At 60.5% G+C, this 55,092-nt stretch carries 56 protein-coding genes and 3 pseudogenes (1 of these 59 only partly in view); 26 read left to right on the top strand and 33 right to left on the bottom strand.

Going from position 1 to position 55,092, the window contains the following annotated elements; all coding sequences use genetic code 11:
- The 4 genes from HX898_RS13470 to HX898_RS13455 form a co-directional block, all read right to left on the bottom strand.
- A protein-coding gene (locus HX898_RS13470; RefSeq protein ID WP_180194865.1) for a GNAT family N-acetyltransferase crosses the window boundary here: on the bottom strand, positions 1-426 show its 5' portion. Its footprint begins 132 nt before the window's first position; only the first 426 of its 558 coding nucleotides appear in the window; it begins with the start codon at positions 424-426; its stop codon lies beyond the left edge, outside the window.
- Positions 427-536: 110 nt separating this feature from the next.
- Complete coding sequence (locus HX898_RS13465; protein WP_012759353.1) at positions 537-1,265, bottom strand: Bax inhibitor-1/YccA family protein; 729 nt, start codon at positions 1,263-1,265, stop codon at positions 537-539.
- 180 nt (positions 1,266-1,445) lie between these two features.
- Entirely contained in the window at positions 1,446-3,989 is a 2,544-nt protein-coding gene (locus HX898_RS13460; RefSeq protein ID WP_180194864.1) for an ABC transporter permease, read from the bottom strand.
- Positions 3,986-4,693 carry an ABC transporter ATP-binding protein gene (locus tag HX898_RS13455; RefSeq protein WP_180194863.1) on the bottom strand — a complete coding sequence of 236 codons (708 nt, stop codon included), beginning with the start codon at positions 4,691-4,693 and terminating at the stop codon, positions 3,986-3,988. Before HX898_RS13455 ends, HX898_RS13460 begins: the two co-directional genes overlap by 4 nt.
- A 72-nt stretch (positions 4,694-4,765) precedes the next feature.
- Here HX898_RS13455 and HX898_RS13450 point away from each other — a divergent pair, with 72 nt between their 5' ends.
- Positions 4,766-5,410, top strand: a complete 645-nt coding sequence (locus HX898_RS13450) for an arylesterase (RefSeq protein ID WP_180194862.1) — start codon at positions 4,766-4,768, stop codon at positions 5,408-5,410.
- Between the two features lie 68 nt (positions 5,411-5,478).
- Entirely contained in the window at positions 5,479-6,072 is a 594-nt protein-coding gene (gene thpR / locus HX898_RS13445; protein ID WP_003543644.1) for an RNA 2',3'-cyclic phosphodiesterase, read from the top strand.
- Here thpR and HX898_RS13440 read toward each other — a convergent pair.
- Positions 5,979-6,479, bottom strand: coding sequence for a low molecular weight protein-tyrosine-phosphatase (locus HX898_RS13440; protein ID WP_138331833.1), 501 nt, complete (start codon positions 6,477-6,479; stop codon positions 5,979-5,981). The two genes, thpR and HX898_RS13440, sit on opposite strands and share 94 nt — an antisense overlap.
- A 34-nt stretch (positions 6,480-6,513) precedes the next feature.
- Between HX898_RS13440 and HX898_RS13435 the strand changes: the two genes are divergently transcribed.
- On the top strand, positions 6,514-6,819 hold the full coding sequence (locus HX898_RS13435; protein WP_138331832.1) for a 4a-hydroxytetrahydrobiopterin dehydratase: 306 nt from the start codon (positions 6,514-6,516) through the stop codon (positions 6,817-6,819).
- A gap of 66 nt (positions 6,820-6,885) precedes the next feature.
- Positions 6,886-7,278: a YkvA family protein gene (locus HX898_RS13430; protein ID WP_138389449.1), complete on the top strand. Its 393-nt coding sequence runs from the start codon at positions 6,886-6,888 to the stop codon at positions 7,276-7,278.
- 34 nt (positions 7,279-7,312) lie between these two features.
- Here the strand turns inward: HX898_RS13430 and HX898_RS13425 are convergent, their stop codons facing one another.
- A complete protein-coding gene (locus HX898_RS13425; RefSeq protein WP_138389450.1) occupies positions 7,313-7,873 on the bottom strand; it encodes a sigma-70 family RNA polymerase sigma factor in 561 nt (186 codons plus the stop codon).
- 336 nt (positions 7,874-8,209) lie between these two features.
- On the opposite strand from HX898_RS13425, the gene HX898_RS13420 reads away from it, so the two are divergent.
- The 5 genes from HX898_RS13420 (at position 8,210) to HX898_RS13400 (ending at position 13,044) form a co-directional block, all read left to right on the top strand.
- Positions 8,210-8,719 (top strand): invasion associated locus B family protein, encoded by a 510-nt coding sequence (locus HX898_RS13420; RefSeq protein WP_017962430.1) that lies wholly within the window; start codon positions 8,210-8,212, stop codon positions 8,717-8,719.
- Between the two features lie 249 nt (positions 8,720-8,968).
- Positions 8,969-10,198, top strand: a complete 1,230-nt coding sequence (gene rlmN, locus HX898_RS13415; RefSeq protein ID WP_138389451.1) for a 23S rRNA (adenine(2503)-C(2))-methyltransferase RlmN — start codon at positions 8,969-8,971, stop codon at positions 10,196-10,198.
- A gap of 93 nt (positions 10,199-10,291) precedes the next feature.
- Positions 10,292-11,245, top strand: coding sequence for an ABC transporter substrate-binding protein (locus tag HX898_RS13410; RefSeq protein WP_180194861.1), 954 nt, complete (start codon positions 10,292-10,294; stop codon positions 11,243-11,245).
- A 129-nt stretch (positions 11,246-11,374) separates the two neighbouring features.
- Positions 11,375-12,253, top strand: coding sequence for an ABC transporter permease (locus tag HX898_RS13405; protein WP_138331827.1), 879 nt, complete (start codon positions 11,375-11,377; stop codon positions 12,251-12,253).
- The gene (locus HX898_RS13400) at positions 12,250-13,044 is read left to right on the top strand and encodes an ABC transporter ATP-binding protein (protein ID WP_105007624.1); all 795 of its coding nucleotides are present in this window, start codon (positions 12,250-12,252) and stop codon (positions 13,042-13,044) included. The genes HX898_RS13405 and HX898_RS13400 overlap by 4 nt, the downstream gene beginning before the upstream one ends.
- Positions 13,045-13,503: 459 nt before the next feature.
- Here HX898_RS13400 and HX898_RS13395 read toward each other — a convergent pair whose 3' ends face one another.
- The 3 genes from HX898_RS13395 to HX898_RS13385 all read right to left on the bottom strand — a co-directional run bounded on the left by HX898_RS13395 (position 13,504) and on the right by HX898_RS13385 (position 15,743).
- Positions 13,504-13,869 carry a hypothetical protein gene (locus HX898_RS13395; RefSeq protein WP_138389454.1) on the bottom strand — a complete coding sequence of 122 codons (366 nt, stop codon included), beginning with the start codon at positions 13,867-13,869 and terminating at the stop codon, positions 13,504-13,506.
- Positions 13,870-14,164: 295 nt separating this feature from the next.
- Entirely contained in the window at positions 14,165-14,806 is a 642-nt protein-coding gene (locus tag HX898_RS13390) for a LysE family translocator (RefSeq protein ID WP_017962425.1), read from the bottom strand.
- 85 nt (positions 14,807-14,891) lie between these two features.
- Entirely contained in the window at positions 14,892-15,743 is an 852-nt protein-coding gene (locus HX898_RS13385; RefSeq protein WP_138331825.1) for an SDR family NAD(P)-dependent oxidoreductase, read from the bottom strand.
- A 174-nt stretch (positions 15,744-15,917) separates the two neighbouring features.
- Between HX898_RS13385 and HX898_RS13380 the strand changes: the two genes are divergently transcribed.
- Positions 15,918-17,141 (top strand): argininosuccinate synthase, encoded by a 1,224-nt coding sequence (locus HX898_RS13380; RefSeq protein ID WP_138331824.1) that lies wholly within the window; start codon positions 15,918-15,920, stop codon positions 17,139-17,141.
- Positions 17,142-17,626: 485 nt separating this feature from the next.
- Here the strand turns inward: HX898_RS13380 and HX898_RS13375 are convergent, their stop codons facing one another.
- Genes HX898_RS13375 through HX898_RS13360 form a run of 4 tightly spaced genes read right to left on the bottom strand, consistent with a single transcriptional unit; the run spans position 17,627 to position 21,104 of the window.
- The gene (locus tag HX898_RS13375; protein ID WP_025397033.1) at positions 17,627-17,809 is read right to left on the bottom strand and encodes a hypothetical protein; all 183 of its coding nucleotides are present in this window, start codon (positions 17,807-17,809) and stop codon (positions 17,627-17,629) included.
- Positions 17,810-17,843: 34 nt separating this feature from the next.
- Positions 17,844-19,271: a TRAP transporter large permease subunit gene (locus HX898_RS13370; RefSeq protein WP_138331823.1), complete on the bottom strand. Its 1,428-nt coding sequence runs from the start codon at positions 19,269-19,271 to the stop codon at positions 17,844-17,846.
- Positions 19,268-19,915, bottom strand: coding sequence for a TRAP transporter small permease subunit (locus HX898_RS13365; protein WP_011649261.1), 648 nt, complete (start codon positions 19,913-19,915; stop codon positions 19,268-19,270). The genes HX898_RS13370 and HX898_RS13365 overlap by 4 nt, the downstream gene beginning before the upstream one ends.
- 58 nt (positions 19,916-19,973) lie before the next feature.
- Entirely contained in the window at positions 19,974-21,104 is a 1,131-nt protein-coding gene (locus HX898_RS13360; RefSeq protein WP_138331822.1) for a TRAP transporter substrate-binding protein, read from the bottom strand.
- Between HX898_RS13360 and HX898_RS33035 the strand changes: the two genes are divergently transcribed.
- Positions 21,097-21,423 carry a hypothetical protein gene (locus HX898_RS33035; RefSeq protein ID WP_210273120.1) on the top strand — a complete coding sequence of 109 codons (327 nt, stop codon included), beginning with the start codon at positions 21,097-21,099 and terminating at the stop codon, positions 21,421-21,423. The two genes, HX898_RS13360 and HX898_RS33035, sit on opposite strands and share 8 nt — an antisense overlap.
- A gap of 286 nt (positions 21,424-21,709) precedes the next feature.
- Here the strand turns inward: HX898_RS33035 and HX898_RS13355 are convergent, their stop codons facing one another.
- The gene (locus HX898_RS13355) at positions 21,710-22,867 is read right to left on the bottom strand and encodes an acyl-CoA dehydrogenase family protein (RefSeq protein ID WP_180194860.1); all 1,158 of its coding nucleotides are present in this window, start codon (positions 22,865-22,867) and stop codon (positions 21,710-21,712) included.
- Between the two features lie 165 nt (positions 22,868-23,032).
- Between HX898_RS13355 and HX898_RS13350 the strand changes: the two genes are divergently transcribed.
- A complete protein-coding gene (locus HX898_RS13350) occupies positions 23,033-23,725 on the top strand; it encodes a helix-turn-helix domain-containing protein (RefSeq protein WP_180194859.1) in 693 nt (230 codons plus the stop codon).
- A 175-nt stretch (positions 23,726-23,900) separates the two neighbouring features.
- Here HX898_RS13350 and HX898_RS33195 read toward each other — a convergent pair.
- Positions 23,901-24,042 (bottom strand): annotated as a pseudogene (locus HX898_RS33195) (integrase); the annotation flags it as partial.
- A gap of 156 nt (positions 24,043-24,198) precedes the next feature.
- On the opposite strand from HX898_RS33195, the gene HX898_RS13345 reads away from it, so the two are divergent.
- The gene (locus tag HX898_RS13345) at positions 24,199-24,840 is read left to right on the top strand and encodes a LysE family translocator (RefSeq protein WP_003543626.1); all 642 of its coding nucleotides are present in this window, start codon (positions 24,199-24,201) and stop codon (positions 24,838-24,840) included.
- 26 nt (positions 24,841-24,866) lie between these two features.
- On the opposite strand, the gene HX898_RS13340 is transcribed toward HX898_RS13345, so the two are convergent.
- Complete coding sequence (locus HX898_RS13340) at positions 24,867-25,298, bottom strand: hypothetical protein (protein ID WP_138331819.1); 432 nt, start codon at positions 25,296-25,298, stop codon at positions 24,867-24,869.
- Positions 25,299-25,526: 228 nt separating this feature from the next.
- Here HX898_RS13340 and HX898_RS13335 point away from each other — a divergent pair, with 228 nt between their 5' ends.
- The 4 genes from HX898_RS13335 (at position 25,527) to ppa (ending at position 31,081) form a co-directional block, all read left to right on the top strand.
- A complete protein-coding gene (locus HX898_RS13335) occupies positions 25,527-27,614 on the top strand; it encodes a M3 family metallopeptidase (protein WP_180194858.1) in 2,088 nt (695 codons plus the stop codon).
- Positions 27,615-27,771: 157 nt separating this feature from the next.
- Complete coding sequence (typA, locus tag HX898_RS13330; protein ID WP_113546755.1) at positions 27,772-29,592, top strand: translational GTPase TypA; 1,821 nt, start codon at positions 27,772-27,774, stop codon at positions 29,590-29,592.
- A 248-nt stretch (positions 29,593-29,840) separates the two neighbouring features.
- Positions 29,841-30,347: a GNAT family N-acetyltransferase gene (locus HX898_RS13325; RefSeq protein ID WP_003543622.1), complete on the top strand. Its 507-nt coding sequence runs from the start codon at positions 29,841-29,843 to the stop codon at positions 30,345-30,347.
- Between the two features lie 200 nt (positions 30,348-30,547).
- Entirely contained in the window at positions 30,548-31,081 is a 534-nt protein-coding gene (gene ppa, locus HX898_RS13320) for an inorganic diphosphatase (protein ID WP_011653868.1), read from the top strand.
- 4 nt (positions 31,082-31,085) lie between these two features.
- Here ppa and HX898_RS13315 read toward each other — a convergent pair whose 3' ends face one another.
- Positions 31,086-31,397 (bottom strand): DUF167 domain-containing protein, encoded by a 312-nt coding sequence (locus HX898_RS13315; protein WP_180194857.1) that lies wholly within the window; start codon positions 31,395-31,397, stop codon positions 31,086-31,088.
- Complete coding sequence (locus HX898_RS13310; protein WP_018448228.1) at positions 31,394-31,684, bottom strand: YggT family protein; 291 nt, start codon at positions 31,682-31,684, stop codon at positions 31,394-31,396. The genes HX898_RS13315 and HX898_RS13310 overlap by 4 nt, the downstream gene beginning before the upstream one ends.
- Positions 31,685-31,823: 139 nt before the next feature.
- On the opposite strand from HX898_RS13310, the gene HX898_RS13305 reads away from it, so the two are divergent.
- Positions 31,824-33,074, top strand: a complete 1,251-nt coding sequence (locus HX898_RS13305) for an MFS transporter (RefSeq protein ID WP_180194856.1) — start codon at positions 31,824-31,826, stop codon at positions 33,072-33,074.
- Between the two features lie 92 nt (positions 33,075-33,166).
- Here HX898_RS13305 and HX898_RS13300 read toward each other — a convergent pair whose 3' ends face one another.
- The 6 genes from HX898_RS13300 to hemC all read right to left on the bottom strand — a co-directional run bounded on the left by HX898_RS13300 (position 33,167) and on the right by hemC (position 38,996).
- A complete protein-coding gene (locus tag HX898_RS13300) occupies positions 33,167-33,940 on the bottom strand; it encodes a glutamine amidotransferase (RefSeq protein ID WP_180194855.1) in 774 nt (257 codons plus the stop codon).
- Positions 33,909-34,394 (bottom strand): TerB family tellurite resistance protein, encoded by a 486-nt coding sequence (locus tag HX898_RS13295; RefSeq protein ID WP_062941301.1) that lies wholly within the window; start codon positions 34,392-34,394, stop codon positions 33,909-33,911. The genes HX898_RS13300 and HX898_RS13295 overlap by 32 nt, the downstream gene beginning before the upstream one ends.
- A 17-nt stretch (positions 34,395-34,411) precedes the next feature.
- Complete coding sequence (locus HX898_RS13290) at positions 34,412-36,040, bottom strand: heme biosynthesis protein HemY (RefSeq protein WP_180194854.1); 1,629 nt, start codon at positions 36,038-36,040, stop codon at positions 34,412-34,414.
- Positions 36,041-36,044: 4 nt separating this feature from the next.
- Complete coding sequence (locus HX898_RS13285; RefSeq protein WP_180194853.1) at positions 36,045-37,283, bottom strand: COG4223 family protein; 1,239 nt, start codon at positions 37,281-37,283, stop codon at positions 36,045-36,047.
- 68 nt (positions 37,284-37,351) lie between these two features.
- Positions 37,352-38,059 carry a uroporphyrinogen-III synthase gene (locus tag HX898_RS13280; RefSeq protein WP_180194852.1) on the bottom strand — a complete coding sequence of 236 codons (708 nt, stop codon included), beginning with the start codon at positions 38,057-38,059 and terminating at the stop codon, positions 37,352-37,354.
- Between the two features lie 7 nt (positions 38,060-38,066).
- Positions 38,067-38,996: a hydroxymethylbilane synthase gene (gene hemC, locus HX898_RS13275; RefSeq protein WP_138389465.1), complete on the bottom strand. Its 930-nt coding sequence runs from the start codon at positions 38,994-38,996 to the stop codon at positions 38,067-38,069.
- 72 nt (positions 38,997-39,068) lie between these two features.
- Between hemC and tsaD the strand changes: the two genes are divergently transcribed.
- The 6 genes from tsaD to HX898_RS13245 all read left to right on the top strand — a co-directional run bounded on the left by tsaD (position 39,069) and on the right by HX898_RS13245 (position 44,323).
- A complete protein-coding gene (gene tsaD / locus HX898_RS13270) occupies positions 39,069-40,166 on the top strand; it encodes a tRNA (adenosine(37)-N6)-threonylcarbamoyltransferase complex transferase subunit TsaD (protein WP_180194851.1) in 1,098 nt (365 codons plus the stop codon).
- Positions 40,163-41,146, top strand: a complete 984-nt coding sequence (locus HX898_RS13265; protein ID WP_138331810.1) for an NAD(P)H-dependent glycerol-3-phosphate dehydrogenase — start codon at positions 40,163-40,165, stop codon at positions 41,144-41,146. Before tsaD ends, HX898_RS13265 begins: the two co-directional genes overlap by 4 nt.
- Before the next feature lie 9 nt (positions 41,147-41,155).
- Positions 41,156-41,449, top strand: coding sequence for a YciI-like protein (locus HX898_RS13260; RefSeq protein WP_138331809.1), 294 nt, complete (start codon positions 41,156-41,158; stop codon positions 41,447-41,449).
- Between the two features lie 2 nt (positions 41,450-41,451).
- Complete coding sequence (locus HX898_RS13255) at positions 41,452-41,883, top strand: EVE domain-containing protein (RefSeq protein ID WP_003543603.1); 432 nt, start codon at positions 41,452-41,454, stop codon at positions 41,881-41,883.
- Complete coding sequence (locus HX898_RS13250; RefSeq protein ID WP_180194850.1) at positions 41,880-42,563, top strand: methyltransferase; 684 nt, start codon at positions 41,880-41,882, stop codon at positions 42,561-42,563. Before HX898_RS13255 ends, HX898_RS13250 begins: the two co-directional genes overlap by 4 nt.
- Before the next feature lie 80 nt (positions 42,564-42,643).
- On the top strand, positions 42,644-44,323 hold the full coding sequence (locus HX898_RS13245) for a glycoside hydrolase family 3 N-terminal domain-containing protein (protein ID WP_180194849.1): 1,680 nt from the start codon (positions 42,644-42,646) through the stop codon (positions 44,321-44,323).
- A gap of 88 nt (positions 44,324-44,411) precedes the next feature.
- Here HX898_RS13245 and HX898_RS13240 read toward each other — a convergent pair.
- The 9 genes and pseudogenes from HX898_RS13240 to HX898_RS13200 form a co-directional block, all read right to left on the bottom strand.
- Positions 44,412-44,582: pseudogene (locus HX898_RS13240) on the bottom strand (ornithine cyclodeaminase family protein); the annotation flags it as partial.
- A 464-nt stretch (positions 44,583-45,046) separates the two neighbouring features.
- Entirely contained in the window at positions 45,047-45,460 is a 414-nt protein-coding gene (locus tag HX898_RS13235; protein WP_018072093.1) for a DUF3830 family protein, read from the bottom strand.
- The gene (gene hydA, locus HX898_RS13230; RefSeq protein WP_180194847.1) at positions 45,457-46,890 is read right to left on the bottom strand and encodes a dihydropyrimidinase; all 1,434 of its coding nucleotides are present in this window, start codon (positions 46,888-46,890) and stop codon (positions 45,457-45,459) included. Before hydA ends, HX898_RS13235 begins: the two co-directional genes overlap by 4 nt.
- Before the next feature lie 11 nt (positions 46,891-46,901).
- The gene (locus tag HX898_RS13225; protein ID WP_180194846.1) at positions 46,902-47,630 is read right to left on the bottom strand and encodes an amino acid ABC transporter ATP-binding protein; all 729 of its coding nucleotides are present in this window, start codon (positions 47,628-47,630) and stop codon (positions 46,902-46,904) included.
- On the bottom strand, positions 47,627-50,575 hold the full coding sequence (locus HX898_RS13220) for an FAD-dependent oxidoreductase (RefSeq protein WP_180194976.1): 2,949 nt from the start codon (positions 50,573-50,575) through the stop codon (positions 47,627-47,629). Before HX898_RS13220 ends, HX898_RS13225 begins: the two co-directional genes overlap by 4 nt.
- On the bottom strand, positions 50,572-51,462 hold the full coding sequence (gene dapA / locus HX898_RS13215) for a 4-hydroxy-tetrahydrodipicolinate synthase (RefSeq protein ID WP_180194845.1): 891 nt from the start codon (positions 51,460-51,462) through the stop codon (positions 50,572-50,574). Before dapA ends, HX898_RS13220 begins: the two co-directional genes overlap by 4 nt.
- A 15-nt stretch (positions 51,463-51,477) precedes the next feature.
- Positions 51,478-52,170 (bottom strand): amino acid ABC transporter permease, encoded by a 693-nt coding sequence (locus HX898_RS13210; protein ID WP_180194844.1) that lies wholly within the window; start codon positions 52,168-52,170, stop codon positions 51,478-51,480.
- A gap of 77 nt (positions 52,171-52,247) precedes the next feature.
- On the bottom strand, positions 52,248-53,084 hold the full coding sequence (locus HX898_RS13205; RefSeq protein ID WP_180194843.1) for an ABC transporter substrate-binding protein: 837 nt from the start codon (positions 53,082-53,084) through the stop codon (positions 52,248-52,250).
- A gap of 115 nt (positions 53,085-53,199) precedes the next feature.
- Positions 53,200-53,853 carry a GntR family transcriptional regulator gene (locus tag HX898_RS13200; RefSeq protein ID WP_180194842.1) on the bottom strand — a complete coding sequence of 218 codons (654 nt, stop codon included), beginning with the start codon at positions 53,851-53,853 and terminating at the stop codon, positions 53,200-53,202.
- Positions 53,854-53,965: 112 nt separating this feature from the next.
- Between HX898_RS13200 and HX898_RS13195 the strand changes: the two genes are divergently transcribed.
- A complete protein-coding gene (locus HX898_RS13195; RefSeq protein WP_029870938.1) occupies positions 53,966-54,649 on the top strand; it encodes a GntR family transcriptional regulator in 684 nt (227 codons plus the stop codon).
- Positions 54,650-54,678: 29 nt separating this feature from the next.
- Positions 54,679-54,978 (top strand): annotated as a pseudogene (locus HX898_RS13190) (transposase); the annotation flags it as partial.
- Between the last annotated feature and the right edge of the window lie 114 nt (positions 54,979-55,092).

Below are 55,092 nucleotides of genomic sequence, written 5' to 3'. Positions count from 1 at the left end.
GACCTCCTCGAAGCCGGCCGTGCGATGGAGCGCGATCGATGCGGGGCTGGCGCCGCCGATGACGGCCGCCATCTGACGAAAGCCGCAGGTGGTGCAGCGGATGATCAGTTCGGCGAGCAGCGCCTTGCCGATACGGCGGCCGCGGGCTTGCGGCGCTAGATAAATCGAATCCTCGACCAGCCAGCGATAGGCAGGACGCGTGCGGAAGGCCGAGGCATAGGCGTAGCCGAGCAAGGCCCCGTCCGTGCCGATGGCTGCGATATAGGGATATTGCTGGCCGACGATGGCCGCAAAACGTTGCGCCATCTCGGCCTCGGAGGGCGGCACGATCTCATAGCTCGCGACGCCGTTCAGGACCGATTCGCGATAGATATCGGCAATGGCGGGAATATCGGCGTTCGAAGCATCGCGCAGGAGGAAGGACATTTCAGCAGCATATCCATAAGGGCGGCAAGGGCTTTCTAAAACCATTCCGTGAAAGCCTACGCAACAAAAAAGGCGGCCGAAGCCGCCTTTTCGATCTCAGTCTGCCCTGCTTATTTACGGTTGCCCATGAACTGCAGCAGGAACATGAAGAGGTTGATGAAGTCGAGATAGAGCGTCAGCGCACCCATGATCGCCTTGCGACCGGCCACGGCGACGTCATCGGCTTCCAGGTACAATTCCTTGATCCGCTGCGTATCGTAGGCGGTGAGGCCTGCGAAGATCAGCACGCCGAGCACCGAGATCGCGAACTGCACGGCAGACGACGCCAGGAAGATGTTGACGATCGAGGCGATGATCAGGCCGAACAGACCCATCATCAGAAACGAGCCCATCGCCGACAGGTTACGCTTCGTCGTGTAGCCGTAAAGCGACAGCGCGCCGAAGGAGGCGGCGGTGACGAAGAAGGTCTGAACGACGCTCTGGCCCGTGTAGATCAGGAAGATCGATGAGAGCGACAGGCCGACGAGCGCAGCGTAGACCGCAAAGGTCGTCTGGGCGGCGGCCACCGTCATCGTATTGATCCGGAAGCTCAGGAAGAACACCAGAGCCAGCGGCGCCAGGATGACCACCCACTTCAGCGGGCTCACATAGATCGCCTGACCGAAAGCGGTCAGCTCACCATTGGCGAAGGCGAATTGGAACGACAGATATGCGGCCACACCGGTGATCGCCAGACCCAGCGCCATCAGGTTGTAGACCTTGAGCATATAAGCGCGCAGGCCTTGATCAATCATCTCGCCGGTCTGAGCGCGGCTTTGATAGTTACGAAGATCAGCCATAGTTTCCTCTTACAAGCTCCGATGGAAATACGGTGTCGGGGTTTTCGACCCGGGCGCCGCTGCGGAGCTCCAGCATGCCTGCGGATAATATGAGGCTTTCGCCCTTTGCAAACAAGAGGCTTGCAAAGGCTCGGTCGGTTAAATCGCCGTAAGGTGAAGGGTTTGGGTGCCGCTGCCCGGTCAAAGCTCGCGCAAGACGGGGGCCGCCTTCTGCCCGAGGATGCGCCAGGTGCCGATAAGGCCAATGCCGACGGTCAGGACGAGCGCGGTCACAAGCGTCAGTCCCGCCACGTCGGGCAGAAAGGTCGACGGCAGACGCATGATGCGGGCGACGATGAACCAGGCGGCGACGCTGCCGGCGATCAGCGCGAAGATCGCAGTCGCGAGGCCGAGGATCAGATATTCGTAGCTGAAGGCGCGGATCAGCATGGCGCGCGTGGCACCGAGCGTCTTCAGCACCACCGCATCGTGGGTGCGCGCCCGGTTTCCGGCGGCAAGCGCGCCGGCAAGGACGAGGATCGAGGCGATCAGGGCGACCGAGGCCGCAGCGCGGATTGCGGTCGCGAGCTGTGCGACCAGCTGGTTGACGATATCGATCGCGTCCTTGACGCGCACACTGGTGATCGTCGGATAGGTGTTGGTGACGGATTTCAGGATCGCCGCATCTTCGGCCGGTGTCGAAGAGGGATCGGTCAGCGTCGCCAGCCACGCATGCGGGGCGCCGCGGAAGGTATTCGGCGAGAAAACCATGACGAAATTGATCGACAGCGATTCCCACTCGACGCGGCGCAGATTGGCGATCTTCGCCGTGATGTTGCGGCCGAGCACGTTGACGGTCACCGTATCGCCGAGCTTGAGACCGAGTTCATGCGCCTCTTCCGAGGAGAAGGAGACGAGCGGCTCGCCGCTGTAATCCTTGTCCCACCATTTGCCTTCGGTGAGGGCGGCGTTCTCCGGCAGGTTTTCGGCATAGGTGATGCCGCGATCGCCGTTCAGCACCCAGCGGCCGGCGGCCGGCACGTTCATCTTGGTGACGTCCTCGCCGTTGAAGGCGATGATCCGGCCGCGCAGCATCGGCACTTCGACGAGCTTGCCCTGCGGCGCTTGGCCTTGGACGAGATCGCGGAAGGCGCCGACCTCGGCGCTCTGGATATCGACGAAGAAGAAGTTCGGCGCACCCTCGTTCATGCGGCCGGTCAGCTGCTGGCGCAGGTTCCCGTCGATCAGGGTCAGCGTCACCAGCAATGCGAGGCCAAGGCCGAGCGAGAGCACGACTGAGGGCGTCAGTGCGCCGGGGCGGTGGATGTTGCCGATCGCAAGCCGCAGCGCCGGCGAATTGACGCGCGGGCTGCGGCGCGCGAGCCAGGCGATCAGCGCGGCGACCAGGCGCAGGACGACAAAGGCGAAAACGATCGCGCCGACGAAGACGACGGCGATGAAGCGGTCATAGGCGGTGAGGATGGCAAGGCCGGCAAGGGCGGCCATGAACAGGGCGGCTAGCAGGATGTAGGGCCAGGAGGGCAGGTGGCGGGCCTCGAAGCCTTGCTCGCGGAACAGCGCGGTCGCAGGCACTTCGCGAGCGTGGCCGAGCGGCAGGATGGCAAAGGCGAGCGTCGTCAGGATGCCGAAGAGCGTCGCCAGCAGCAGGGCGCCGGGATAGAGGGTCGGCACGGTCGAGACCGGCAGGAATTGTGCCAGGAATTGCGCGGCAAGCATCGGCGACAGGGCGCCGATGACGAGGCCGATCAGGATCCCGCCGAGAGCGATGATGGCGATCTGGAAGAGATAGATCAGAACGACGACCTGCGCCGGCGCACCGAGACATTTGAAAGTGGCGATGGTGGTGCGTTTGGAATCGAGGAAGGCGCGCACTGCATTGGCGACACCGACGCCGCCGACGATCAGCGCGGTGAGGCCGACCAGCGTCAGGAACTGCGAGAAGCGGGTGATGTTTTCGGTGAGCGAGGGCGCGGCACGGTCGCTGGTGCGGATCGCCCAGCCGGCGGAGGGGAATTCCTTCGAGGCGCGCGCCTGGATGCCCGACATCGCGGCCTTGTCATCCAGCCGGATCTTGTAGGCATGTTCGACCAGGCTTCCCGTCTGGATCAGCCCGGAGGCTTGGAGCGCCTGGCGGCTGACAAGCAGGCGCGGCGCAAAGCCGAAACCTTCCGACAGTGCGTCCGGCTCGGTTTTCACCGTACCGGTGATGCTGAGCTTGACGTTGCCGAGCAGCAATTCGTCGCCGACCGCGAGCCCGAGCCGATCGAGAAGCAGCGGGGCTGCGACCGCGCCATAGGTGCCGCTTTGGCCCGAAAGTAGTGCTGCAAGCGGATAGTTCGGCTCGGCGACGAACTTGCCGTAGAGCGGGTAGGCGTCGTCGACGGCCTTGACCTCGACCAGCGCCTGATCGGACCCGTCAGGCTTGCGGGCCATCGAGCGCAGGCCTGTCGACACCGAAACGGTGCCGAGGCCTTCGAGGAAACCGATTTCCTCAGGCGTGGCTTCGCGGTTGTTGAGTTCGAAACGGACGTCGCCGGCCAGCAGTTCCTGCCCCTGCGAGGCGATCGTGTCGGTGATCGACTGCGAAACGGAATTAACGGCGGCAATGGCGCCGGTGCCGAGCGCGATGCAGGCAAGGAAGATGTAGAAGCCGCGGATGCCGCCGCGCAGCTCGCGCAGCGCCAGGCGAAAAGCGAGCGAGACGCGTGGCGTGATGATCCTCATGCGATCGCCGCTTCGGTGCGGCGGGCGGCGCTGTCGCCTTCGATCCGGCCGGAGCGGACGCGAATCTGGCGCGAGCATCGGTTTGCGAGCGAGACGTCGTGGGTGACGAGAAGCAGGGTCGTGCCGCGTTCAGCCTGCTTGGAGAACAGAAGGTCGGCGATCTGGCGGCCGGTCTCGGTGTCGAGATTGCCGGTCGGCTCGTCGGCGATCAGCAGGGCAGGCGAGGGGGCGAGCGCCCTGGCAATCGCCACGCGCTGCTGTTCACCGCCGGAAAGCTGACCGGGATAGTGGTGCAGCCGTTCGCCGAGCCCGACCGATTTCAGCTCGCGATGAGCGATCTCGAAGGCGTTGCTGACATTGGCGAGCTCGAGCGGCACGGCGACGTTTTCCAGCGCCGTCATGTTGGCGATCAGGTGAAAGGACTGGAAGACGATGCCGATGTTGCGGCCGCGGAAATCGGCGACCTGGTCCTCGCTGAGGCTATGGAGCGGCGTATCGTTGATGTTGATTTCACCGCTGTCGAGCCTTTCCAGCCCGGCAAGCACCATCAGCAGGGTCGATTTGCCGGAACCGGAAGGGCCGACGATGCCAACGGATTCACCGGCCGCGATATCGAGATCGATGCCCTTCAGCACATGGACGGAGGCGGCTGCGCTACCAAGGGTCAGATCGGCGCCCTTCAACTCGATAATGGTTTTTGCCAACAGAAATCGCCCTATATATGTCCGTAATCGAATGGCCGCATAACGGCACTTCGCCAATCTAGGGAAGCTAGCATGAGATTTAAAGTTGCCGCCCTTCAATTCACCGTCATCGCCGTCTCGCTGATCCTTGCCACTGCAGCCAATGCCCGGACAATCAATCTCGTCGGCTTTGGAGACAGTTTGATGGCGGGCTATCAGCTGCCGCTCGGCGACGGCTTTCCAGAAAAGCTGCAGGCGGCCCTGAAGGCGAAGGGGCTCGATGTCACCATTGCCAATGCCGGGGTCTCCGGCGACACGACGACAGCAGGGCTTGCGCGCGTCGACTGGTCGGTGCCCGACGGCACCGATGGCGTCATTCTCGAGCTGGGCGCCAATGATGCGTTGCGTGGTATCCCGCCGGAGGAGAGCGAGAAGAATCTCGATCAGATGATTACCCGGCTAAAGGCGCGCGGGATTGCCGTGCTGCTCGCCGGTATCATAGCGCCGCCGAACATGGGAGCGGATTATGCCGCACGATTCAACCCGATCTATCAGAAACTCTCGGAAAAACATAAGCTTCCACTCTATGCCTTCTTCCTCGACGGCGTCGCGCTGGAGGCCGGGTTGAAGCTTGAAGACGGCATGCATCCAAATGCTAGAGGTGTCGACGTCATGGTCGAAAAGATGGAGCCTGCTGTCACAAATTTCGTCGAAACGATTTCTTCTGTGAAGAAATAGGGGCTTGCGCGGTTATTGATTGCATGATTCCGTGTGAGCACCTGCAAAAGATTCGGGGAGTGCTCGTGATGCCGAGACTGTTTACCGCCCTCGAAATTCCGCGCAATGCGGCGATGAGTCTTTCATTGCTGCGCGGTGGCCTCCCCGGAGCACGATGGATCGATGTGGAGAATTACCACATCACCCTGCGCTTCATCGGTGATGTCGACGGCCGCACGGCCGATGAAATCGTTGAACGCCTCGACCGGATCGACCGGCCGGAATTCCAGTTCCGGCTGGAAGGCATCGGTTCGTTCGGTTCGAAGAAACCACATTCGGTCTGGGCCGGCGTCTCGCAATCGCCTGAAATGTATGCCCTGCAGGGCGAGATCGAGCGCATCTGCCAGCGCATCGGCCTGCCGCCGGATCCCCGCAAATTCATGCCGCATGTGACGCTGGCGCGGCTCAAATCCTCGCGGCTCGACGATGTCGTGCAATATCTGGCCGGACGCGGCAACTTCCACACAGCAACCTTCACCGCACCGCGCTTCGTGCTGCTTTCGTCGCGCGAATCGGTCGGTGGAGGGCCTTACCTCACCGAGGAAGTGTTCCCGCTGCACGAGGCACGCTCGACGCCCAGCGTTTCGAGCAGCCTGCAGCAGCCGGTCAAGAGCCTGGTGTAGACCAACTCGAAACCATCAGGGCCGCCATAATAGGGATCGGGAATATCCTCTCCCGTTCCCAGTGCGGTATCACCGAAAAGGTGGATATTCGCTCCATGCGGCGCGCTCTTTTTGAGCGCCGCCAGGTTGTCGCGGTCCATGGCGAGGATCAGATCGAAATCCCTGAAATCCCTCGACTGAATGCGCCGGGCGCGCTGCCCCGATATGTCGATGCCGTGGTTTTTCGCGGTGGCGATCGAACGCCGGTCGGGCGGATCGCCGTCATGCCAGCCGCCGGTGCCGGCGGAAGCGATGGTAAAATCGCCGGTCAAGCCTGCCTCGGCGACGAGATGGCCAAAAATTCCCTCCGCGAGCGGAGAACGGCATATATTGCCCATGCAAACGAAGAGGATGCTGATGCGTTTCATCGGTAACCTGTCTGACAGAGAAGAGGACCATGGCATGAAAATGGAAAAACTGGAACGGACGGCAGCCGAGGCTGAGCTGGCCGAGCTTTCGGGCTGGGTGCTCAATGATGCGGGTTCGTCGATATCGAAGACGTTCAAGTTCGCAAATTTCGTCGAGGCTTTCGGCTTCATGACGCAGGCAGCGCTTGCGGCCGAGAAGCTCAACCATCATCCCGAATGGTTCAATGTTTATTCCCGGGTGGATGTCACGCTGAACACGCATGATGCCGGCGGGCTGACGGAGCTGGATTTCAAGCTCGCCAAAGCCATGGAGAAGGCTGCGGCGCGACGTGTCGTTTGAAAGCGGGGCCGATTGAAAGACTGGGCGCCGTCACCATATGTTCGCATGGACAAAAGGGATGCAGGGATGGACGAGGTCAAATTCGGGGAAATCCTGTTGCCGGGCGACGAGGACACGCAGAGCCGGCGCGAGAAGACCGTCAGGCAGAAATTCTGGCCGACGTTCCGGCGGGCCGTGCGGCAGATCCCGTTCTCGCGCGATGTCGTCGCCGGTTTCTATTGCGCGCTCGATTCGCAGACGCCAACGAAGGTGCGCGGCGTGCTGCTTGCAGCACTCGCCTATTTCGTCATGCCGATCGACATGATCCCGGATATTTTCGCCGTCATCGGCTTTTCCGACGACATCGCCGTGCTTTCGGCCGCTTTCGCCATGGTGCGCGGCCACATCCGGCCGGGCCACTATGAAGCCGCCGACCGCGTTCTCGCCGATCGGCCGGAAGAAGCGATGAAGACGATTTAAAGCGCATCGCGGCGAGCCTTTTGGCGAGATCGCATCAGGCGATTTCGCGTTCCAGCACCTTGCGGAGCTTGCCGAAGGCAAGTCGGATACGCGACTTTACCGTGCCGAGCGGCAGTCCGGTCGCTTCGGCGATCTCCGAATGCGATTGACCGAGGAAGAAGGCGGCGCGCAGCATGTCGCGCTGTTCCTCCGGCAATTGGCCGACGGCGGCGCGTATCTTGGCGTCGCGATCGTCATTGGCGATCATTTCTTCCGCGCCGATATCGGCCGGCGGTTGCAAGGCCGGATCAGTCTCATCGAAGATGCGGGTATTGGCGCGGCGCTGCATGTCGATGCGGCGGTTGCGGGCAATGCGGAAAAGCCAGGTCGAAAGGGAAGATCGCGTGGCATCGTAGAGCTCTGCCTTGTGCCAGAGCACGATCATGATCTCCTGGACCAGTTCCTCGGCCTCGCCTGATGTCATCCTCTGGCGCATCAGCCAGGCCTTCAGGCGGGGTGCGAAATAGTCGAACAGGATGGAGAAGGCCTGCTGGTCGCGATCGTCCGCGACGGCCTTCGCGAGGGCAGCGAAACGCTGTCTTTCCTCGGCATCCATATCTCCTCACCAGCCCCCTGCGACAATAATTTCGTCCCGGATTTCCAAGTCTTACTGAGGTACAACGGATTTGGGAAAGGTCAAACTCTTGCCTGAATCTTTGTGTCTTAAATTCAGCCGAACGGACGGCCAGTGCCATTGGGGCACGGTGTCGCGGTCGATACCGTCAAAGGGGCGAAAATTGACACTCGAGCTGAAATGACACAGGCACATACAAATCGCAGCTATTGTTGACCATTTGGTAACCTGAATTAAGTCAAAATAAAGCAGATCGTGATTATGCGGCGCCCGCTATGATCGCTTCGGGCCTTGAATCGCAAGAACCGGCAGGAATCCATGTTTGTAAAAAGTATCGTATCCGCTCTCGCACTCACCCTTGTTATGGCCGGAGTTGCGACAGCGCAGCAGGCCGCGCCGAACCGCATCCAGCAGTTCCAGGCGTGGGGCGCTTACTCCTACAAGTCGGGCAACAGCACCGTCTGCTACGTGCTTTCCGTTCCGACGGCAAAGCAGCCGGCAAGCGTCGACCACGGCGACAATTTCTTCATCGTCTCTCAGCGTCCGGGCCAGAACATCTCCTACGAACCGCAGGCGATGATGGGCTACACGGTCAAGGAAAATTCGAAGATCAACGTCGTCATCGACAACAAGACCTTCGTGATGTTCACCAAGGACAAGGCCGGATGGGTCGAGAACGCGGCGCAGGAGCCGGCCCTCGTCGCCGCGATGAAGACCGGTCATTCGATGACGGTCAACGCCGTTTCGCGCAAGGGCACCGGCACCTCCTACAGCTACTCGCTCTCGGGTATCTCGGCTGCGCTGAAGCAGATCGAAACCTGCAAGTAAGCGGTCCTTTAGGCCGAAGAATTTCATGGGCCGGCCTTGCGCCGGCCCATGCCGTTTCCATCTATGGTGACGCGCGGGCAAAATGATGCTAAAGCCGGCGCCAACAGCGGACAGATCGCGATTTCAGTCGCCGTTCCGCCATTCAATTTCTGCCAATGTGCCGTCATGCACCCGCCAGTCTTCCGGCTTAGCCCTGAAGTTCGCAGGGTTTGCGGGGCGGTTACGTGTTCGAATTCGGGATGAAAGACTATGTCCGTCATGGATGCGATTGATGTCATCAAGCCTCAGGCGCCCCGCGCCGCTTCCGGCGTCGAGAAGCCGTCCCTGATTGGGCTGTCGCGTGAGGAGATGGGCGCGGCACTCCGGGAAAAGGGTGTGGCCGAGAAGCAGATCAAGATGCGCGTCTCGCAGCTCTGGAACTGGATCTATGTGCGCGGCGTCTCCGACTTCGACCATATGACGAATGTCGCCAAGGACATGCGGGAGATGCTGAAGCAGCATTTCACCATCGCGCGTCCCGAGATCGTCGAGGAGCAGGTCTCCAACGACGGCACGCGCAAATGGCTGCTGCGCTTTCCGCCGCGGGGCGCCGGGCGTCCCGTCGAGATCGAGGCCGTCTACATTCCGGAAGAGGGCCGCGGCACGCTCTGTCTTTCCAGCCAGGTCGGCTGCACGCTCACCTGTTCCTTCTGTCATACCGGGACGCAGCGTCTGGTGCGCAACCTGACGGCGGAGGAAATTCTTTCGCAGCTGCTGCTTGCCCGCGACCGGCTTGGGGACTTTCCGGACCGTGAAGCGCCGCAGGGTACGATCATGCCTGCCGAGGGCCGTAAGGTCAGCAACATCGTCATGATGGGCATGGGCGAGCCGCTTTATAACTTCGATGCTGTCAAGCAGGCATTGCTGATCGCAACGGATGGTGACGGCCTGTCGCTGTCCAGGCGCCGCGTGACGCTTTCCACTTCTGGCGTTGTGCCGGAGATCTTCCGCACCGGCGAGGAAATCGGCGTCATGCTGGCGATTTCGCTGCATGCGGTGCGCGACGATCTGCGCGACCTTCTGGTGCCGATCAACAAGAAGTACCCGCTGAAGGAGCTGATCGAGGCCTGCCGGTCCTATCCAGGTCTTTCGAACGCGCGGCGCATCACCTTCGAATATGTGATGCTGAAGGATGTCAACGACGGCCTGGAAGACGCCAAGGGGCTGATCAAGCTCCTGAAAGGCGTGCCGGCGAAGATTAACCTCATTCCGTTCAATCCCTGGCCCGGCACCAATTATCAGTGTTCCGACTGGGAGCAGATCGAGAAGTTCGCCGATTTCATCAATTCGGCAGGTTATGCCTCGCCGATCCGTACGCCGCGCGGCCGCGATATTCTTGCCGCCTGCGGCCAGTTGAAATCGGAATCGGAACGCATGCGCAAGACCGAACGTCTGGCCTTCGAGGCGATGATGATCGCCAATCACGGCGCCGACGACTGATCAGCAAGTTTGATCCTTGCTACAATTCTCCGCGATTGATTTCAGGGGGCGCTTTTCCTAAAAGTGCCCCCAAAATCATTCAGGAGGATCCCCATGCGCCCGATTTTGCTCGCTCTTGCCGCCACTTTGGCCCTTTCCCAACCCGCAAAGGCTGATGACGTCACCGTCGCCGTGACGGCGATCGTCGAACATCCGGCGCTGGATGCAGCGCGCAAGGGCGTTCTCGATGCGCTGACGGCCGCCGGCTACAAGGAAGGCGAGAACCTGAAATTCGTGTTCGAATCGGCGCAGGGCAATCCGGCGACGGCAGCCCAGATCGCCCGCCAGTTCGCCGGTGACGAGCCCAATGTCATCGTGCCGATCTCGACGCCATCAGCCCAAGCGGTCGTTTCCTCGACGCGTGACATTCCTGTCGTCTTCACGGCTGTCTCCGATCCGCTCGGCGCCCAGCTCGTCAAGAACATGGACAAGCCCGGCGGCAATGTCACCGGCCTCTCCGATATGTCGCCGGTCGCCGAGCACCTTGCGCTGATCAAGGAAATCCTGCCCGATGTGAAAACCATCGGCTATCTCTACAATTCCGGCGAGGCGAATTCCGTTTCGCTGCTCGCCGTGCTGAAGGCTGAAGCCGAAAAGGCTGGCCTGAAGGTGGTCGAATCGGCCGCCACCAAGTCGGCCGAGGTCCAGGGTGCGGCACGCGCGCTCGTCGGCCGCGCCGACGCGATCTACATTCCGACCGACAACACGATCATCTCCGCGCTCGAAGGCGCTGTCGCGGTGGCCGAAGAGAGCAAGCTGCCGCTCTTTACCGCCGATACGGATTCGGTTTCGCGCGGCTCGATCGCCGCCCTCGGCTTCAACTATTATGATGTCGGCAAGCAGACCGGCGAGATCGTCGTGCGTGTGCTGAAGGGCGAGAACCCGGGCGATATCGCGGTCAAGACTGCCGCCGGCAGCGACCTCGTCGTCAACAAGGCTGCGGCCGAGAAGATGGGCGTCACCCTGCCGCAGAGCGTGCTTTCCCGCGCTACCAAAGTCATCGAATAAACAAGGCGACTGCCGTCGCTGATCGAGTTTGCAGCCGCTCCGTTCCACACGGGGGCGGCTGATGGTATTAAAAGCCTGATATTTCGCGCAGGGCGCGGAGCGGAAACGGACAGAAGAGGGGCGGAAGCCTTGAGCCAAATCGCATTCTGGGGGGCCGTCGAACTCGGACTGGTCTATTCCTTCGTCGCCCTTGGGGTCTATCTCGCCTTCCGTGTTCTGGATTTCCCCGACCTGACGGTCGACGGCTCCTTTCCGCTTGGTGCAGCGGTGACGGCCGTGCTGATCATTGCCGGTGTCAATGCTTGGCTTGCGGCTCTGATCGCCATGGCGGCGGGTGCCGCCGCGGGCATGGTGACAGCACTGCTCAACGTGCGCTTCAAGATCCTCAATTTGCTTGCCTCGATCCTGACGATGATCGCACTGTTTTCTGTCAATCTGCGCGTGATGGGCAAACCCAATGTCGCCCTCATCAATGCCGACACGATGATCAGCCCGTTCTTCGGCCATGGCCTTCGCGATTTCTACGTGCGGCCGCTCTTCGTCGGTGTTCTCGTCGTCGTCGCGCTCATCCTGGTCTGGCGTTTCCTGGAAAGCGATGCCGGCCTGGCAATGCGGGCGACCGGCGCCAATCCAAGAATGGCGCGGGCCCAGGGCGTCGATACCAGCCGGCAGATCTATCTCGGCATGGCGATCTCGAATGCGCTGGTGGCGCTCGGCGGCGCGCTGTTTGCCCAGACGAACGGCTTTGCCGATGTCACCTCGGGCGTCGGCACGATCGTCGTCGGTCTCGCTGCCGTTATCATCGGCGAGACGCTGCTTGGGCGGCGCGGTCTGCTGATCGCGTTGATCGGCTGCGTGCTTGGCTCGATCCTCTATCGCATCGCAATCCAGCTGGCGCTTTCGAGCGACGTCATCGGCCTGCAGGCGTCCGACCTCAATTTCGTCACCGCCGTGCTGGTGACCGTGGCGCTCATCCTTCCCCGTTTGCGCGGGGGTGCCGCGTCGTGATCAACCTCAAGAACATCAAGGTCGTCTTCGGGCGCGGCACGCCGCTGCAGAAGCAGGCGCTCTCGGGTGTCAGCCTGACGATCGAGGAAGGCTCCTTCGTCACCGTCATCGGCTCGAACGGCGCCGGCAAATCGACGCTGCTCGGCGTGCTCGCCGGCGATGTGCTGGCAAGCGAAGGACAGGTGCTGATCGGCAATAGCGACGTGACGCGCAAGACGACGGCGGCGCGCGCCGGACTTGTCGCCCGTGTCTTTCAGGACCCGCTGACCGGAAGCTGCGGTGCCTTGTCGATCGAGGAGAACCTGGCGCTTGCGGCGCGCCGCGGCGAACGGCGCGGGCTCGTTTCGGCGCTTGGCGCAAAACGGCGCGACCATTTTCGCGAGAGGATCGCCGAGCTCAATCTCGGGCTCGAGAACCGCATGAAGGACCGCATGGACCTGCTTTCCGGCGGCCAGCGGCAGGCGGTCTCGCTTGTCATGGCGACGCTGGCGGGCTCGGAGGTGCTGCTGCTCGACGAACATACGGCGGCCCTCGACCCCGGGATGGCAGAATTCATCATGGGCCTGACCCAGAAAATCGTTTCCGAGCGCAAGTTGACGACGCTGATGGTGACGCATTCGATGCGCCAGGCGCTCGACTATGGCCACCGGACGGTGATGCTGCATGGCGGTGAGATCGTGCTCGACGTTGCCGGCGACAGCCGCAAGACATTGCAGGTCGAGGATCTGATCGCGATGTTCCGCAAGATGCGCGGCCAGACGCTGGATGACGATGCGTTGCTGATCGGTTAGCGGGCAGCTGATCATTTCACGACCGCGGGCGGACCGTTTCACGACCGCGGGCGGATCGATCAAACGACCGCGGGCGGATTGCTGCTGAAACACGAGCGGCGCTGCGATCCAAATATCAAATCTTCTGCTGAAAGAAGATGATATCGGTGATCATATGCCGCTCGTCCTCAGAGGCTAGAGCCTTTCCTGGCCAGATTGAAGCATTCTGTTGGCTCAAACGGAGTCGGATGGTCGACCGGCCGGCGCGCGTCGTAGCCAAGCTCTACGGCCAAGCCGGCCGGTCGATCAGGCGGCCCGTTTCAGCCAACCCGAAGGGCCGGGCATCTTTGCGCCAGGATCAGAGGCGATCGGCTCGGACGTACCAAGGGGTATGCCCTTCGCCAATCGCCTCTGCCCTGACGAAAACCTGCTCCGGCAGAATGATTCAATCTAACCCGGAAAGGCTCTAGGGGACCGTCATCAAGAGCAGACTTCCACCAGCACGCGATGGCCGTACTGGTTGAGCCATTCCGGTTGGCACTGTTCCGGGTAATAGTCGTCATCGCCGAAGAACAGACGATTTCTATCATGGAAGGCGAAACGGCCGTCGCGATGTCCGCCAAAAGGGCCGGCTCCGCCGAAATTATGCGCTCCGAAGCCGCGATCGGCGAAATTGCCGCCGCCCATATGGGAACCGCCGCCGAAGTGGCCGCCATCACGCGAGAAGCCGCCACCGCCATGGCCTCCGCCGCCGTGAGCTAAGGCAGGTGTTGTCGCTGTAAGGGACGTGGCGGCAAACGTCAGCGCAACAACCCCTGCTGTTATGATATTGCGGAACGTAATCATGGACTTATCCTTTCAAGGTAGCTCTTCGTGAGCCGTAAAGGACATGTGGGCAGCGAAGGTGGCGTGGCCTAGCCACAATTGCCGACTTACGATCATATGTTGATCACAAGTAATCGCGCGAAAGGCATGGAATAATTTTGGAAGACGACGAAATTCGCAGTCACTGCCTGCTCCGGCATGGCGTCTCGCGAGTATTGGTGTAGTTGGCGGCGGATCGTTTCACGACCGCGGGCGGATCGATAAGCCGACCGCGGGCGGATTGCTGCGCAACCGCGGGATTGCTTCGCAACCGCGGCTATCTCGCCTGGGTGAGCAGGATCTTCGCGGCAAAGATCGAGAAGACGCCGGCGAAGGTGTAATCCATGCCGCGCAGCACTTTCTTGTTGTTCTGCAGCCAGGAGGCCAGCCAGTCGGCGGCAAAGACGACGCTGGCATTGACCGGCATGCCGATCAGGATGAAGCAGAAGCCGAGGAAAAGCAGCTTTTGGGTGACGGCGGGATCGCCGGCGCTGACGAATTGCGGCAGGAAGGTCATGAAGAAGATGATGACCTTGGGGTTCAGAAGATTGACCCAGAAGCCTGACGAGATGTTCGAAAGGGCGGTGCCCTTCTGCTCCTCGACCTTGGCGACGGTGAGCTTCGAGCCGAAGCGGATCGCCTGCACCGCCAGCCAGAGCAGATAGGCGGCACCCCCGGTCTTCAGGATCAGGAAGGCGGTCGGCGAGGCGGTGATCAGCGCCGAAATGCCGAAAGCGACCAGCATGGTGTGGACGACGATGCCGAGGCTGGTGCCGACGACGACGAAGAGGGCCGCCTTCTTGCCCTGGGCCAGCGCACGGCTGATCGACAGCGTCATGTCGGGGCCGGGGGTTGCCGCAAGCAGCAGCGTCGCGGCGGCAAAGGCGAGAAGGGTCGGCAGGCTGGGCAGAAAATCCATGACACACTCTGAAAGCCGGAAAGGATCTGGGGATCTCTTACCCGGCTTTCAGAAAATTACCAATCAAACCTTCTGATGGCGCCGATTACTTCTGGTCGAGGAAGGCCTTGAACTTGTCGGCGTAGTCCTTGTGCCAGCGTGACAGCGGCGGACGGTTCTCGATGATATCGCCGGCCGCCCAGGCCATCCGGCGCTCGTCGACCGGACGCGCGACGTCGTTGTCGGGGCAGAGAATATAGAAATCGCTGCGTTCGAGGCTTTCGACCATGAAATCGACGGTCTGTTCCGGCGTCCAGGCGGCAGCCGGTTTTTCGGCGCGGTCGCCCTTGGTAAGGCCGGTGAAGACGAAGCCGGGGATCAGAAGATGGGCGGAGATCTTTCCGCCTTCGGTGTTGCGAAGCTCATGCTGCAAGGCTTCGGTGAAGACTTTCACACCTGATTTGGAGATGTTGTAGGCGGGGTTGCCGGGCGGCGTGGTGATGCCCTGCTTGGAGCCGGTGTTGATGATCAGGCCTGGCTCGCCATGCGACAGCATCTTCGGACCGAAGGTGCGCGTGCCGTTGATCACGCCCATCAGATTGACGGCGAAGATATTGTCCCAGTTCGCCTGCGGGCTGAAGATCGAGGTTTCCGGGCCGATGCCGGCATTGTTCATCAGCACGTGCACACGGCCGAAACGCTGGAGCACGGCGCGTTCGAGCGCTTCCAGAGATTCCTTGACTGCGACGTCGGTCTCGACCGCCATCACATTTTCCTCGCCGGCAATGGCCTTGAGTTCGTTGGCGGCGTCGGCCAGCCGATCGCCGCCGAGATCGGCAATGGCGACGCTCATGCCGCGTCCGGCGAAATATTTCGCCGCGGCAAGGCCGATGCCGGAGGCGCCGCCGGTGATGACGGCAACATTGGATTTCTTGAAAATGTCTTGAATATTCGTCACGGGGCAGCCTCTCCTCGAGCATTTGCGGACGCTGGCGAATATGGGCTCTGCTTTCGCGGTGTCAAACGGTATCGGCACCATCGCCGTCGCACTTGGTCTTGCGTCACGCGCCAATCTCGCTAAAAGTGCCGCGACACCGGGTTTTGCCGGCCTTATGCAACGGACCTCATCATCATGGCATCATACAAAGACGTGAAGAAAGTCGTTCTCGCCTATTCCGGCGGCCTCGACACCTCGATCATCCTGAAGTGGCTGCAGACGGAGCTCGGCGCCGAAGTCGTCACCTTCACCGCCGATCTCGGCCAGGGCGAAGAGCTGGAGCCGGCGCGCAAGAAGGCCGAGATGCTCGGCATCAAGGAGATCTACATCGAGGATGTGCGCGAGGAATTCGTCCGCGATTTCGTCTTCCCGATGTTCCGTGCCAATGCCGTCTACGAAGGCGTCTACCTGCTCGGGACCTCGATCGCCCGTCCTCTGATTTCCAAGCATCTGATTGATATCGCCCGCAAGACGGGTGCGGATGCGATCGCTCACGGCGCGACCGGCAAGGGCAACGACCAGGTCCGTTTCGAACTGTCCGCCTATGCCCTGAACCCCGACATCAAGATCATCGCGCCGTGGCGCGACTGGGCGTTCAAGAGCCGCACCGATCTGCTGGCCTTTGCCGAACAGCATCAGATCCCGGTTGCCAAGGACAAGATGGGCGAGGCGCCGTTCTCCGTCGATGCCAACCTTCTGCATTCCTCCTCCGAGGGCAAGGTTCTTGAGGACCCCTCCCAGGAGGCGCCTGAATATGTGCATATGCGCACCATTTCGCCTGAGGCTGCACCCGACAAGGCAACGACCATCAAGGTCGGTTTCGAAAAGGGTGATGCGGTTTCGATCAACGGCGTGCGCATGAGCCCGGCGACGCTCTTGGCTGCGCTCAACAATTATGGCCGCGACAACGGTATCGGCCGTCTCGACCTCGTCGAGAACCGCTTCGTCGGCATGAAGTCGCGCGGCGTCTATGAGACACCAGGCGGCACCATCCTGCTTTCGGCGCATCGCGCCATCGAATCGATCACGCTCGACCGCGGTGCCGCCCATCTCAAGGACGAGATCATGCCGCGTTACGCCGAGCTGATCTATTACGGTTTCTGGTTCTCGCCGGAGCGCGAGATGCTGCAGGCGCTGATCGACAAGAGCCAGGAGCATGTCGAAGGTGAAGTAACGCTGAAGCTCTACAAGGGTAATGTCATGGTCATCGGCCGTGAAAGCGAAAAGTCGCTCTATTCCGACAAGCTCGTTACCTTCGAGGACGATCAGGGCGCCTACGACCAGAAGGATGCGGCCGGCTTCATCAAGCTTAACGCGCTGCGCCTGCGCACGCTCGCCAAGCGCAACCTCGTGAAGTAATCACGGTTCGCTTTTGAACTGGATATGAGCCCGCCGGTATTGCCGCGCGGGCTTTTTCGTGGAGTGAGGTGGCAAACGCCACCAAACTCTAGAGCGTTCTGGATGGCCGGATTGCAACAACAACGGACATCGGCTCGGCTTGGATAGACGACCGCTACGGGGCCGACGGCGGACCGTCCGCTGCGAGGACACCTAGCACGAAAGCGGACATGCGAGGCCTCGGTGCGAAGGTCCGGGATCGGCCCGGAGCAGTCGTAGGCCACGAGTATGACGTACGGCTCGATTTGGCGCTCATCGCGGACGTTGCGCACCGACGCCTTCTCGACGCGAGTTAACCGGAAGTTCGCGTAACGACGGTGCCTCTCGCTTTCACAGGGAGGGGCCATGGGTGATCAATTTCCAAGCCAAGCCCGTAGGTCGATGGACGAACGGGCTTTTTGCAGCGGATTGCCGTCACGAAAGGGCGGCGGTTGAACGATTGCAGTCTATCCAGACGATTTCGACGGGCGGCGCCGAAAGAGCTGATCCCAGATGTCGTACCCCGCAGGGACAATCCCGATCAGCAGTGCAGCGGCCAAATCGAACCGTGGAACAAACGCCAGGATGACCGCGCAGAACGCGACAAGCGTCACGAATGCAAATATTGCAAAAAACCGGCTTCTGTTCATCGGTCTATCCTTTCGGAATGGGCCAGACACTGCGTCATCTCTGTACTCCATAGAGTAGATTCGGCAGCATGTAGACGATGCTCGGGAACAGATAGATGACCACCATGCAGAGAATGACGATCAACATATACGGCATCATGCCGCGGAAGATGTCGGTCAGTTTGACATGCGGAGGCGAGACGCCCTTCAAGTAGTATGCCGACATCGCCATGGGTGGTGATAGGAAGGCCGTCTGCAGGTTGATGGCCACGAGGATACCGAAGAACAGCGGATCGATCCCGAAATGCGGCAGCAGCGGAATGAAGATCGGGATGAAGATGACGATGATTTCAGTCCATTCCAGAGGCCAGCCGAGAATGAAGATGATGATCTGGGCCAGGATCAGGAACATCAGCGGCGACATGTCCAGGCCGGTCACGAAGTCACTGATGAACTGTTGGCCGCCGAGATAGGCGAATACCGATGCGAAGGTCGCCGAACCGACGAACAACCAGCAGACCATCGCGGTCGTTCGCGCCGTCAGATACACCGACTCCTTCAGTCGCTGCCAGGTCAGCGCCCGATAGGCCGCAGCAAGCGCCAGTCCCCCCAATGCGCCGATTGCGGCGGCTTCCGACGGCGTTGCCAGGCCAAAGAGAATGGCACCCAGCACCGCAAGAATCAGAAAGGCGAGCGGCGCGAAGGATGTAAGCATCATCCAGGCGAGTTGGACCGGCGTGTGCTCGCCCACATCTTCTTTCGTTGGCCGCGGCGCCAGTTGCGGCTGCAGGATTGCTCGCACCACGACATAGATGAGATAAAACCCGGCCAGGGCGAGGCCGGGCAGGAGCGCCGCCGCATACATTCGGACAACCGAGATCCCGGAGGTGGCCGCATAGACGATCAGCAGGATGGAAGGCGGGATCAGGATCCCGAGCGTGCCGCCCGCGCAGATCACGCCCGTCGCGTAGCGCACGTCATACTTTGCCTTCAGCATCGCTGGTAGGGCGAGCAGTCCCATCAACGTCACCACGGCCCCGACGATGCCGGTTGCCGTGGCAAAGAGTGTGCAGGTGGCCAGGGCGGCGACCGCCATCGAGCCGGGCACCCGGCGCGTGACGCTGAATAGCGTCGAGAACAGCCGATCGACGATGTTGGCTCGCTCGACGATGTAGCCCATGAACAGGAACAGCGGGATAGCCGTCAGCACGTCGTTCTGGATGACCGAGTAGGTCTGGTTGACGAACAGATCGAAGATCCGGTTGTTGAAGAAACCGCCGATCCAGGTCTCCGCCAGTGTAAAGGCATCGCCGCCGGATTCGAGCGTGCGGTCATAGCCGCGCCACATGCGGCCGGCATCGAAATAGGCATAGTATCCGAAGCCGACACCCAGAGCCATCAAGGTGAACGCCACCGGGAAGCCGAGGAAGATGGTGAGGATCAGGATGAGGAGCATCCCGACGGCGATATGTGCATCCGTCATTGAGCGTCCCGATCCCGTGGTTCACGTCCAGCGTCAAGTTCCCGCGACGGAAGGAAACCCTCGTCCTCGGACTTGAGCACGTCCAGGCTTTTTGTTTCCAGTAGTACCTTTTCGAGTTCTTCGACATCTTCGGCCTGCTTCGGCCATTCGCCCGTCCTTATGCAGAGAATGCAGCGGAAGACCTGCGCCACGCCCTGCAGGAACAGGAGAATGCCGGCGGCGACGATCACGGCCTTGAACTGGAAGATCGGCACACCGGCGGGACTGTTGGAACTGACCTCCAGGTAGCCCCAACTGCGTGCGGCATATTTCCAGCCCGAGAACACCAGCGCGGTTATACCGGGAAAGAAAAAGATGAAGTACAACACCAGTTCCAGCCTGGCCTGCGTGCGCGGTTTCCAGAGCCGGTAGATGAAGTCGCCGCGCACATGGCCATCACGCGAGAGGGTATACGCTCCCGCCATCATGAAGATCGTTCCATAGAGCATGTAGCTCAGATCGAAGGCCCAGGGGGTCGGCGCGCGAAAGAGGTAGCGTGCAACAACCTCATAGCCGACGCCGAAGGCCATGATGAGTATCCCCCACGCGAACACCTTGCCGAACCACGCCGACAAATCGTCGGCGAATGCAATGTAACGGAGCATGCAAGCGCCTCCCTACCTCGATGAGGGACGAGGCCCGGAAATACCGGGCCTTCACCATCTATTTTCCGAGGTTCAATTTTCCAGGGAAATAGTGCTCATAGGCGAGTGCGAGATCGGCGGAGTTCATCAATTCGTAGTACACGACCCTCTCCACCCACTGCCGCTGACTGTCGAGCACCTTCTTCATGAACGCATCCGCTTCAAGCGTGGGGATGATCTCATCCCAGGCCTTCAGTTGCGCATCCAGAATTTCCTTTGGAGTACGGTGCACGGTCACGCCATGTTCGGCCTGGAGTTTTCGAAGGTCGCTTGAATAGTTGTCCATCGCGGACGCTGTATTCGCCGTGCTTGCTGCCTCCACGCCATATTCCAGGATCGCCTGCAGATCGTCGGGAAGGTCGTCAAACACATCCTTGTTGAAGAGGAACTCGAAAGATTCGCTCGCTTGATGGTAGGACGACAGCATGTAGTTCTTGGCGACATCCTGCGAACCAAACCGTATGTCAGAGGAGGGATTGTTGAACTCGAAGGCGTCGATGACACCTCGCTCCATTGCCGGCACGATCTCGCCGCCCGGAAGTTGAGCGACGCTCATGCCCATATTCTGCATGAGATCGGCGGCGAGCCCGACCGTACGATATTTGAGGCCGTTGACGTCGTTCACGGTCGCGACCTGGTTCTTGAACCAGCCGAACGGCTGCGCGGGCATCGGGAAGCCATAGAAGCCGTAAAGGTTCAGCCCCATGATGTCCTGGGTGAGTTCTCGGTAGAGATCCTTGCCGCCACCTTGATGGAACCATCCGAGCATGGTGGTTGCGCTGCCGCCAAATACCGGCCCGGTACCGAAGAGGGAAGCTGCCTTGTGCTTTCCGTACCAATAGACGGGAACGGTGTGGGCTGCGTCGATCACGCCATCGTTGACGCCGTCGAGCACCTGAAACGCGCCGACGACCGTACCGGCAGGCATTAGTTCGAACTTCAGGCGTCCGCCGGACATTCGTTCGACCCGTTCGACGTACTGGCGGGCAAAATCCATCCAGATGTCCGACGCGGGCCAGGATGTTTGCATTTTAATGACGGTGGGTGCCTGGGCCAGCACGGCCGGGGCGGCAAGAGCCCCAACTGCGGTTACTCCAACGAGCGTAGATGCTCCCAGCAACTCTCGACGCGATACTGCCTTTTTGTTCATTGTTCTTCCTCCCTGGATTGTTGTCGAATTCTCCCTGCATTTCCTGGTGGTCTGCCAAGTTGAAGAAGAGGGCTCCCAACCTCTTCGCGATCAGTATCAACAACTGATTGTTCTCATTTGTCAATTATGCACACTTTTTGCAATTCTGACAGACGTTCAAGTGTTGTTGATGGCAGCTTGGGGCTGTGGTCCAACGGCCAAGGCACAGTACCGCTGCTCCGCGTTGTCCGGGCTACCTCAGCGAAAGAAAAAGCTGCTTTCGCCCGTCGACGATGAACTGGAGCCATGTGCTGAACTGGAACCATGTGCTCGTTCTTGATCGCCTTCGTCCCAAGTCGATTAAGCCGACAAGAGCCGACGTCCACACATGGCGCACAGATGTCGTCTCGTCAAACCAATGCTATGGCCGCTTTCGGGGAGCGGCAACAATTGCCTCTATGACCGAGAAGAGGCGCATTGCTGCCGTGGTCGAGGTCGCATATCGGCCCAAAGCGCACAAGAGGTTGCTCTGTCGTCCTTGCTGGCGGGGCTCGTCCATTCGAATTCTGGACGTCAAACTACCCACCTAGCCTATGATTCCGCGGAGTTCGTCGTTGCGCCAGGCGCTAGAAAATCTTCTCGGTGGGAAGTCCGAGTGCGAATGAACCCGCGTATTGCGCCTGGGCTCCGGGCTGCATCGGATGATAGCGAGCGCCCTGTATGTCACGGAAGCAGCGCTCCAGCCCGTTCTCTCGATAGAATGCCGCGCCGCCTGCGACCTCCATTGCAAGCTCCGTCACCTCGATAGCGTGCCGTGCGACCAAGGAACGGCCGATCATAACCTCGTTGACGGTTTCCGCGGACGGTTCGTTTCGAGCAACTACCTCTAACATCCAGCGATGCGCGATCTGTGCGGCCCTCAGAGACGTTTCCATGCGCCCGACCAACCCGATCACATGATCGCTGTTGGCCTTGCTACGGACCATCTTGACTGCGATGTCGCGGGCGCTCTCGGCGACGCCAAGATAGACCGCGTAGATCAGAGGAAACGCGATCATGCCGATGACTTGAAATACTGGATGCCATTGCCCCGCGCTTCTGGAAAATGCGACACTCGCATCCGGCACGAAGAGGTTTTCGATGATGATATCGTTTGACCCGGTTCCCCTCATTCCAAGTGTTCGCCACGTATCCTCTATCGAAACCTCTGGCGATGCCATGGGAACGCCGAAATGAATGACGGAGCGCGCGCCGTCCTGTTCTTCATAAACGGCACCGGTCATCAGGATGTTTCCTGCCGCCGCGCCGGAAGTGAAGCGTTTACGCGCGGTGATCCGGTATCCGCCATCAACTTTCATGGCCTTGCCCGATCCGCCGATCCAGTCCGATCCGCCGCTCGAGAGCAATATGATTTGCTCCGATGCAACACGTCTCAGGAGCGGCTCCACCGCGGCCACCTTTTGATGCCGCCAGCGCCAGGCGGGGATGGCGACTTGATGGGTATGCATGGAAAAGGCAAGCGCAGTGGACCCACATGCACGAGCAATGGATTTGAGCATCTCAGAAAGTTCGGGCACTTCCGCGCCCAGCCCGCCCAATTCGATTGGAACGCCTGCCCGCACGAGTCCAGATTCCTTTAGAAGCGCGTAATTCTCGCCGACGAAGGTGTTGCTCTCGTCGATCGATGCGGCGCGTTGCGCGATGGTGGGCAGGACCGAATTGGTTAGTTCGATAATGGTCCGACCGCCGGCAAGGTTCTGTTTTGGTTCTGTAAGCCCGAGCATATCAATGCCTCCTATCTCGTGAGGATTGAGACTCTGCGCTCGTTTCACAATTGCGGCTAGTACACGAACTGTACTGAACCCCGCCGCCGTATGGCCAGGCAAGGAGCATTTGGCGGACCGGTTGTTTTGCAATATTGTGCCTGATCCAGACCGGTGGAGGTCCTTATGGTAGAGCGTGACGGCTACGGGCAATTCTGTCCAGTATCAATGGCGTCGGAAATCCTCTGCTCGCGGTGGACGACCTTGGTCGTCCGCGAATTCCTTTGCGGATCGACGCGCTTTAATGAGTTGCGTCGCGGTCTACCAAGAATGTCTCCGGCACTCCTATCAAAACGACTGAAAGAACTGGAACAATCGGGCGTCATCACGGTGACAAGGAGTGCGAACGGCATTACCGATTACCAACTCACGGCAGCGGGCGAAGAATTGAGACCTCTGATCATAGGTCTCGGAAATTGGGCTCAACGGTGGATGGAATCGCGACTTTCCTTGAAGAATCTCGACCCTTCTCTGCTCATGTGGGACATGCGGCGGAGCCTCGATACAAGAAGACTTCCGACCCACCGTTGTACGATACAGTTTCTGTACCCGGAACTTTCGGCCGCGCAAAAAAGCTGGTGGCTTGTGGTCGAAAACGGAAAAGTCGATCTCTGCAACTTCGATCCGGGCTATGATGTAGACCTTCTCGTTGAAGGGTCGCTCCGTTCGATGACCGCAATTTGGATGGGCCTCACGACCATTCGTCAGGAAACCGATGCAGAAACGCTGAAACTTGAAGGGGACAGGGTCCTCGCGCGCGACATGCAGGAATGGCTCGGTCTTAGTGTGTTTGCCAAAACCCCCCGGATGAGGGCTTGAACCATCGAAGGCGAGTGGTTCTGACGGATACAGCCCAGCAACGAAGACCCGTCACCCAGCCGGAAAATTGGCACGCACTCCTGCAGAAGCCGATCCCCGCTCTTGGCGCATAGCCGCTCAATCGAACTGCTAAAACCGGAAACGTTTTCCCTAAGAGGCACGGCCCCGCACTCTGTCAAATCTCTGTATGCTCCGCTAGTTCCAACGCATCCTCGATGTCCACACCAAGATACCTGAACCGTGTTCTCGATCTTGGTATGTCCGAGCAGGATCTGGATTGCTCGAAGATTGCCCGTCGCTTTGTAGATCATCGCGGCAGCCGCATCCTTCAACAACGAACAGAAGTCCGCCTCGGGTCGAAAGCCGCCTCCGGTAGCGTTTGCTACCTAATCCCACTCTTCGTGGCAGTGCACCACCCTTGACGGACGGCCGTGATCGCTTAGTCTGCTGTCATCATCCTCCGGAGCATTTCCATGACGCAGTCTTTGCTCTTCGGCGCCTTTCTGGCGGCCCTCTTCTACGTGCTCATTCCAGGCCCCGCCTTCCTGCAACTGCTCGGCATTGGCGCCGGGCAGGGCCGCAAGGCCGGCGCCTTCTTCATGATGGGGCATCTGGTCGGGGACCTCATCTGGTCGTCGCTGGCGCTGATCGCGATTGTCGGCGCAAAGACGATCGGAACCTTGGTCTTCGACCTGCTCGGCCTTGCCTGCGGCTTCTACCTCGCCTGGATCGGCTGGAGCGCCGTCAATGCCAAGCCGAAAGCGGAGGGACAGGCGCTGGTGGTGGTCGAGCGACCGTTTCGCCGCGGTCTGATCTTCGGCGTCACCAATCCGAAGGGTTATCCGGTGGCGCTCGCCACCTTCACCGCACTGGTTGCAGGCTCGGCCGGCGCGCTCGATTTCGAGGCGTTGCCGGTGCTGCTTGTCGTGTCATTCGTCGGTTTCGTGACTGCCGACATCATCCTGATTGGCATCATCGGCGCCGGTACGGTGCGGCGCTTCTATCGTGCCCATGAGCGATTGATCGTGCGCTGCTCCGGCGTGCTTTTCATGGGATTTGCCGCCCAGGCGCTCTGGCACGCAACGCCCGGCCTGCTCGGCTGGCGCAAAGCCTGACCTAGATTTTCGGCATCATGCTCCGATCAGCCATCCAGGAAATTGACGATCGATTTCAGCGTCTGGACCTCATTGGGATCGCCGATCGACATGGCGATCTGCAGCTGATTCTTGTAATAGTCGAGGAAATTGAAGCTGGTGCCGTCGGTGACGCTGGAGAGATCGATGATATTGCCGAGCGGATCGATCGCATGCATCGGCAGCGGTTCGGAGATCGCGGCGTAGGTGCTTTGATCGATCAGGCCACTGTCGAAACCTTGGCGTGCGTAATTGCGCAGTTCTCCAGGGCTGACCGCGGTGAAATCCGGGCCTTCGCCAACATCGTCTTCGATCTGGAACGAGGCCGGGGCGGGAGCTCTGGTCTCGATTTGAATATCAGAGGTCTTCGAACTTTTTGCGTTATTAGGATTGTTTTTAAAAAGCAAACTCTGAGAAGACCGCACAGAAAAAATTTCCATGGCGCATGTCCCCTTACAAGAAGATCACCTGGAAACTAGCGCTTGCGCGTGATTCGCGTCAATCGTTAACGATTGGTTAATTTTCACGTATCAATTGTTGTCCACCAGATTTGGCAGGCGCCCGCCAGATTTGGCAGGCGAGGCAAAAGGTCCTTCCCGGCAACATACCAATTCTATGACGGCTCTCCTATATTGACGATCCATCTGCATGCCAAAAGGAATTCTCCGATGCCTTCTCCACATGATTTCAATCCGGCGCTGGTGACCTGGGACGGTCTTCACGGCTTGCCGCGTTTCGATGCCCTGGATGACGGTGATTTTGCCGCCGCCTTCGAAGCCGCTCTTGCCGCGCATGAAAGGGAGATCGACGAGATCGCCGGAAACGGCGATGCGCCGACATTCGACAATACGGTCGTGGCGCTGGAGATTGCCGGCGATGCGCTGTCGCGTGTCTCGGCGCTGTTCTGGAACAAGGCAGGCGCGCATACCAATGATGTGATCCAGGCGCTGGAGCGGGAAATCTCGCCGAAGATGTCGCGCCACTATTCGAAGATCGGGATGAATGCAGCGCTTTTTGCCCGCATCGACACGCTCTGGGAGAACCGCGAGACGCTTAACCTGACGCTCGAACAGACACGCGTGCTGGAGCGCCACTGGAAAGGCTTCGTCAAATCGGGCGCCAAGCTTGAAAAGGCCGAGCAGGAAAAACTCGCCGCGATCAATGAAAAGCTTGCCGGCCTCGGGACGCAATTCGGCCAGAACGTGCTGGCCGACGAAAAGGCCTGGGCACTGGTCCTTTCCGACAGCGCCGAGCTCGAGGGCCTGCCGGAATTCCTTCGCGACGCGATGGCGGCGGCAGCGCGCGAACGCGGCGAGGAGGGCAAATATGCCGTGACGCTGTCACGCTCGATCATCGAGCCGTTCCTCACCTTTTCGGAGCGCCGCGATCTGCGCGAGCAGGCTTTCAAGGCGTGGGTGGCGCGCGGCGAAAATGACGGGGAGACGGACAACCGCGCCGTCATCCGCGAAACTTTGGCACTGCGCCATCAGGTGGCGACGCTGCTCGGCTACGGCAATTTCGCCGAGCTGAAGCTCGACAATACGATGGCGAAGACGTCGGATGCGGTGAACGGCCTGCTGAGGGCTGTCTGGGCGCGAGCGGTGAAACGCGCCGGCGAGGAGGAGACCGATATCGCGGCGTTGATTGCTGAGGAGGGCCGGAACCACGAGGTCATGCCCTGGGACTGGCGCCACTATGCCGAAAAGATCCGGGCGCGGAAGTTCGATTTCTCCGAAACCGAACTAAAGCCCTACCTGCAGCTCGAGAAGATTATCGAAGCGTGCTTCGACGTCGCCGGCCGGCTGTTCGGCGTCCGGGCCGTCGAGAAGAAGGGCGTGGCCGCCTATCACCCGGATGTCCGGGTGTTCGAAATCAGGGACCGCGAAGACAAGCTCGTCGCCCTGTTCCTCGGCGATTATTTCGCCCGCAGTTCGAAACGATCAGGCGCCTGGATGAGCTCGCTGCAATCGCAGCACAGGCTGGAGCTGAAGAACGGCCGCCACGGCGAATTGCCGATCATCTATAATGTCTGCAACTTCGCCAAGCCGGCTGAAGGCAAGCCGGCGCTGCTGTCGCTCGACGATGCCCGCACGCTGTTCCACGAATTCGGCCATGCGCTGCACGGCATGCTTTCGAACGTCACCTATCCCTCGGTTGCGGGCACCGGCGTTTCGCGCGATTTCGTCGAGCTGCCGTCGCAGCTCTATGAGCACTGGCTGACGGTGCCCGATATTCTGAAGCGTTATGCCGTGCATGTCGAAACCGGCGAGCCGATGCCGCAGGCCTTGCTCGACAAGGTGCTTGCCGCCCGCACCTTCAATGCCGGCTTCAATACCGTCGAGTTCACCTCGTCGGCGCTGGTCGACATGGCGTTTCACACGAGAACGACCGTCGAGGACCCGATGGCGGTGCAGGCCGAGGTGCTGGCCGAGATCGGCATGCCGAAATCGATCGTCATGCGCCATGCGACGCCGCACTTCCAGCACATCTTTTCCGGCGGCTATTCGGCCGGCTATTACTCCTACATGTGGTCGGAAGTGCTCGACGCCGACGCCTTTGCCGCCTTCGAGGAGACGGGAGACGCCTTCAACAGCGAGATGGCGCGCAAGCTCAAGGACAATATCTATTCCGTCGGCGGTTCGGTCGATCCGGAAGACGCGTACAGGGCCTTCCGCGGCAAGCTGCCGAGCCCGGATGCGATGCTCGTCAAAAAGGGACTTTCGACCTTCGAGGAATTGACAGGCAGCGACGCCTAAGGCAATTTGATGACACGCTATGATGCGGCGGGGCGACAGCCTTGCCGCAGCTTTTGCGCGTTCCCCCCTTTCGCAAACGCAAAAAAAACTGTATGGACGCCCCAAACTAATAGGCGCGTCCTCTAGAGCGTGCGCCCCAGCCTCAGAGATTTCACATATGTCACTTCGCAATATCGCGATCATCGCGCACGTTGACCATGGCAAAACGACCCTGGTGGATGAGCTTCTCAAGCAGTCCGGCTCGTTCCGCGAAAATCAGCGTGTCGCTGAACGCGTGATGGACTCAAACGATCTCGAAAAAGAACGCGGCATCACCATTCTCGCCAAGGCGACCTCGGTGGAATGGAAGGGTGTCCGCATCAACATCGTCGACACCCCCGGCCACGCCGACTTTGGCGGTGAAGTCGAGCGCATTCTCTCGATGGTGGATGGCGCGATCGTTCTCGTCGACTCCTCTGAAGGCCCGATGCCGCAGACCAAGTTCGTTGTCTCCAAGGCGTTGAAGGTCGGTCTTCGTCCGATCGTCGCGATCAACAAGATCGACCGTCCTGATGGCCGCCACGAGGAAGTCATCAACGAAGTCTTCGATCTTTTCGCCAATCTCGACGCGACCGACGAGCAGCTCGACTTCCCAATCCTCTACGGTTCCGGCCGCGACGGCTGGATGAACGTCAATCCGGAAGGTCCGAAGGATCAGGGTCTTACGCCGCTTCTCGACCTGGTGCTCAAGCATGTTCCGGAGCCGACCGTCCACGAAGGTCCGTTCACGATGATCGGCACGATCCTCGAAGCCAACCCCTTCCTCGGCCGCATCATCACCGGCCGTATCAATTCCGGTTCCATCAAGCCGAACCAGGCCGTGAAGGTTCTCCACGCCGACGGCAAGACGATCGAAACCGGCCGTATTTCCAAGATCCTCGCCTTCCGCGGCATCGAGCGCACGGCAATCGACGAAGCGCATCAGGGCGATATTATCGCGATCGCCGGCCTTTCCAAGGGCACGGTCGCCGACACCTTCTGCGATCCTTCGATCACAATACCGCTGCCGGCGCAGCCGATCGATCCGCCGACCGTCACCATGTCCTTCATCGTCAATGATAGCCCGCTGGCCGGCACCGAAGGCGACAAGGTGACGAGCCGCGTCATCCGCGACCGTCTCTTCAAGGAAGCGGAAGGCAACGTCGCCCTGAAGATCGAAGAAGCCGAAGGCAAGGATTCGTTCTACGTGTCCGGCCGCGGCGAACTTCAGCTCGCCGTTCTCATCGAAACCATGCGTCGCGAAGGCTTCGAGCTTGCTGTGTCGCGTCCGCGCGTCGTGATGCACAAGGATGAAAGCGGCCAGCTTCTGGAGCCGGTCGAAGAAGTCGTCGTCGACGTCGACGAAGAACATTCCGGTGTCGTCGTGCAGAAGATGTCCGAGCGCAAGGCCGAAATGGTCGAGCTGCGTCCGTCGGGCGGTAACCGTCTCCGCCTGCGTTTCTACGCGCCGACCCGTGGCTTGATCGGCTACCAGTCGGAGCTGCTGACGGATACGCGCGGTACGGCGATCATGAACCGCCTGTTCCACGACTACCAGCCCTACAAGGGTGTGATCGGTGGCCGCGTCAACGGCGTGCTGCTCGCCAACGCCCCCGGCGAAGCCGTCGCCTATGCGATGTTCAATTTGGAAGATCGTGGCCCGATGATCATCGAGCCGGGCGAAAAGGTCTATGCCGGCATGATCATCGGCATCCATTCGCGCGACAACGACCTTGAAGTCAACGTCCTGAAGGGCAAGCAGCTCACCAACATCCGCGCCGCCGGCAAGGACGAAGCGGTGAAGCTGACGCCGCCGATCCGCATGACGCTTGATCGCGCGCTCTCCTGGATCCAGGATGACGAGTTGATGGAAGTGACACCGAAGAATATTCGTCTGCGCAAGATGTATCTCGACGCAAACGATCGCAAGCGTTTCGAAAAGACGAAGGCGGCTCTCTGAGCGCCATTCAAAGTGCTGCAGCGTCTTGGGTCTCTCGAAAAGAGGCGCGGCGCTGGAGAGAAATCCTTAAAAACCCCGGCCTTCGCGCCGGGGTTTTTTTATTGTGCGCCGCGTCGATTCCGTCTTGTGACAATCGTTAAAAAAGCGTTAACTTTTGATCGTCGTCCACATATCAAGTCTGTGGGCAATCGATCACAATGCCTCTGTGCATATGGTTAGTTGCCTTCGGCGGGACCAGAGTAAACGTTATGAAGACGTTGTCGATCGATGTCCGGCGGGCCGAGCCGCAAGATGCCCGAGCCATATCGGAAACACATAGGCTTGCCTGGCAACACACCTATGCAGGCATCATTCCGCATCGCGCACTGACGCAGATGATCGAGCGGCGCGGCGAAAGCTGGTGGCGCAAGGCAACGCGCGGACCGGCGACGCTGCTGGTTCTCGATGTTGCCGGGACAGTCGCCGGCTACGCGACGCTCGGCCTCAATCGCGCCCGCGCTCTGCCGCAGGAAGGCGAGATTTACGAGCTTTATCTTCGGCCTGAGTATCAGGGCATCGGCCTTGGCAGGATGCTGTTCGGCGAGGCGCGCCGGCTCTTGAAGTCGCTCGGCTGCAACGGGCTGGTCGTCTGGTGCCTCGAGGATAACGAGACCGCCAGCCACTTCTACCGCAATCATGGCGGCGTCGATTTCTGCGAAGGCATGGAAAGTTTCGACCACAGGCAATTGAAGAAGATCGGCTTCATCTGGAGCTGAACGACCATTCAAGGTGCCACAGTGCCCTCGGCGTCTGAAAAGACGTGCGGTACTGGAGTCGGCGTTCGCCTATCTCCTATTGGAAACTTTTGATGTGAATGCGGGCCAGTGCAGTCAAGCATTGGCGCTGTGCGATGTTGCGTTGCCACATGAAACTGATTATCTGGCTGCCAGCACATTCAACCTCGCGGGAGTTTCTTATGCGCATCGACGCCATTTCAATCGGTAATAATCCACCTGAGGACGTCAACGTTATCGTCGAGGTTCCGGTCGGCGGTCATCCCATCAAGTATGAGATGGACAAGGAAGCCGGCACGCTGGTGGTCGACCGTTTCCTCTATACGCCGATGACCTATCCGGGCAATTATGGTTTCGTGCCGCATACGCTGTCGGAAGATGGCGACCCGATCGACGTGCTGATCGCCAGCACCCGCCCGCTGGTTCCCGGCTGCGTCATCAATGTGCGCCCGATCGGCGTCCTGAAGATGGAAGACAATTCCGGCAAGGACGAGAAGATCATCGCCGTGCCGTCGCCGAAGCTGACGCTGCGCTATGAGAAGGTGAAGGACTACACCGATCTTCCCGAGATCACGCTGAAGCAGATCGAGCATTTCTTCGAGCACTACAAGGATCTGGAACCCGGCAAGTGGGTGAAGATTTTCGGCTGGGGCGACTCCAAGGAAGCAGGCGAACTCATCCTCGAAGCCGTCGAGCGGGCCAAGAAGAAAGGCTGATCGCTCAGCCTAAAAATATCTCGAGCTTTTTTACCAAATCCTCCGGATCGCCGTCGATCCGGAGGATTTTTTTGCGCGTGGTCTCGCCCGAGATGAGGCTGACGCTGGATTTGGGAATGCGCAGGGATCTTGCGATCAAAAGGATGAGCGCCTTGTTGGCCTTGCCTTTCTCGGGCACGGCAGTGACGCGTGCCTTCAGGAAAGCTTCGCCCTCGCCGTCAGCCTCAACGCCGTCGAGAGCATCACGCCCGCCATTCGGCGTCAACCGGACGGCGAGGCGCAGATGGTCATCGAAAAGGCTCCAGGGACGGCTCAAGCGACCAGCGGGTACAGCGTGGTCCAAAGCAGGGTGCGCAGGAAGAAGATGATCAGCAGCAGGATGATCGGCGAAATATCGATGCCGCCAAGGTTCGGCAGCAGGCGGCGGATCGGCTTCAGCACCGGTTCGGTGACATTATAGAGGAATGTGCCGACCGAATTGACGAACTGATTGCTGGAATTGATAACATTAAAAGCATAGAGCCAGGAAAAAATGGCACTGGCAATCAGGATCCAGGTGTAAATATTCAAAGCCAAATCAATGGTTTGAAACAGCGCAAACATCATCGTCTCCAATTCGTTGTTGACAGACATGTAGACATTGGCGACTAAACGGGCAAGTGCCGTGTGGAAACGCACGGTGAATCATGTTTAACGGGCGGCTTTACAGCTCTTCCGGCGCCCGTCTCCTCGGAAAACATCCATGTCGTTTTCGCCCACCGGAGACCGTTTTGCCGCGTTCCGGCATTCGTCCTACACGCGGTTCTTCTTCGCGCGCTTCCTGCTTTCCTTCTCGCAGCAGATCGTCAGCGTCGCGGTCGGCTGGCAGATGTACGACCAGACGGGCAGTGCGATCTATCTCGGCTTGATCGGTCTCGTGCAGTTCCTGCCGTCGCTGCTGCTCATCCTCGTCACCGGTTCGGTGGCCGACCGGTACAATCGCCGGGCGATCGCCTCCCTCTGCTCGCTGGTGAGCGCGCTCTGCACGCTGGCGCTGCTCGTCATGACTTTGATGGGAAGTTTCACGCCGCTGCCTGTCTTCGCGGTGCTTTTGATCTTCGGCATCGAGCGCGCCTTCATGTCGCCGGCAGTGCAGTCGCTGGCGCCCAATCTGGTGCCGGAGGAGGCACTCTCCAATGCGATCGCCTGGAATTCGTCGTCCTGGCAGCTCGCGGCAATCACCGGGCCGGTGTTCGGCGGCCTGCTCTACGGTGTCAGTGCGCCGACTGCCTATACGGTGGCGGTGATCTTTTCCGTGCTCGGTGCCGCCCTTCTCTACATGATCCCGAAACCGGTACAGAAGACGACGGGCGAGACCAAGAGCTGGGCGATGATCCTCGGCGGCTTCAGTTTCATCCGCACCGAAAAGGTGGTGCTCGGGGCGATCTCGCTCGATCTCTTCGCCGTGCTGCTCGGCGGGGCCACGGCGCTGATGCCGATCTTCGCACGCGATATCCTCACCCTCGGTCCCTGGGGCCTCGGACTGCTGCGCGCCGCACCGGGACTTGGCGCCATCGTCATGGCGATCTTTCTTGCCGCCTATCCGCTCAGACATCGCGCCGGCATCTACATGTTCATCGGCGTTGCCCTGTTCGGCATCGGAACGATCATCTTCGGCATATCGACCAACACCGAGGTCTCGATCGCTGCGCTGGCGCTGATGGGAGCGGCCGACATGGTGTCGGTCTATGTGCGCGAGAGCCTGATTGCGCTCTGGACGCCGGATCAGCTGCGCGGCCGCGTCAATGCGGTCAATATGGTCTTCGTCGGCGCTTCGAACGAACTCGGGGAATTCAGGGCGGGCACGATGGCGGCGATCTTCGGCGCGGTGCCGGCGGTCGTCATCGGCGGGGTCGGGACGCTTGTCGTGGCGGCGATCTGGGCGTCGAGTTTCCCCAAACTGCGCCGGATCGACACGCTCGACGCGCCCAGCGCATCGTCGGAATCGGTTTAAGGAAAGGCTCTAAGCGCGACGCGCTTTATTCTAACCTTTGTTTTGTCACAATTCCGGACGGAAAACCGCTTCGCACTTTTCCTGGAATTGCTTTAGGCGCGAAGAGCGATAGAGGACGCTGCCTTCGCCGTCTTTCCCTCGAAGACGATGTCGAGAAATTCGGTCAGCCAGGCTTTCAGCGGCGCGTCGAAGAGCATGCGGCCTTCGAGATGTTCGCGGCCCTGCTGGGCGTTCGGCAGGATGAAGCGATGGGCGCCATGCACGACCCAGCGATGCATCATCACCCGGGTCAGTTCGGCGTGGAATTGCAGGCCCCAGGCGTTGCCGTCGTAGCGAAAGGCCTGGTTCGGATAGGCATCGCCTTCCGCCAGCAGGTCGGCGCCGCGCGGCAGCTCGAAGCCCTCGCGGTGGAAATGGTAGACCATCTTCGGCCAGTGCATCAGCAGGCGACCCTTCTCGGTCGGGTGCAGCGGATACCAGCCGATCTCCGTCGAGCCGTCGGCATTCGACTGCACCTTGCCACCGAGATGACGGACCAGCATCTGCGCGCCGAGGCAGATACCGAGATAGGGGCGCTTTTCCCGCAGCGGAATGTCGATCCAGTCGATCTCCTTCTTGACGAAGTCATCGGGATCATTGGCGCTCATCGGCCCGCCGAAGACGACGGCGCCGGCATGGTCTTTCAGTGTTGTCGGAAGCGGCTGGCCGAGAACCGGGCGACGGATATCGAGGCGGTAGCCCTTTTCGACGAGCAATTGGCCGACACGGCCGGGGCTCGATCGCTCCTGATGCAGGACGATGAGGATCGGGCGGCTGTCGCGGTTCGGGTTTTGCTCAGTCGGCATCATCTTGCGCAACCTGGACATCTGTCACCCTGGCGGCGGCCTCCTGCCGCTTCTGGATGCGCTCGCGCGAGGAGACGCCGAGCAGATCGGCGATACGCCAGATCACATGGTCTTCCATCTCGCTGCGTTCGCCATCGGCATAGACGATGTCCCAGAGGATGCCGATCAGCTCCAGCCGTTGCTCGGTATTGAGATGGCGCTTCAGGTCGGCGGTAAAGCGATAATAGTCGACGGCGGAGCTTTCTGCCTCGAGGCCGGCGGCCATCAGAGCATCGAGCTGCTTGCCATCGAGCGCATACTGCTCCTTCAGGAGTTTGCGCAACCGTTTCTTCTCGCTGGCTTTGATCTGGCCGTCGGCCTCCATGACCTGCATGCAGAGCGCCGCCACTGCGATACGGGGATCGTCAGGGGCAAAACCTTTCTTCGGGTTGTCGGCGGTGAGCTTCTGGAAAAATGCCTGAAAGCGTTCGAACATGCGGTTTTCGTTCCATTTCAAAAAAGGCGGAGCCGTGTCTTGGGTTCCGGTTCCACCCTGGGATCGCGAACGCCGGGATCATCCGGCAGTCCGCCAAAGAAAGGTTTTGCCTCGCTTGGCGCCGGCGCTTTATCGCTCACGGCCGGTTCGACGGGTTTCGGTTTTGCCGATGTCGGTGCTGGTGCCGGTGCAGGCGTGGGGCGCACAGCCTCGGCAATCGTCGCGGCGCGTTCCAGCTCAATGATGCGATGGTCGTTGACCGGGCTTTCCGGCTTAACGTCACGCAGTGGCGGCAATGTCTTCAAAGCCGTTTCGATCGAGGCTGGCGCCGAACCGTCTTCGAGTGCACCCTCGATCTGGCCGAAGGGCGCCTTCCATTCGAAGGCGTCGAGACGGCCGGTCACCGGCGACACCGGCAGCCACTTGTCGGATACGAAGCCGTCTGCCACCCAGGCCGGATCGCGCGGCGCCTTGAGCGCCTGGGCCAGCCAGTGGCGCACGCGGCCCTGGTCTCCGGTCTCGGCTTCTTCGATGTCGGCCAAAAGCAGGTAGGCGGCTTCACGCGGCTGCATGCGCGCCGCCGCTTCCGCCTTGGCGCGAGCTTTGGCGAATTCCTGCGCGTCGAGGGCTGCCTGGGCGACGACGAGAAGGGATTCGACATTGTTCGGGCGCTGCCCTTCCAGCCGCTCGGCGCGCTTCAGCCGGTCGAGCGTCGAATCGCCGCTGCGGGCCCTGACATAGGCTTGGCCGATCTCGGGATGAGGTGCCGATTTCCATGCCTGTTCGAGGATCGAGGCGGCCTTGCGCACGCCGCCTTCGCGGAACAGCGCCCTTGCGGCGATAAGGGCTGCCGGAATGAAATCGGCGGCAAGCTTCAGCGCCTGCAGAGCGTCGTCGCGGGCACCCGTCGGGTTGCTTTCCAGCTTCTCGCCGGCGCGCGCCGTCAGGAGGACGGCGTGCAGACGGTTGGCTTCGGCCTTTTCGACGACGCGGGCGGCCTTTTGCTGTTCGAGCAGGCGGATCGCATCATCCCAGCGGCCGGCCTGGCTGCGATATTCGAGCGTCGCCTGTGCGGCCCAGGGCAGATATGGCGCGTTGTCGGCTGCCTTTTCGGCATATTGGCGGGCGGCCTCGTTGGCCCCGAGACGGCGGGCTTCCAGGTAGAGGCCGCGCAGACCGAGTTCGCGCGTCTCGGGATCGTTGGCCATGGCCTCGAACTTGGCGCGCGCCTCATCATGGCGACCTTCGATCAGGGCGGCCTGGGCCTCGAGCAGGTTGATCAGCGGTTCCTGATCGGCGCGGATGAGGCCGCGCGAGCGGGCGGCCATCTTGCGGGCAAGCAGCGCGTTGCCGGCGCCGGCGGCGATCAGGCCGGTCGACAGCGCCTGATAACCGCGGTCCCGCTTGCGGGCGCGGAAATAACGCGTCACCGAATGCGGCGAGGTCCAGACCAGGCGGACGAACCACCAGGCGATCATCACGGCGGCGACGAGGGCGATGATCGCGCTGGCGGCGACGATCAGCTTCGTCTGGTAGATCTGGCCCTCCCAGATCAGCGAGAGGTCACCGGGACGATCGGCGAGCCAGGAGAAGCCATAGGCAAGAAGCAGCACGAAGAGGGCGAAGACGACAAGGCGGATCAGCATGGTCTTACCCCTCCTTGCCGGTGCCGGAGACCGCTTTCGACAGCGCCCCGCCGACCAGTTCCTCGACGCGGATGCGCGCTTCGAGCGATTGTTTGAAGGCGGCGGACGCCTGTTTACCGAGGGCAGGCAGGCTGTTCCATTCGGCGGATGCGCCGGGCAGGTCGCCGTTCTTCACCTTCTCCTCCATGCGGGCGGCGATGGCTTCGACGCTTTCGCCCTCGATATTGCCGACGGGACGGACACTCACCAGCGACTTGGCGCTCGACATCAGCCGGTCCGACCAGCTCTGGTTCGGATCCGGCTGGTTGACGGCTTCGACGATCGCGGTGGCGACATCGGGAACCTCGCCCACCAGCTCGGTGCGTGAGGGAATGCCGGTCTCGGCAAAGGCTCTAAGGTCGGCGACGGCTGGATCGTCAGGCGCGACGCCGGCGAAGGTGTCGAGTTCGGCCAGGAACGGGCCACCGCGATCGATCGCCGCCTTCAGGGCGGCAGCGGCGATCGCCCGGGCAACGGCGACGTCCTCGCGCGGCTCGTTCAGCTTCTTTTCGGCCTCTTCGAGGCGCTTGGCGATATCGGCGCCGTTCGTCGTCTGCTGCTCGGAAGACTGGGCAAGCGTCGAGCGCAGTTGGTCGACCTGACCGGTCAGTTCTGCAATCTTCTGGTTGAGTGCGTCGACATTGACAGAATCGGCCGGCGCGACGGCCGCGGGAGCCTTTGCAGCCGTTTCCAGCACAGCGACGCGTTTCGCAAGCTCGCCGTCATCTGTGCTCACCGGATTGGCGGCAAGGTTGGCGACGGCCTGTTTCAGGCCGTCGATCTCACCGGCAAGATCGGCTGTCTCCGGCGAGGTCGTCTGCGGCGCGGAGGAGCCCGGGAGGTAACCCGCATACTGGATGGCGCCGGCGCCAAGCAGCGCCACGAGGCCGCCGAAGATGCCGGCGGCAATGAGGCCGGAGGTGCCGGCGCTCTTCGGCGCGGGCTGTTCAGGAGGAGGGGTGAAGGAAGGTTCTGGAGCTGCCGGTTCCTCCTCCGGCGCATCCATCACAGGCTTCTCTTCATGTTCGGCATGCGACGCAGTCTCGGTTTCGGGCGCCAGGCCGACATCGCCGGTGGTGCTGTCGGCATCGCCGGCTGCAGCGGCGAATTCCTGTGCATCGAGGTCGATCGTGACCGGTTCGTCGGCGCTCTTCGAATGGCGTGGCGGGTTTCCCGATACCATGAGGTCCTCTTTATCCTGCATTGCAACGAAACTAGACAGTGATGCCAGTTAAGGGAAGAGGTTAGATCAAATTTGGGCGGCTAGAGCCTTCAAAGCAGCGACAGAAGACTTTTCTCATCCGCCATCGGTGAAATCTCGACGCTTTTTTTCAGAGCCGTCGGGATGGCTTGCGCCACCGCCTCGCTGAGGCAGAGAAGGCGGGCTGTGCTGTGTTCCGGCGGCGCCAACCGCGGCTCCGGCAGACGAAAAAAATCCTCAGCCGTCTGGCGGGAATAGAAGAGGATGGCGTCCGGGTAACCGTTAGCAAAGATCGCGTCGATCTCGGCGGGATCGGGGACGGTCGGCTGCATGCGGTAGCATTCGGCGACGGAAAAATGGATGCCGAGTTCGCGCAAACCTGATTCGAAACTTTCGGCGCGGGGCCAGCCGGCAAGATAGAGCAACCCGTCGGCGCCCCGCGCCGCGACGAGATCGGCGAGATCACGGCCGTTGCCCTGGGATGAGGCGACCGATCGGAAGCCGAGGCTGCGCGCCTCTTGCGCCGTCGTTTCGCCGACCGCAAAAAGCGGACGGGCAAGATGCGGGTGAAGTTGCTCGCCGAGCGCGGAGAGGACCCTGATGGCTTCGGCGCTGGTCACCGCGATTGCGCCACTGGTGGTTACGAGCGCGGCTAGAGCGGCGGCGCTGTCGTGCAGCGGCCGACGCAGCGGCAGCAGCAGAGGCTCGTGGCCCATATCGCGCAGACGTTGTGCGGTTCTAGTTGCCGAATGCGCGGGGCGGGTGACGAGCACGCGCATGGCCGCTTCAGTGCCAGTCGTCGAAAAAGGCGCTGCCGGCCCTGGCGCGCACGTCCTGGCCGGCGCGGGTGCCGAGTGCTGCCGCATCGCGGCGGTGGCCGTCGGTCGTCACCGCATGCTGGCTGCGGCCGTCGGGTGTGATGATGAGGCCGGAGAACCGGATCAGGTCGCCTTCGCAGACGGCATAACCGCCGATCGGCGTGCGGCAGGAGCCGTCGAGTGCGGCGAGGAAGGCGCGTTCGCAGGAGACGGTGTCGAAAGTCGGCGCGTCGTTGACCGGCGCCAGCAGATCGTCGACCCTGGCATCGCCGATGCGGCTTTCGATGCAGATCGCTCCCTGCGCCGGCGCCGGCGGGAAGGTGTCGGGGTCGAGGATGTCGGTCAGCACGTCGACCTTGCCGAGGCGTTTCAGGCCGGCAAGCGCCAGCAGGGTCGCATCCACCTCGCCCTCTTCGAGCTTGCGCAGGCGGGTTTCGACCAGGCCGCGGAAGGTGATGACATTGATATCCGGCCGCATCCGGCGGATCAGCGCCTGGCGGCGGAGCGAGGATGAACCGACGGTGGCGCCATGCGGCAGGTCGATCAGTTTGCGTGCGGTGCGGCCGATGACGGCGTCGCGGATATCTTCGCGCGGCAGATAGGCGGAGAGATAAAGCCCCTCGGGCAGCTTCGTCGCCATATCCTTGGCGGAATGCACGGCGAAATCGAGCTCGCCGGCGGTAAGCTTCTGTTCGAGCTCCTCGGTGAACAGGCCCTTGCCGCCGATCTCGGCCAGCGACCGGTCGGTGATGCGGTCGCCCTTGGTCGTCAGCACGACGATCTCGAACATGTCCTCGGGCAGATGATGCGCCGCCATCAGCCTGTCGCGGGCTTCATGCGCCTGGGCAAGCGCCAGCGGGCTGCCTCGCGTGCCGATCCGGAAAGGTTTTGTTTGCATCCGTTCTATTCCGTTGTTACCGGAGTTCTCGTAAACGGGTTTCCATCCCATCGCAATCAACGAACAGGTTTCATGGTTCCCTTTCTGCGCATCCTTGGCATCGAAACGAGCTGCGACGAGACCGCCGCCGCGGTCGTCGAGCGCGATGCGGAGGGGCATTCCAACGTGCTGTCGGACGTGGTGCTTTCCCAGCTCGACGAACATAGCGCCTATGGCGGCGTGGTGCCAGAGATTGCCGCACGCGCCCATGTCGAAGCGCTGGACGAGCTGATCGAGGAAGCGCTGAAGCGCGCCAATGTGTCGCTCGATGATGTCGACGCCATCGCCGCCACGTCGGGGCCGGGGCTGATCGGCGGGCTGCTGGTGGGGTTGATGACCGGCAAGGCGATCGCCAGAGCCGCCGGCAAGCCGCTCTATGCGATCAACCATCTCGAGGGTCATGCGTTGACGGCGCGGCTGACGGACGGGCTGTCCTTTCCCTATCTGATGCTGCTCGTCTCCGGCGGCCATACCCAGCTCATCCTAGTGCGTGGTGTCGGGCAATACGAACGCTGGGGCACGACGATCGACGATGCGCTCGGCGAAGCCTTCGACAAGACGGCAAAGCTGCTCGGCCTGCCCTATCCCGGCGGCCCGGCGGTGGAGCGGATGGCGCAGGCCGGCAATCCCGATCGCTTCGACTTTCCGCGGCCGCTGGTCGGCGAGGCAAGGCTCGACTTTTCCTTCTCCGGCCTGAAGACGGCGGTGCGGCAGGCGGCGCAGGATATCGCGCCGCTTAGCGATCAGGACGTCGCGGATATCTGCGCCTCGTTCCAGAAGGCGGTTTCGCGGACGCTGAAGGACCGTATCGGCCGTGGCCTGCAGCGATTCAAGACGGAATTTCCAGCGACTGGCGAAAAGCCGGCGCTCGTCGTTGCCGGCGGTGTCGCCGCCAATCTCGAACTGCGCGGCACGCTGCAGGCGCTGTGCGACAAGAATGGCTTCCGCTTCGTCGCGCCGCCGCTCAGGCTCTGCACCGACAATGCCGTGATGATCGCCTGGGCGGGACTGGAGCGGATGGCGACCGGCGCCGCACCGGATGCGCTCGACGTGCAGCCGCGCTCGCGCTGGCCGCTCGATTCCAATGCGGAAACGCTGATCGGTTTCGGAAAACGAGGGGCCAAGGCATGAGCGAAAACATCGCCGTCGTCGGATCGGGGGCTTTCGGCACGGCGCTCGCCGCGGTCATCGCGCTTGCCGGCCGCAGCGCCGTGACACTCGTCGGGCGCGATCCGTCACTGATTGCCGATCTGAAGTCCGAACGGCTGCATGATGCGGTACTGCCCGGCATTCTCCTGCCCGATACGCTGGAATTTTCTGCCGAGGCGGATGCGATCACTGGTGCCTCCATCGTGCTGTTTGCAATGCCGTCGCAGGCCCAGGCCGATGCGGCGCGGCAATACGGACCTTATCTTTCCAAGGATGCTGTCGTCGTCACCTGTGCTAAGGGTATCGAACGGGCGACCGGCAATCTTCTGACCGACATGCTGGAACGGGAACTGCCGGACCATTCCGTCGCCGTGCTCTCCGGTCCGGGTTTTGCCGCTGATATCGCCAAGGGCCTGCCGACGGCGATGGCGATTGCTGCAGCCGACATGGAAATTGCGGAGCGGCTCGCTCAGGCGATTTCCGGGCGGACCTTCCGGCTCTACGCTTCCAACGACCGGATCGGCGTGCAGCTCGGCGGCGCGCTGAAGAATGTGCTGGCGATCGCCTGCGGCATCGTCGAAGGCCGTGGCATCGGCGATTCCGCGCGCGCGGCGCTGATTGCGCGCGGGCTTGCGGAAATGTCGCGTTTCGTCGTCGCCAAGGGCGGCCAGGCGGACACGGTGCGCGGGCTTTCCGGCCTCGGCGATCTGGTGCTGACGGCAACGAGCCATCAATCGCGAAACCTGCGCTTCGGCATCGCGCTCGGGCGCGGCGAAAAGACCGACCCCCTGCAGGGTGCGCTGGTGGAAGGCGCGTTTGCCGCCTCCGTCGCCTCGCGGCTTGCGGCGGAATTGAAGGTCAGCATGCCGATCACCGATGCCATTTCCGCCATCATCGACGGCAAGCTCGATATATCAGAGGCGATAGAGCAGCTGATGACGCGTCCGATCACCACCGAATAGGAGACAGACATGCTTTTCGCCCTTCTCTGCAAGGACAAACCGGGACATCTGAACGTGCGCATGGATACGCGTCCGACGCATATCGAATATCTGAACAAGCTGAATGCCGAGGGCACGCTGAAGATCGCCGGCCCGTTTCTCGATGACGACGGCAAGCCCTGCGGCAGCCTGATCATCGTCGAAGCGGAATCGAAAGAGGCGGCGCGTTCGCTTGCCGATGCCGATCCCTATGCCAAGGCCGGACTATTCGAAAGCGTCGACGTCAAGGCCTACAACTGGGTCTTCAACAAACCGGAGGCGTGAGCATGGCGCATTGGCTCTATAAATCCGAACCCGCATCCTGGTCCTGGGAGCAGCAGAAGGCTGCCGGCGAAAAGGGCACAGAATGGACTGGCGTCCGCAACTATCTGGCGCGCAACAACATGCGGGCGATGCAGATCGGCGACAAAGGCTTCTTCTATCATTCCAATGACGGGCTGGAGATCGTCGGCATCGTCGAAGTCTGCGCCCTGTCGCATCCCGATTCTTCCGCCAAGGGCGATCCGAAGTGGGATTGCGTCGATATCCGCGCCGTCATGGACGTGCCGAAGCCGGTGACGCTGAAGGATGTCAAGGCGAGCGAGAAGCTCGCCAAGATGGCGCTCGTCACCTCGATGCGGCTTTCGGTGCAGCCGGTGACCGAGGAGGAATATCTCGAAGTCTGCCGCATGGGCGGACTGGACAATCCGCCGCGTTGAAGACCGATCCGCAAGCTTTCATCCGCGCCAATACCAGCCTGATGCCACCGCCGCATGTGCCGGAGATTTCGCTCCATCTGGCAAGCGAGGCGCATGAGCTCTGGTTGAAGACGGAGGAGGAGCTGGAAGCGATCGGCCTGCCGCCGCCCTTCTGGGCTTTTGCCTGGGCGGGCGGCCAGGGACTGGCACGCTACGTTCTCGATCATCCGGAAACGGTGCGCGGCAAGCGCGTGCTCGATTTCGCCAGCGGTTCCGGCCTTGTCGGCATTGCGGCTGTGATGGCCGGTGCCCGGGAGGTCATGGCTGCCGATATCGATCCCTGGGCGGAGACGGCAGTCCGGCTGAATGCCGAGGCCAATGGCGTTTCACTCGGATTTACCGGCGCCGATCTGATCGGGCAGGCCGTCGATGCGGATATCGTGCTTGCCGGCGACGTCTTCTACGACCGCGTTTTCGCCGACGCGCTCGTTCCCTGGTTCGCGAAGCTGGCAGCCGACGGCAAGTGGGTGCTGGTCGGCGATCCCGGACGCAGTTACCTGCCGAGAGATCGGCTGGAATTCTGCGCGGTTTATGAGGTGCCGGTAACGCGGGCGCTGGAGGACAGTGAAATCAAGAAGACGACGGTGTGGCGGTTCGCTCGGCACGAGATATCCAAGATGTTCCCGACGAACTTAGCCTGACATCACCGCGCTGGCTTATGACGGGATAGCGTGCATATTCACACGGGCTATCCGCAGAGCGTTGATCAACGGGGGAACTTATGACGATCTACGACGAGCTTCGCAAAGCGCCGTTCAACCTCGACGACGCTGCGATATCCTGGCTCCACGACACCTATGCCTCGCTCGATCTTGATGACAAGATCGGCCAACTCTTCACCTTGATCATGATCGGGACGGATGAGGAGGATTTCAAACGCATTGCTTCACTAAGGCCGGGCGGCGTAACCCGCTTCTTCACGGCTGACCTCGAGTTCGAGCGGCGGGTCATCTCTGACCTCGTGGCCAAGAGCAAAGTCCCGCCCATCATCAGCGCAGACCTCGAAGGCAGCCGTCATTCCTTCGCTTTCGGCACTCCGGTGCTGGGCCAACTTGGTCTTGCCGCCGTCGACGACGTTCAGGCGACCGAGAAAAGTTCGGAAATCCTGGCGCGCGAGGGCCGCGCGATGGGCGTGCGTTGGTCCTTCACGCCAGTCATCGACATAAATGCCGCGTTCCGATCGCCGATTGTCGGTACACGCTCATACGGCTCCGATGTCAACAAGATTGAGCGGCACGCGGTTGCCCATGTTCACGGTCTCCAACGAAATGGCGTTGCCGCTACCGCAAAGCACTGGCCGGGCGAGGGATACGACGACCGCGATCAGCACCTCGTTACGACGACCAATCCGCTTTCCATGGACGAGTGGAAGGAAACCTTCGGTCGGCTCTACGGAACGCTGATCACCGAAGGCGTGTTGGCAATAATGAGCGGGCACATTTCCCTTCCGGCCTATATTCGATCGAAGATGCCAGATGCCGGGCTTGAAGCCTTCCGACCGGCCTCGGTTTCACGGTTACTGAACGTTGATCTTCTCCGAGACGAACTCGGCTTCAATGGCATCATCGTCTCTGACGCGACACCCATGGGAGGGCTGTCCGCCTGGGGCCATCACCTCGATACGCTGCCTGATATCATCGCGAATGGCTGCGACATGATCCTCTTCAGCGATGCACCTGAGGAGGATATGGCGGCGGTCAAGGCTGCCGTCGAAGATGGGCGAATTACTCAGGAGCGACTTGAGGAAGCGGTTCTTCGCGTGCTGGCGCTCAAGGCGCATCTCAAACTTTTTCAACCGTCAGACGTCCTCCCCGATGCGGCGGAAGCGCGCCATCTGCTTGCGCATCCAGACAATGTCGCTGCATCAAGGGAATACATCGGCCGCTCGCCTACGCTTGTGAAGGACGTCAATGGTATCTTTCCGCTCGATCCGGCGAAAACAAAGCGCGTGCTGCTGGTCGACGGCGGCATCATTCATCCGCTCATGCCGCAGCCACTGGAATTCCTGTTGCCCGCGCTGTTGCGGAAGGAAGGTTTCGAAATCACGATCGACCGACCGGACATCGTGCCGACCCCCGACGACTTCGACCTCGTCCTCTACGCGCTAGGCGACGAGTCGCTGCTCGTACGAGGCCGGATATTCATCGACTGGCATAGGATGGGAGGTGGAAGCCTTTTCAAGGCCATGTACCGACCCTGGACGAATATTCCCTCCGTAATGATCTCATTTGGGCATCCCTATCACCTTTACGATGCGCCGCGCGTACCGGCCTATATCAATGCGTACTCCACCATGGACAGCGTCCAGGAAGCCGTCGTTGATTGTATGCTCGGTCGCAAGCCCTTCCTCGGCACCAACCCGGTAGACCCTTTCTGTGGCCTTGAAGATGCGCGCTATTGAAGTCGTGGGGAGCAGAGGCTGCCGGCCTATTGCAACGGGGGGCAACAGGCGCGTTCCGTTCATTCGCGATCGCCCGGACCAGAAGATGTCAGCCGGCGATCAAAGCGGCTTCATACACCGTCGTCGCGCCGGCAAGATCAGCCAACGCCGTTCCGACTGCCTTGTCGAGAGTGATCTCGTCGTTGGACGTCCGCGCTGGACTATCCCGGCGACACAGTTCGTCAAGTGTCGCACGCACCGCATCTGTAGAAATGACGCCGCCTCGACGGGAATAGAACCGTCGGCACAGCACCGCCTTACCTGCTCGACAGGGGTATCGCAGCGTCATTGCGCATCACCACCTCTATATGTGCGCAGAATGCTGAGAGACGGACGAGGAGGAATTGGCGGCGAAGCCATGAGCCTCTGTAGAAGAGACATCTTACGCGTTTTTGGCTGCTTCTGCGACGGAGGCAGTTCTTGCGCCGCTCTTTTCGCAAGTTCGAAGTCAAAATCAAAAGACATTTTGGGCCTCGTCCAACATTTGGAAATCTCGACGAATAGAATGCAGGAAACGTGCCAACCGCTGCGTTAGGCGGCGCTGGCACGTCGACTGCAACCTGTCGCCTCGCGCTATTGCGCCTAGAGCACTTCCGTTTTTCTTCGAATCGCGGAAGTGCTCTATCTCTTTGTTTTCATGCAATTCCGGACGCAAAACCGCTGTGCACTTTTGCTGGAATTGCTCTAGGATACGGCCTCAAATCGAATGGATTGCGCGCCTTCCCACAGCGTGAGGCGCCCTATTTCGGCGAGTTGGTCGAGATTGGATGTGATTGTGATGAAATGATTGCCAGCCAGTTGGCCCATTTTCGATGAAAAATCGACGCCTCCATAGGCAAGCAGGATTTCCGTTTCGCTAATGCCTCCCGGGTAAAGGATGATATGACCGGGGGCCGGATGGCTTGTATGGTTCTCATAACCGACGCCGAAATCATGGTCGCCAAGCGGGATCCAAACGCCCTCGCCAGACCAGCGAACGTGCACGATTTTACCATCGAACGGCATCTGCTTGATGAATGCTTCACAGGTTTTGGGCGCTCTGGCAGTTTCCAGGACAGCGTCGAAGATGAATGGCCCTGCTGTAATTTTCAGTTTCATGATGTCGCTCTTGTTAGATTTGACTGCTTGTTGATTTGTCTCGCCGCGGCTTTCCGATATTGCCCGTGGCCCTTAGTGCCCACCAGGATGCCGTTTTCGACGACAGGCTTTCCGGCGACAATCGTCGTTATCGGCCAGCCGGTGATCTCGATCCCCTCGTAGGGCGAATAGTCTGCGCCATCATGCAGGTCCGCATGATGGATCGTCCGTTCGATGGCTGGATCCCAGATCGCGATGTCCGCATCCGCCCCCACGGCAATCGTTCCCTTTTGTGGATAGAGGCCGTAGGTCTTTGCATGGTTCGTTGATGTCAGGGCGACAAAGCGCGGCAGATCGATGCGTCCGGTCATGAACCCTTGCGAAAATAGGATGGGAAGGCGGGTTTCGACGCCTGGAATGCCATTGGGAATGTGCCTGAAATTCGTGCGGCCTTTGGGATTAAGCTTCCCGTGCTGGTCGTCGTAGCGGAATGGACAATGATCGGATGAAAAGAGTTCGAATGCCCCGGTCTCGATGCCGCGCCAGCATTCTTTCTGGGCATCTTCATCCCGCGGCGGCGGAGAGCAGACAAGTTTCGCGCCCTCCCAATCCATGCCGTCGAGGTCCTTGGCGGTGAGCGTCAGATATTGCGGGCAGGTTTCCCCGACGACCTTGACACCTCTCGTCCTTGCGCGAGCGATCTCTTCCATCGCCTCGCCGTTCGAGACATGCACAATGACAACGGGAACGTCCACGATTTCGGCGAGCGTCAGGGCGCGGTGCGTGGCTTCGCGTTCGACGGCGACCGGACGGGTGGAGGCATGAGCGCGTGGGGCAACGTCGCCGGCCAGCTCGTGTTTTTCGATCAGGAACCTGATTGCGTCCTCGTTTTCACAATGGACCATGACGGTGGCGCCCGTCCGTCGCGCGACATCGAGCGTCTTGAGTATCTGCGCGTCATCGAGGCGCAGGCTCTCATAGGTCATGAAGACCTTCAGCGACGGATAGCCGTCGGCCACAAGCGCTGGCAACTCCTGGCCCAGCACGGCGTCGCTCGGGTCGGATATGATCAGATGAAAACTGACGTCGGTATAACACTGGCCCTCTGCGAGCGCATGATAGGCCGTCAGCACCTCTCGCAGCGACTTGCCCTTTTCCTGAAGGCAGAACGGCATGATGGTGGTATTGCCGCCGAACACCGCCGACAGCGTTCCGCTCTCGAAGTCGTCGGCCATCTCGATCCCGTCGCCCGAAGGCTGGGAGATATGGACATGGCTGTCGATGCCGCCTGGAAGGACATATTTGCCCGAGGCGTCGATCGTGCGCGCAGCACCCGACAGGCTCTGCCCGATCTGGACAATCTTGCCGTCTTTAATGCCGATATCCGCCTGGAAAACATCCGCAGCAGTCGCCACCGTGCCGTTCTGAATGATGAGATCGTAGTTGCTCACAAGCCTGACCTTCAGTGTTGCAGGATTTTGCCAAGGAAGGCTTCGGTTCGTGGGTTGTGTTTTCCCGCGAAAAACTCCTCGCTCGGACGATCCTCGACGATCTCGCCCTGATCGATGAAAATGACACGGGTCGCCACCCGGCGGGCAAATCCCATCTCATGGGTGACGACCATCATCGTCATGCCGTCCTTTGCCAGTCCGGTCATGACGTCGAGCACTTCGGAAATCATCTCTGGATCAAGCGCGGACGTCGGCTCGTCGAAGAGCATGGCGAGCGGATCCATCGCGAGCGCCCGCGCGATCGCCACGCGCTGCTGCTGCCCGCCGGAGAGTTGGCTTGGATATTTTTTCGCGTGGTCCGTCAGCCCGACGCGATCAAGAAGCCCCATCGCCTTGGCGTGGGCTGCCGTTTCGCTGCGGCCAATGACAATCTTCTGCGCCAGCATGATATTGCCGATGATCGTCAGATGCGGAAACAGTTCGAAATTCTGGAAGACCATCCCCACTCGTGTGCGAAGGTTCGGCAGGTCGGTCTTCGGGTCGCCGACTTCGATACCATGCACCCGGATCGAACCTTCCTGAAACTGCTCGAGCCCGTTGACGCATTTGATCAATGTCGATTTGCCCGACCCCGAGGGGCCGCAGACAACCACGACCTCACCGCGCTCGACGTTCACCGAGCAGTTCTTAAGGACAGCGAACTGACCGTAATATTTGGTAACGCCAGTGATCTCAATCATGCCCGGCCTTTCTGGAAACGCGAGATGGAAAAGGGTTGCAAGGCTCTATCGGTCTCGCGACCGAGAACGAGCCGAGATGTCAACTGGCCGACGATCGGGCCGAGCGTATAGCCGTTTGAAGTGACGGCGTTGAAGAACCCGGGCATTGACGGATGTTCGCCAAGGATCGGCGCACCGTCGATGTTGATATTCATCGCCGCCCAGCTTCGGATGACGTGAAGTTTGCGCAGAGCGGGAACGACATGCTGGGCAACCCAAAGGTTCCCCTCAAGGCTCGACAGGAGCGGGCGTGGATGTTGATGGACCGGATCGAGGCCTGCGGTCCAGCCGCCGCCGATGATGAAGTTCCCGTTTGCCGCCTGCTTCAGGGTCAAATGGCGGTCGGCATGGGCGACGAGACACGAGATCAAAGGTGCTGCGGCCTCGGTAACCACCATCTGCAGCGGAGCGCCGAATACGGGCACGTCGACACCGAGCATAGCGCCGATCCTTGAAGCGAAGGCTCCGGCTGCATTGACGATCCGTTTTGTCCGCAAGATGCCCCTCGATGTCTTGACCTCGAACCCGTCGTCCGAGGTCCTTATTCCGGTGACCTCGCAATTTTCGAAGACTTGAGCGCCGTCTCGCCGTGCCGCCTCCAATATATATTGCGTAGCGACGAGAGGATTGATCTTGCCCTCCTCAGAGCAGTAGGCAGCGCCGACGAAGTGAGAAGACAGAGCAGGCTCCAGGGAGCGCAGTTCCTCTTGCCCGATCAAGCGGCAATCGATCCCGGCCGCGCACTCCACCCCGACCTTTTCCGCCAGAAAACGCATGTGGTCATCGGTTTCGGCCACCATGAGGCCGCCTGTGACCTTCATCTCGAAATCCTGTCCGAGCTCGCTTTGCAGCGCGGCCCAAAGAGCGATTGAATCACGCTGGAGGGGAAGTGTTTGTGCAGCCGCTCCGCCACCACCTTCGGCACGGGCACCATGGTCGAAGGAAAGCAGCTGGGCATGAAGGCTTCCTGCATTCCCTCCTGATGCCAGCGAGTTCGCAAAAGCGCGCTCCACCACCGTAACGTCCTCGCCTTCCCGGGCAAGGAAAAGCGCCGTCGAAAGGCCTGCAATGCCCGCGCCGATTACCAGCGTGGACGTTTCCGCCACCGGCAAAGGTTGAGGGCTCGCCAATGGAGGTTTTTCCGGCAAAAGTGCGCGCTTGTGGCCGCCCCATTCTGGCTTTTCGACCGCAAGCGCTGCAAGCGGAATAGGTCGAAGTGGCATTTGCGGAGCCAGAAAACCGCGTGTTTCGCCAGTGAGGTGCCGTTCTTTCGCGACGTCAGCGATCGCTTTGCCGCAGTATCGGCTCTGACATCGCCCCATGCCTGCACGCGACAGGCGCTTTAATGTCGAAACGTCCTGCGCACTATCTGCGCTGAGCGTCCTCAAGGCACCGTAAGTCACGCCTTCGCAACGGCAGATCAATGCATCATCTGGCGGAATTGCCGTCTTTGTCTTTGCATCGTCCTTCGGCGCAAAGACCTGCCAAAGGGCCTCTTGAAACCGTCGATGGCGGGCAAGCCTTTTCACCACGCTTTCATCGGCTTGGACAAGGAGGCCCAGTTTTCGCGCAATCGCTGCGGCGGCGATCCGTCCTTCTGCCATCGCAACATGCGCGCCGCCGAAACGCGCCGCTTCACCGACAATATGCACGTTCGCGAGCGTTGTCTGACCGTCGAGATCTCGCACTGCCCGCAGATCGCCGTCGACGACTTCATGGCCGCACCCGAGTAGCCGGGACAGCTCATTGGAGGATGTGAAATTGCCACTGAGAAGGACGGTGTCAGCATCGAGATTGGTCTCACCGCCTGGTCCGGCGAACGTGACGCTCTCCACACGTTGCGAACCGTTGATCGAGGTGAGCACGCTATTCCAGCCTATCTTGACGCCCGCGGACCTAAGCGACGATATCTGGCGCAATCCGTGGCGGGCGAGGGCGGGATCCGTTGTCAGAAGGCTGAGGGCTGCCACCGGCCGAGACCAGGGTGGCGGTGCTGCTTCCAGCAAAGTGACTATGGAGGCTCCTGCCTTTCGAAGTTCGTTTGCGACCTGCATATTCAAAGGACCGTTTCCGGCAATAACGATCCTTCGGCCGGGCACGGTGCCATAGCTCCTCAGCAACGTCTGGGCGGCCCCTGTTGTCATCGCACCAGGAAGTGTCCAACCCCTCACCGGCGTTGGGCGTTCGTAGGCCCCCGTCGCGATGATGAGTATTTTCGGCTTGCAGTAAAACGCATGGCCCGACCCATAGCAGGCGATAATAAGCGAACCGTCGTCGTCGCGAGCGGCACCCCACGCCACCGTAGCGGTTAGAAATGTCACGCCATGACCGCGCACTTGCCCTATAAGCGCTGCACCGGATAAAGCCTGCTCGTCGCCACTCAATCGCTCGGCGGCGCTCCGCGTTGAGGGTTGTTTGAAATACTGCCCGCCGGCAGACGGCCGTTCATCAATGACAGTCACCTTGGCGCCGGCCGCAGCAAGGACCTCAGCTGCGGCAAGCCCCGCGGGGCCCGCTCCGACAATGAGAACGTCCATCGTCCTTGTCGTCAAGGAATGCGGCACACTGCAGAGATCGGCAATCTGACCAGTGGCAAGGTCGGGCCGAGCAGCAGGGCGCAGGACCTGCATGTCATTGTCGACGGTGGTCATGCAGGCCCGCTGGCTGACTTTTCCGTCGATCGTCACGAGACAGTCGTGACAGACACCCATTCCGCAGAAGAGGCCACGGCCGTCGCCTTTGATGCCTCGGGAAAATTCATGCCGCCCCGTCGCCTCGATGGCGGCGGCAACAGACATGCCCTTTTCGGCAAATATCTGCAGGCCGTCGACCGAGAGCCTGACCCGCGCATCGTCGGGCCTCAAACTCTGGTTTATGGAAGCGACGGGCATCATGGAATTCCTCAGACGCTGAACGTCAGACCGAAATCGGCCACCAGCCTCTTCATGGCGGCGTCCTGCGCGGGCGGCAACGGCAGGCGCGGCGGACGCGGCAGGCCTGCGCCAAATCCCATGTGGGTCAGCAGTGACTTCGTTCCTGCGACATAGGCCTGGCCCCCGACCGCCTGAATGACAGGCAGCCATTTGAGGTAAAGCTCTCTTGCCTCATCGAACTTTTTCTCATTTGCGACAAGTTCGAAGATCCGCGCCATCGGTCCTGGCGCAACATTTGAAGCCACTGCCACCCAGCCCTGCGCACCCATAACGAAAGACTCGAACCCGAGAATACCCCCGAACACAGTCATATCGTCGCCGGCCAACCGGATGATATCGCGCACGCGCGTCACTTCCAGGGTGGACTCCTTGATGTAGTCACAGCCGTCGATTTCGGCGATGCGCTTGACCAACTCTGGCTTCAGATCGACGTTTGCGGTCGCGGGATTGTTGTAGACCATAATCGGGATGGTCACGGCAGACGCAATGCTCTTGTAGTGGTGAACGAGTTCGTCATCCGTTGGGGTGGAATAGAACGGCGGAATAATCATGACGCCGTCAGCTCCCATTGCCTCGGCCTTGACGCTAAGGCGAATGGACTCCCGCGTATCTTCCGCTCCTGTGCCGATCAGAACAGGCACCCGTCCCGCGACAGTTTCGATGACGGTCCTCGCCACACTATCGCGCTCTTCCTCGCTGAGCGACAGAAACTCACCCGTCGATCCAAGAGGAATCAGGCCATGGATACCTTCCTTGACCTGCCAGTCGGTAAAGGCAGCCAGCCCCTTCAGATCGACCGCGCCACTGGGATCCAAGGGAGTAATCATCACGGTGTAGACACCGCGGAACGTCTTCTGCATTTGAAAATCCTGGTTCTAGCGCTTCTCGTTAATGGAAAGCCGAGATCCGGCTTGACCGAGACGCTTTTCGATATGGCTCTGGAAGAAGTCCCAGAGTGTTGTGAGGAGGAGGTAATAAATCGCCGCGACCGCAAACAGTTCGAGCACCATGAACCGCTCCTGGATGAGAACCTGGGTCCGGCGAAGGAGTTCTTCGACCGAGATGACGGAGGTGACAGAGGTCGTTTTCAAGAGACCGTTCACCGAATTGCCGAGAGGCGGAACGATAACTTTAAAGGCTTGCGGCATGACGATGTAGCGCATGATCTGACGCTCCGTCATGCCGAGCGCGCGCGCTGCCCTGGTCTGGCCTTCCGGCACGGCTTCGATGCCGGCGCGAATGATCTCCGCGAGATAAGCCGCCTCGTTGAGAGCCAATCCGAGCAACGCCGCCTCTATGACGGTGAACTTGATGCCGAACAGCGGAAGCGCCGTGTAGATCGCAATCAACTGTACAAGAAGCGGCGTGCCGCGAAAAAGCCAGATATACGCCTTGGCAAGGTAGTATGGCACCCGCCGCGACGATCGCCGCATCAATGCAAGGGCAAAACCAAGAATTAGCCCCGCAGCCAACGAGACGACGGTGAGCCAAACGGTCGTGAACACCCCGCCAAGTATAAAGGGGTTGAACAGATAACCGAAGAAGCCAGACCAGTTCCAAAGCGACATGAAGACGACTTTCTGCAAGAGGTTTGGCGCGACGTGGTCGCGCCCCGCCTCATCTCTAAACGATCTTTGAAATCAGTTCAGCGGCCGGGGCCTTTGACCGAATAGTCACCCGCGACCATCGGCAGACCGTATTTGTCAAAGAGCGCCTTCAGAGATCCATCCGCCTTCATGTCTTTCAACGTCGCAGACACGGCATCAGCCAAAGCCGGGCTTTTGAATGCGACAGAAACCGGAGCGGGGTAGAGGCCGCTGATTGCCCGTTTGAAGTCCCCGCGAGAATCGTACTCCTTGGCAACCGCGTCGATCGACACGACACCCTGGACCTGGCCTGCCCGCAGAGCCTGGAAGGCCAAGGCGAAATTATCGAACGTCTGGATGGTCAAGCCTTCTTTGCCCGCGTCACGCAGTTCCTTGTCGAGAAGGCGTGTCTTTGTTTCCTCGAAACCACCAATTTCGACACCGATCGTCATGCCGGCCAGATCATCTTTTGCGGCGACGTTTTTCTTCGAATCCGGCGCCACGGAGATGCTGATGGCCTGATCTTCATAGGGGATCATCTGCATGATCTTGGCGCGTTCCTCGGTGAAGAAAATGCCCGTATTGATCATGTCCCAGCGGCCAGCCTGCAGACCCGGAACCATCGCGGAGAATTCGATCCGGACATATTCGGGTTCAAGGCAAAGGCGCTTGGCGATCTCTTTGCCGAGGTCGATGCGCATGCCCTTCAGATCACCCGTGGAGTCGATGAACTGGAGCGGAGGAAGCGTTGGATTGGTCGACATGACGAGCGTGCCGGGCTTGATCAACTCGCCTGCCGCCACTTTGGGTTCGCAGGATTGAGCGAAGGCAAAAGACGCTGTGACCGACAGGAAGGACGCGGCAAGAACGCTGCGAGAGAAGTGTGAACGGAGCATGGAGAGCCTCTGGAGTTCGATTCTTTATCGTTGGATCCCGATCGTGCATTCAAGTGGGATCCCACTTTTATACAAAAGTCCCACGTAGATGCAAGTGCATTCTCAACTCATCGATTCAGTAGTTCGCAAGCACGCCCTGACGGACGACTTCGAGATGATCGGCCATGGCTCGGCGAGCCGCCTCGGCATCGTTGGAGGCTAAGGCAAGCAGGATCGCTCGATGTTCTCGCACGCCCGGCTTTGCGCGCACCACAGGCAGCTGCCGCTCGAATATCGTTGTATAGCGCCGCATCTCCCCGATAGTGGTTGCCATAAAGGGGTTGCGGCTCTCGCTTGCGATATAGTTGTGAAGCGCATCGTCAAACGCCCAGACCACCTCAGGGTCAGGTTCGGGGTCGGCCTCGATCTCGTCAAGCATCCTTGTCAAAGGGTCCAGTTCAAGTCGCGAAACGTGGGGACTGGCGAGCGCGGCCGCAGTTGGTTCGAGCAGCATCCTCATGGTGAGGCTGTCAAGGTAGTCCTTGAGACTGATGACCCTGACCGAGAGAACGCCTTTTTCGTTTCTGACAAGTAGTCCCTCTCCTTCGAGACGTCCCAGCGCGTGGCGCATGGGAGAACGCGAAACGGCATGTTTCGTCGCCAGGCGGCGTTGCTGGACGACCGATCCCCCCGCGAGCCTGGCTGATAGAATATCGGCCAGCAGGGAACGGTAGGTTTCGTCAGCAAGGCTGGAGTCGCCAACTTCATTCAGACCATCGTCCATCTGCACTCGTTCCAGTCCTTTTCCAAATCGGCTATCATATGTAACAAGTGATCGCGTAAGGAAAGCACGATGCCGCGTCGAGCGGCCAACGCCCTAAAGAACAAGGAAATGGCAAACGGTGACAGACGCTTTGGCGGCCCCGGGTCGGAAAATCGCGGAGAAAGGGCAGCACAATCTTGCATCGCTGACCTACAAGGCCGTGTCCGACATGATCCGGCATCGCCGGCTGAAAGGCGGGCATGTCATCGTTGAGGCAAGGCTTGCCGAGACACTCGGGATTTCGAGGACGCCGCTGCGCGAAGCGCTGCAGAGGCTAGAGGGCGAAGGTCTGGTTCGCAAGGGCGATGGCCGAAACTACGTCGTGCGACAGGTGGATGTCGGCGAGTATCTTCAAAGCTTGAAACTGAGATTGTTGATCGAACCTGAAGCAGCGGTATTGTCGATCAACGCCATTCCGCGACGTCTTTTGATGAGCGTCCGGCAGGAAATTCACGACCTTTTGGGCGCGACGGCGTATCACACAGACGCGCATTGGTTCTCGGATGACAATCTCCATAACATGATCATCGATCATTGCGGTAACGCGGTCATGGCAAAGGTACTGCGGGAGCTTCGGGCGACCACGCGTCTCTTCGAAATCGACCGCCTGAAAGATCGCTTGAAGCCGGACTCCACGGAACACCTCGTTATTATCGAGGCGATCGACCGGGGCGATGTCGAGGAAACTCGCCGAGCTGTCGCCCAACACATCGAAAGCCTAATCGCATTTACGCGAATGCATCTACAAGTCGCTGACCTTTAGTATTGCAGTTGCATTTTGTGTGTCACGGCAAGACGGGTTGGATGCGGGGCGGCGGCGGGCGACACCGGCCTGTGGTGGCAGCAGGCTATTCTGGGGCGTGGTCATTGGGACGCGGCTGGTTTGTGCGACATCGTGTGTGTCCATGCCCTTGAGACATTGGCTGATCTTGCGGTCCTGGTGATCGACGGTGAGACGGACAAGCGAATGATCCGGTGAATCATTCGCCCGTCGAACGGTTTCTCAAGCAAGGCAAGGCATGCTGTGGGGCCGGCCGGCAATATGCAGGTTCGGCGGGCAAGATCACCAATTGCCAGGTGTTCGCATCATGGCCAGCGCTTTACTCACTTGAGGAAAGGGAGAATGATATCTGCAATCCGGCGGTCTTTTGGTGAAGCTCGCTTAGTCGGAACGATCAGATCGCCGCACGTCCCATAGCGAGTTCC

This window comes from Rhizobium sp. WYCCWR 11128 (genome assembly GCF_013416305.1).
Lineage (GTDB): Bacteria > Pseudomonadota > Alphaproteobacteria > Rhizobiales > Rhizobiaceae > Rhizobium > Rhizobium indicum.
This window is presented reverse-complemented; position numbering and strand designations above follow the sequence as displayed.

What these genes read in the sequence shown, in the direction of transcription:
- HX898_RS13460 (WP_180194864.1), bottom strand. Translation starts at nt 3,989, where the DNA reads ATGAGGATCATCACGCCACGCGTCTCGCTCGCTTTTCGCCTGGCGCTG.
- HX898_RS13370 (WP_138331823.1), bottom strand. Translation starts at nt 19,271, where the DNA reads ATGACGGATGCACATATCGCCGTCGGGATGCTCCTCATCCTGATCCTC.
- HX898_RS13430 (WP_138389449.1), top strand. Translation starts at nt 6,886, where the DNA reads ATGGACGAGGTCAAATTCGGGGAAATCCTGTTGCCGGGCGACGAGGAC.
- thpR (WP_003543644.1), top strand. Translation starts at nt 5,479, where the DNA reads ATGCCGAGACTGTTTACCGCCCTCGAAATTCCGCGCAATGCGGCGATG.
- HX898_RS13345 (WP_003543626.1), top strand. Translation starts at nt 24,199, where the DNA reads ATGACGCAGTCTTTGCTCTTCGGCGCCTTTCTGGCGGCCCTCTTCTAC.
- HX898_RS13435 (WP_138331832.1), top strand. Translation starts at nt 6,514, where the DNA reads ATGAAAATGGAAAAACTGGAACGGACGGCAGCCGAGGCTGAGCTGGCC.
- HX898_RS13290 (WP_180194854.1), bottom strand. Translation starts at nt 36,040, where the DNA reads ATGCTGATCCGCCTTGTCGTCTTCGCCCTCTTCGTGCTGCTTCTTGCC.
- HX898_RS13205 (WP_180194843.1), bottom strand. Translation starts at nt 53,084, where the DNA reads ATGCTCCGTTCACACTTCTCTCGCAGCGTTCTTGCCGCGTCCTTCCTG.
- rlmN (WP_138389451.1), top strand. Translation starts at nt 8,969, where the DNA reads ATGTCCGTCATGGATGCGATTGATGTCATCAAGCCTCAGGCGCCCCGC.
- HX898_RS13465 (WP_012759353.1), bottom strand. Translation starts at nt 1,265, where the DNA reads ATGGCTGATCTTCGTAACTATCAAAGCCGCGCTCAGACCGGCGAGATG.
- HX898_RS13450 (WP_180194862.1), top strand. Translation starts at nt 4,766, where the DNA reads ATGAGATTTAAAGTTGCCGCCCTTCAATTCACCGTCATCGCCGTCTCG.
- HX898_RS13365 (WP_011649261.1), bottom strand. Translation starts at nt 19,915, where the DNA reads ATGCTCCGTTACATTGCATTCGCCGACGATTTGTCGGCGTGGTTCGGC.
- typA (WP_113546755.1), top strand. Translation starts at nt 27,772, where the DNA reads ATGTCACTTCGCAATATCGCGATCATCGCGCACGTTGACCATGGCAAA.
- HX898_RS13425 (WP_138389450.1), bottom strand. Translation starts at nt 7,873, where the DNA reads ATGGATGCCGAGGAAAGACAGCGTTTCGCTGCCCTCGCGAAGGCCGTC.
- HX898_RS13310 (WP_018448228.1), bottom strand. Translation starts at nt 31,684, where the DNA reads ATGTTTGCGCTGTTTCAAACCATTGATTTGGCTTTGAATATTTACACC.
- HX898_RS13350 (WP_180194859.1), top strand. Translation starts at nt 23,033, where the DNA reads ATGGTAGAGCGTGACGGCTACGGGCAATTCTGTCCAGTATCAATGGCG.
- HX898_RS13305 (WP_180194856.1), top strand. Translation starts at nt 31,824, where the DNA reads ATGTCGTTTTCGCCCACCGGAGACCGTTTTGCCGCGTTCCGGCATTCG.
- HX898_RS13225 (WP_180194846.1), bottom strand. Translation starts at nt 47,630, where the DNA reads ATGATTGAGATCACTGGCGTTACCAAATATTACGGTCAGTTCGCTGTC.
- HX898_RS13280 (WP_180194852.1), bottom strand. Translation starts at nt 38,059, where the DNA reads ATGCGCGTGCTCGTCACCCGCCCCGCGCATTCGGCAACTAGAACCGCA.
- HX898_RS13245 (WP_180194849.1), top strand. Translation starts at nt 42,644, where the DNA reads ATGACGATCTACGACGAGCTTCGCAAAGCGCCGTTCAACCTCGACGAC.
- HX898_RS13235 (WP_018072093.1), bottom strand. Translation starts at nt 45,460, where the DNA reads ATGAAACTGAAAATTACAGCAGGGCCATTCATCTTCGACGCTGTCCTG.
- HX898_RS13390 (WP_017962425.1), bottom strand. Translation starts at nt 14,806, where the DNA reads ATGGATTTTCTGCCCAGCCTGCCGACCCTTCTCGCCTTTGCCGCCGCG.
- HX898_RS13210 (WP_180194844.1), bottom strand. Translation starts at nt 52,170, where the DNA reads ATGTCGCTTTGGAACTGGTCTGGCTTCTTCGGTTATCTGTTCAACCCC.
- HX898_RS13375 (WP_025397033.1), bottom strand. Translation starts at nt 17,809, where the DNA reads ATGAACAGAAGCCGGTTTTTTGCAATATTTGCATTCGTGACGCTTGTC.
- HX898_RS13265 (WP_138331810.1), top strand. Translation starts at nt 40,163, where the DNA reads ATGAGCGAAAACATCGCCGTCGTCGGATCGGGGGCTTTCGGCACGGCG.
- HX898_RS13420 (WP_017962430.1), top strand. Translation starts at nt 8,210, where the DNA reads ATGTTTGTAAAAAGTATCGTATCCGCTCTCGCACTCACCCTTGTTATG.
- HX898_RS13335 (WP_180194858.1), top strand. Translation starts at nt 25,527, where the DNA reads ATGCCTTCTCCACATGATTTCAATCCGGCGCTGGTGACCTGGGACGGT.
- HX898_RS13395 (WP_138389454.1), bottom strand. Translation starts at nt 13,869, where the DNA reads ATGATTACGTTCCGCAATATCATAACAGCAGGGGTTGTTGCGCTGACG.
- HX898_RS13325 (WP_003543622.1), top strand. Translation starts at nt 29,841, where the DNA reads ATGAAGACGTTGTCGATCGATGTCCGGCGGGCCGAGCCGCAAGATGCC.
- HX898_RS13360 (WP_138331822.1), bottom strand. Translation starts at nt 21,104, where the DNA reads ATGAACAAAAAGGCAGTATCGCGTCGAGAGTTGCTGGGAGCATCTACG.
- dapA (WP_180194845.1), bottom strand. Translation starts at nt 51,462, where the DNA reads ATGCAGAAGACGTTCCGCGGTGTCTACACCGTGATGATTACTCCCTTG.
- HX898_RS13295 (WP_062941301.1), bottom strand. Translation starts at nt 34,394, where the DNA reads ATGTTCGAACGCTTTCAGGCATTTTTCCAGAAGCTCACCGCCGACAAC.
- HX898_RS13440 (WP_138331833.1), bottom strand. Translation starts at nt 6,479, where the DNA reads ATGAAACGCATCAGCATCCTCTTCGTTTGCATGGGCAATATATGCCGT.
- HX898_RS13300 (WP_180194855.1), bottom strand. Translation starts at nt 33,940, where the DNA reads ATGTCCAGGTTGCGCAAGATGATGCCGACTGAGCAAAACCCGAACCGC.
- HX898_RS13410 (WP_180194861.1), top strand. Translation starts at nt 10,292, where the DNA reads ATGCGCCCGATTTTGCTCGCTCTTGCCGCCACTTTGGCCCTTTCCCAA.
- tsaD (WP_180194851.1), top strand. Translation starts at nt 39,069, where the DNA reads ATGGTTCCCTTTCTGCGCATCCTTGGCATCGAAACGAGCTGCGACGAG.
- HX898_RS13380 (WP_138331824.1), top strand. Translation starts at nt 15,918, where the DNA reads ATGGCATCATACAAAGACGTGAAGAAAGTCGTTCTCGCCTATTCCGGC.
- hemC (WP_138389465.1), bottom strand. Translation starts at nt 38,996, where the DNA reads ATGCAAACAAAACCTTTCCGGATCGGCACGCGAGGCAGCCCGCTGGCG.
- HX898_RS13355 (WP_180194860.1), bottom strand. Translation starts at nt 22,867, where the DNA reads ATGCTCGGGCTTACAGAACCAAAACAGAACCTTGCCGGCGGTCGGACC.
- HX898_RS13340 (WP_138331819.1), bottom strand. Translation starts at nt 25,298, where the DNA reads ATGGAAATTTTTTCTGTGCGGTCTTCTCAGAGTTTGCTTTTTAAAAAC.
- HX898_RS13255 (WP_003543603.1), top strand. Translation starts at nt 41,452, where the DNA reads ATGGCGCATTGGCTCTATAAATCCGAACCCGCATCCTGGTCCTGGGAG.
- HX898_RS13260 (WP_138331809.1), top strand. Translation starts at nt 41,156, where the DNA reads ATGCTTTTCGCCCTTCTCTGCAAGGACAAACCGGGACATCTGAACGTG.
- HX898_RS13285 (WP_180194853.1), bottom strand. Translation starts at nt 37,283, where the DNA reads ATGCAGGATAAAGAGGACCTCATGGTATCGGGAAACCCGCCACGCCAT.
- ppa (WP_011653868.1), top strand. Translation starts at nt 30,548, where the DNA reads ATGCGCATCGACGCCATTTCAATCGGTAATAATCCACCTGAGGACGTC.